This is a genomic window from Pseudaestuariivita atlantica, from assembly GCF_001205715.1.
Taxonomy (GTDB): Bacteria; Pseudomonadota; Alphaproteobacteria; order Rhodobacterales; family Rhodobacteraceae; genus Pseudaestuariivita; species Pseudaestuariivita atlantica.
The window spans coordinates 566135-622023 of record NZ_AQQZ01000002.1 but is presented as its reverse complement, the minus strand read 5'-3'; the positions used below and the strand labels follow the sequence as shown (position 1 = coordinate 622023).

Below are 55889 nucleotides of genomic sequence, written 5' to 3'. Positions count from 1 at the left end.
GCATGGTCCACCATCGCGCCGGAACCACCCAGTTCTTTCACGAACACCTGATAGCGCAGGCGCTGTGCCGCCAGTATGTCGTTCTGGTCCCGCGCCACGCGCGCAACCAGAGGGGACACGTTGATCGACGTCTCCTCACGCACGCGTATTGTGGCCTTGATGATACATTACAACCTTAAGTTGTGTAAATCCGGAGATACTGCAAAGACGGTCTTGCACATTTTCCAGTTGAGTTCACAGATTCGGACCTAGTTATTTACCTCGTAAACCAGTTCCAAGTCAGCGCGTGTTCCGTCCATGACCACTTTGCCCATCTCCCGGAAGTTCACCGTAACCTTGTTGGCCACGTTCGACTGGACCTGCCCGACACCCCACTCCGGAGCCGCGACGTTGCGTACGAGCATTCCCGGTTCAAGAACTGCGACAAGGTCTGACATCCGGCCTCCACACCACTCAGCTAGGACGCGCCATGCTTGATGCCGACGCCAACCTTTCCGCGCTACTCGGCTCGCGGATTTGCCATGACCTGATAAGCCCGATCGGCGCGATAAACAATGGGCTGGAGCTTTTGGCCATGACCTCGCAAGGGGCTGGCAGCCCCGAAATGGTGCTGATCCAGGACAGCTGCCGCAGCGCCAGCGCGCGCATCCGGTTCTTCCGTGTGGCGTTCGGCGTGGCAAGCCCGGCGCAGCGCATGGGACCGGGCGAGTTGCGCGGGATCATCGCAGATTTCACCGAGGGCAGCCGCCTGCGCGTGGACTGGAGCCCGGAGATCGACGCCTCCCGCGCCGAGGCGCAACTGGCCTTCCTGGGAATCCTGTGCGCGGAGACGGCGATGCCGTTCGGCGGCACGCTCAAGATCGACGAATCCGGGGGACGCTGGAAGCTGACCGCGAAGGCCGACACGTTCAAGATCGATCCGGAAATCTGGGATAACCTGCCCGCCGGTGACCTTGTTGCCGCCAAGGAACCGGGGCTGGTCCAGTTCTGCCTGCTGCGCCTTCTCGCCGCCGAACATGATCGCGAGATCACGGTAAAGCAGCCAGCGGGCGGGCTTCAACTTCTGGTCTGACCAAAGCCGCCCCGGCGCGGATCACATGCCCAGCGCTTCCTTGTAAAGCTCCAGCACCGCCTCTTCCTCGGCGATGTCGTCCTTGTCGCGTTTGCGCAGCGCGACGACCTTGCGCATGACCTTGGTGTCGTAACCGCGCGCTTTCGCTTCGGCCATCACCTCTTTCTGCTGGTCGGCAAGGTCCTTCTTCTCCGCTTCCAGCCTTTCGAACCGTTCGATGAACTGGCGCAATTCGCCCGCCGTGACGCGATAGCTCGCCTCTGCCTGTCCGCCTTCGATCACGTCCTCGTCGTTCATGCCATGGGCCCTCATCCGGTTGCAGACCTGCGTCCTAGCCTTGCGGCGGGTCGGCTTCAAGCCTTGCCGCGCGGTTCGGGATCGGTTAGGCGCGCAGCGGTCATCGACGCGGGGAACATCGGATGCAAAACCTTGTCTGGATCGGAGCGGTCGTGTCACTCGCGGGTCTTGCGGGGCTTGTCTGGTGCATTTTTCAGGTGACAAAGGCCAAGCGCCGGACGAGCGACGACGCCGAACTGAAGGCCGTGGTGCAGCGGGTCATGCCGTTGAACCTTGGTGCGCTGTTTCTGTCCGTGCTGGGCCTGATGATGGTGGTCGTGGGCATTTTCCTCGGCTGAGCTCACCCGGCTTCGACAAGGGCACGCCCGTTCTTAATCCGCTCGCCCCATTCGGGATGCGGCGACCAGAGCGGACCAAGCCGGTCCGCCATATCGCGCAGGCGGCGCTCCATGCGCGGCAGACCTTGCAGATCGGCCCACAGCAGCAGCCCACCGGAATCGCGCGGCAGCCCCATCCCGTGCACCGCGATAAGGTCAACATCCGACGCCGCGTCCACCATGCCCTCGGCCACGAGCCGCACCCCTTCGTTGGCAATCGCGGCGGTCATCATCCAGACGATGTCGTCCGCGTCCCAGCCCGGATCGACGGGATTGGCCAGTTCCGACAGGATCGCGGTGACCGAAGGATCGGGCATCGGGCGGCCAGAGGCGTAATCGTAATACCCCGCGCCCGCGATGCGGCCCGTGCGGCCGACCTCGGCCAGCAGGGCGTCCAACGCGCCGAACTCCGCGTCCGGAAAACACTCCTGCAACGCCACGCCCGGCCCGGTTCCGGGCAGGCCCGCAAGGTCCCGCGACAGGAACGGCACGCTGGCCCAGCCCGCCGCACGCAAAGCCGCGTCAAGCCGTTCGGGCGGCAGGCCGGTCTTGACCAACGCATCCGCCGCAAGCGCAGAAGCCGCCGACAGCCGGTCGAATGCGCGCGCGCCTGCGCCGCGTGTCACCACGGGAAGGCGCGCGAAGGCGGCGCAGGCCGCGGCGACGCGCGCCACGTCATCCGCCTGCGCCTCGGTCCAGCCGATTTCGACCAGCCGACGCACGTGGCACAAGGGCGGAACGGCCAGCGCGATTTCGTCCTCCGCCTCCGGTTCCGGAACAGCGGTGGCCTGTACCGTGCCGCGCCCACCGTCTTCGAACGCGGCAGAGCCGTCGGTCACGAACACCACGTCGCCGGGCCCGAGGTCATGCCAGCCGGTATCGAGCGACACGCGCCGCATCCGGTCGTCACGTTTCCGCGTCGACAGGCGGGAGCGCGACACCGCGTGATCGTAGGTGGCGGCGACCTGCGCGCGCACGCGCGACGCCCCGGCCCCGACAAGGCGCAGGTCGCAGCCCGCGTCGAGCACGGCGATGGCAAGGCCCGCCGCGATCCGACCGCTGCCCGCGATGGTCAAAGGCCCCCGCGCGGGCGCGCCCGCCGCGCGTGTCACCCGCGCCTCGGCCTTGGCCAGCCCGGTGCGCGCACGGGCCAGCGGGGAGGCTGCGCAATCCGCCGCGACGGAGGTTTCGAGGTTCAGCCCGGCCGGGATCGGCAGCAGGGCGGCGGCCTCGACGGCGGCCACGGTCTGGGCGGCGGCGTCGTCCAATGCCTCGCCCGTCTTCTCCCGCCGTTCGGCGATTTCGGCGCTGTAAGCCGCGCCATCCGCCAGACCTTCGCGCCGCGTGTCGGTGGGCCGCACGACGCAGTCCGGACCCGACGCGAAGGCGACCGCCGCCGCGACGATATCCTCGCCACCCTCGACCGGCAGGTCGACAAGACCGGCCAGCATGGGCTTGTTCAGCGGAAAGCCACGGCCCGACAGCAAAAGATCGAGCGCCGCGCGGGCACCGACAAGGCGCGGCAGGCGCTGGGTCGCGCCGCCGCCGGGCACCCGTCCCAGCGCCACATCGCCCCAACCGATGCGCGCGCCGTCGGCCACCACGCGCCAATGCGCGGCAAGCGCAAGCGCGGCACCGGCCCCGCGCACGGTCCCGGCAAGGCAGGCCACGACGGGCTTGGGATACCCCGCGACTGTCGCGGTCAGATCGGCGAGTGCGGCGGCGTCTTCAGGCGCGGGGGCATCGAGCGCATCCGCATCGCCCGCAAACGCGGTGCCTCCAGCCGCTGCAAGCACAACGGCGGAGATCGCATCATCCGCCGCAGCCGCCTCCAGCGCCGCGATCAGGGCCCCGCAGGTCTGGGCGTCGAGGGCATGTGACGGCGGATCGGACAGGTCCAGAACCGCGACCGATCCACGCCGGGTTTCCGTGAGGATCGCGGGATCGGGAACGGTCATGATACGGGCCTGTTCATTACTGCTTGGGCGGCATTAGACGCGCGGGCGATGGGGGAGGCAACCCCCGGCTTTACGCCCCGCTGGCGCAGGGGTATGCCGTGACCATGGATATCCGTCAGATCACCCCCGCCTATTCCGTGTCCGAGCAGATCCTGCCCGAAGATGTGCCCGCGATCGCCGAAGCGGGCTTTACCACCATCATCTGCAACCGCCCGGATGCCGAGAACCCGCCGCACTTGCAGGCGGACGCGGTCCGCGCCGCGGCCGAAGCGGCAGGCCTCAGGTTTCACGCGCTCCCGCTGACCCACCAGACCATGACGCCGGACAACATCGCGGCGCAGGCCGCCCATATCGCGGCCTCCGACGGCCCCACACTGGCCTATTGCGCATCCGGCACCCGGTCGACCGTCGCCTGGGCCCTTGGGCAGGCAGGGGAGCGTTCGGCGGATGACATCCTCGCCACCACGGCCAAGGCGGGATACGCGCTGGACGGGTTGCGCCCCACGCTCGACGCCATCGCGAAACGCGGCTGAGGATCAGGCGGCCTGCGCCTCGGCCTGCTGCGGCAGGATCACCCGGAACACGGCCCCGTCGCGGCCCGGCACGTATTCGATCGAGCCGCCGAGGCGCGTCATGATCTGGCGGCAGATGGCAAGGCCCAGACCCGCACCGCCCGCGTTCTGATCGCCCACGCGGCTGAATTTCTCGAACATCACGTCCTGCATCTCGGGCGCGATCCCCTGCCCGTTATCGGTGAAATCCACGATCACCCGCCCGCCGATCAGGCGCGCGTTGATGACAAGGCGGGGCTCGGCCGCGTCGCAATACTTGCGCGCATTGGCGATCAGGTTGATGAACACCTGCCCCAGCCGGTCCAGATCCGTCGTCAGCGCGATCTCTCCGACATCGGTGACAATCGCCAGCCGGGCCCCGTCTTCGGACGTGGCGGCGGTCGCGACGGCCTGGTCCAGCAGGGTGGCCAACTGCCCCTCGCGCAGATTGAGCGTGACTTGCCCGTTTTCCAGAACGCTGAGATCAAGCAGGTCATCCAACAGGCGTGACAGCCGTTCTGCCTCGTCATGGATGATGCCCGCGAACCGCACCCGGTCCGCCTCTGGCATGTCGCCGCCGGCGCGGATGATGTCCGAAAAGGCCCGGATCGAGGTCATGGGCGTCCGCAATTCGTGGCTGATCTGGCTGAGAAACGCGTCCTTCTGCACCGACAGGCGCGTCAGCTTGCGGTTGGCGCGGCGCAACTGGCGGGCGGTGCGGGTCAGTTCCTCGGACTGCGCTTCGAGGCGGCTGGAATATTCCATGATCTGCGCGGTCTCGTCCGCCACCGCCATCAGGTCCGCGACCGAAACCGAGGCGCCGCCGGTGATCTGGGTGACCATGGCATGCGCCGTGGCGCCGCCCACGGACCCGGCCAGCGCGCGTTCCAGCCGTTCGAGGAATTCGGCATCGGGTTCCGGCAGGTACCCGCCCAATCCCTGGTCCTCGGCCGCCTGCCGGAACAGCGTCAGCGCCTCGTCCGGGCCAAGGATACGCTGCGCCATGATCATCAGGTCCTCGCTTTGCGCCGCACCCGTTGAACGCTCCACCCGGCCCCCGCCCTGCTGGAAGACGTTGACGAAATGCGCACCCTGAAGGCGCTCCAGCGGGCGCGGGAAGGTGACGAGGGAGACTGCGACCAGCGCGCCGACATTCAGCACGAGGCTCCAGAACAGGCCGTGCAAAAGCGGGTCGAGCCCGTCGATCCCGAACAGCGCCTGCGGCCGCAGCCAGCCCTGGCCGAAAAGCCCATTGGCAAGCGTTTCCGCGCTGTAGACGACGCCGGGGCCAAAACTCGGCAGGAACAGAGTGACCGTCCAGACGATGAACCCGGCAGCCAGCCCCGCCACGGCGCCGCGCCCGTTTGCGCCGCGCCAGAACAGCCCGCCCAGCATGGCGGGCAGGACCTGCACGACGCCGGTGAAACTGATCAGGCCGATCTTGGCGAGCGCCTCGCCACCTCCCGACAGGGCATAATAGATGTAGCCAAGCGCGACGACACCGGCGATCGCCGCGCGGCGGGACAACAGCACGACCGCCCGCACGTCCCCCGACACTTGCGCGCCTGTTCCGGTTGCCCGCAGGAAGATCGGCATGACGACGTGGTTCGACACCATGATCGACAGCGCGATGGTCGCCACGATCACCATCGACGTGGCTGACGAAAACCCCCCGATGAAGGCGAGGATCGCCAGCCCCTCGCGTCCCTGCGTCAGGGGCAGCGTCAGAACGAACAGGTCGGGGTTGCTGCCCGCAGGCAAGAGGTCGAGTCCGACCACGGCGATGGGCACGACAAACAGGCTCATCAACATCAGGTATAACGGGAAGGCCCAGCTGGCCGCGCGCAGGAAGCGCGAATCGTCGTTTTCCACGACCAGCACGTGAAACATCCGCGGCAGGCAAAGGAACGCCGCGGCGGACAGGAAGGTCAGGCCCACCCAGCGGGACCCCTGCATCTCCCACCGTCCAATGGCCGAGGCGTCGATCCGCGCCATCGTCTCGGCCACGCCGCCGGACAGGCCCCAGACGACGAAGACGCCCACGGCGAGCAATGCAAACAGCTTGACCACGGCCTCCACCGCGATGGCGAGGACGACGCCGTGGTGGCGTTCGTGCACGTTCAGCCGGCGCGTGCCGAAGACGATGGTGAAGATGGCAAGGCCCAGTGCCGACCAGAAGGCGACGCGCGTGGCGTCCACCGGTTCCGATGCCGGCCCGCTGCCATGCGCGATGAAGGCGCCAAAGGACAGGGCGATGGATTGAAGCTGCAGCGCGATATAGGGCGTCGTGGCGATCACGGCGAGAAGCGTCACCCCCACAGCCAGCGTGTTCGACTTGCCGAACCGGGACGAGATCAGGTCGGCGATCGAGGTGATGTTCTGCCGCCTCCCGATGGTCACCAGCTTGCGCAGGACCAGCCACCAGCCAAGCATCACAAGGGTCGGCCCGAGGTAGATCGTCAGGAATTCGAGTCCCGACCGCGCCGCGTAACCCACGGCACCGTAAAACGTCCACGCGGTGCAATAGACCGACAGCGACAGGGTATAGACGACGGGTGCGCGCACCCATGCGCCCCGGCCCCGCGCCGCCGACCGTTCCGCCGCCCATGCGACGAGGAACAGCACCATGACATAGGCGAGGCTGACAAGGACGAGGAGGTTGACGGCGGTCATGCCGCGTCCTCCGCCGCGTCGTCGGGATCAAGGTCGGGCGGCGCAACCGGGGCCGCCGGGTCGGTGACGTCGGCGATCTCGTCCGGCGCGCGCCAAGCCAGAAGCGCGCCGATGCCGATCAGGCCCAGCCAGACCGCGAACATGTAGGTGATGGCGCGCGAGGTTCCGGGCGCCGCCGCCTCGCCCTGCGGCCAGAGCAGCGGGATCAGCCACAGGATCGCGCCGAGAAACGGCAGCACCCGGCAGGCATCGACGATCCGGCGCAGGCGATAGGTGCGGCGTTGCAGGTAGATGGGTTCGCGGTTGGCGCTCACGATCCTGCCTCAGACGCCGCCGAGGACCCGCACCGCATCCACGACATCGCCGTTCGCGAAGGGTTTGGTCATGAACTGCGTCGCGCCCGCTTCGAGCGCGCGGGCGCGGTCCTTGGCCTGCCCCCGCGCCGTCAGCATCAGCACGGGCAGGTCGGCCATGCCCGGATCGGCGCGCAGGTCGCGCAGGATGTCGTATCCCGAACGCCCCGGCAGCATCGCGTCGAGGATCAGCACGTCGGGCGCGCGGGTGCGCACCGTGTCCACGGCATCGACGCCATTGGCATGGGTGCTGACGTCCCACCCGTCCCGCGACAGGATGAACGAGATCGCGGCGGTGATGTTCTGCTCGTCCTCGATGACCAGCACGTGGCGGCTCATGACATCCTCCCCTCCCAAAGACGACGTCGCCCACTAGGCTTGCAGTAATAGAACGTCAAACTCCGGCACTGTCAAAGCTCAGGCGGACGCGGCTTCGCCGACAAGGGTCGGAACGCGGCGCGCGGGACACGCATGTTCGACGCAGATCCGGCAGGTCGGCCCGACCCTTCTGACCGGGCGAGCGGGACCATCGACCGCCCCGTGCGGGGTGAAGAGCATCACCGCCTCGATCCGCGCCGGCGCATCGAACCCCACGGGCCCGGCGGGTTCCGCCACCGCGTAGCTGTCGAACTGCACGCCCTCCCGGCCCGACAGGTGCAGCCGGTGCACCAGCGGCACGCCGGGCCGGCTCAACGCGTCGAACAGGGGCCAGAGCGCGCAGGCCGCGTCATAGCGCGGCAGCGGGAAATCGGGGAGTTCCCGGCGGTGCAGCAAGGCCCCGGCCCCGTCGCAGATCACCAGTCCCACGGGTTGCGGCAGCATGTCGGGCGGCAGATGCGCAAGCCGCCGCAGCAGACGGGCGACGCCGGTGTCAAGCGCCTCGGCCAGGCGCACCGGGTCGAACCCCAGCCGGTCGAGCGCGGCCTGCACCAGCGGCAGCGGCAAGGCCCGCGCATCCGCTCTTATTTCTTCGAGCCGCCCGCGCGCGATGGAGGCCGCACCGGGACCCAGCGGCGGGTCCATGCCGTCCAGCACGTCATCCACCGTTCCGCCCGACTCGAAGACCGGGACGTGATGGCGCAACCGGTCGAACATCCGCGCCACCTCGTCGAGCGGCGACAGGGCGGGGTCGGCCGTGCCGTCGCCCGCTGTATCGAGGTAGGCGACAAGCGATTGGCTGCCCTCGGACAACCGCCGGCTGTCTTCGTGGATGTTGCGGTCGAAACGCGCGCGCCATTCGGGCGTGATGTCCTGCGTGTCGGCGAGGATCGCTGCGGTCGAGCGGATCGAGGTGATCGTCGACAGCATGTCGTGCAGGGCGGTGGCGAGGTGCGGGTCGTGTGTCATCCGGTCGCTCAGGCGCGCCAGCGCATGTTCCAGCCCGGCGATCCGCCCCGATTGTTCCGCCACAAGCGCCGCCCAGCCGGGAAACCGGCCGGTGAAATCGTCTACCCGGTCGCGTTCGGGCCGCGCGTCCTGCGCGGCGGCCGCGGCTTCCTGAAGGCGTTCGACCAGCGCGGCCTCGGCCCCCTGCAACAGAAGTTCCGGCGCCACCTGCAAGGCATCCGCCAGCCGGTTCAGTAGGGCACCCCCGATTCTGCGGCGATTGTGTTCGATCAGGTTGAGGTAGGAGGCGGAGATGCCGACTGTTTGCGCTAGCGCCGCCTGACGCATTCCGAGGGACAGCCGGCGCTCCCTGATGCGGCTTCCCGTCCGGCTGCTTTCCGCCACGTCCATCTCCCTTGAATCTAGGACATTTCTGCGTCGCCGAAAAATTTCTTTACAAAATGCGGCGTCGCCGCATACGAGAATTTACAAAAAAAGCCAGTGACGCAAGTCGTTTGTTGCCGGAACCCGTGTGAATTGACGAAAATGTCTTTGCACAGCTGTGCGCGGTCGGCCGCCTTGGCGGCGGGCTGCAAAAACCAACTGGGAGGAACTCCATGACGAAATTGAACCTGACGCGTCGTGGCCTGATCAAGACCGGCGCAGTCGCCGGTGCAGGTCTCGCGGCGCCGCAGCTTCTGCTCGCCGACGGCCATGCCGGCTTTACCAACGCGCCCACGGGCTCGACGGTGACGCTTGGCTTCAACGTGCCGCAAACCGGCCCCTACGCCGACGAGGGTGCAGACGAACTGCGCGCCTACGAACTCGCGGTCGAGCACCTGAACGGTGGCGGCGACGGCGGGATGATGAACACCTTCTCGTCCAAGGCCCTGCAAGGCAACGGTATCCTCGGCAAGAAAGTCGAGTACGTCACCGGCGACACGCAGACCAAGTCGGACGCAGCCCGCGCATCGGCACGTTCGATGATCGAAAAAGACGGCGCCGTGATGATCACGGGCGGTTCGTCCTCGGGTGTGGCCGTGGCCGTGCAGGCGCTCTGCCAGGAAGCAGGCGTCATCTTCATGGCGGGCCTGACGCACTCGAACGACACCACCGGCAAGGACAAGAAGGCGAACGGCTTCCGTCACTTCTTCAACTCCTACATGTCGGGTGCGGCGCTCGCGCCGATCCTCGCGGCCAACTACGGCACCGACCGTAAGGCCTATCACCTGACCGCCGACTACAACTGGGGCTACACGACCGAAGAAGCGGTCCGTACCTCGACCGAAGCGATGGGCTGGGAAACGGTTGCCGCGGTGAAGACGCCGCTGACGCAGACCGACTTCTCGTCCTACATCGCACCGGTCCTGCAGTCGGGCGCCGATACGCTGGTCCTGAACCACTACGGCGGCAACATGGTCAACTCGCTGACCTCGGCCGTCCAGTTCGGCCTGCGCGACAAGCAGGTGAACGGCAAGGACTTCCAGATCATCGTTCCGCTCTACTCGCGCCTGATGGCGAAGGGTGCCGGTGCGAACGTGAAGGGCATCTTCGGCTCCACGAACTGGCACTGGTCGCTGCAGGACGAAGGCTCGAAGGCGTTCGTCAAGTCGTTCGGCACCAAGTACGGCTTCCCGCCGTCGCAGGCCGCACACACCTGCTATGTCCAGGCGCTGCTGTACGCGGATGCCGTGGAACGTGCCGGTTCGTTCAACCCCTGCGCAGTCGGCGCGGCGCTGGAAGGCTTCGAGTTCGACGGCATGGGCAACGGCCCGACGCTGTACCGTGCCGAAGACCACCAGTGCTTCAAGGACGTGCTGGTCGTGAAGGGCAAGGAAAACCCGGAAAGCGAATTCGACCTTCTCGAGATCGTCGAAGTCACCCCGGCGGCACAGGTCACCTACGATCCCGCGATCTTCGGCGGCGATCTGGGCACCTGCAACCCGGGCGCGTAAACCACGCTGCAGGGTGGGGCTCCCCCCACCCTGCAACCTTTCGCTAACTATCGATTTTTCATCCGAAAAATCTGGCAGCCATCCGTCAATCCGGAAAGCTGCATCTTCTGCCACAGGTGGGGACCATGGAAGCCATCATTCTTCAATTTCTCAACGGGCTCGACAAAGGCTCGGCCTATGCGCTGATCGCGCTGGGGCTGACGCTGATCTTCGGCACGCTGGGCGTCGTGAACTTCGCGCACGGCGCGCTGTTCATGATCGGTGCCTTCTGCGCCGTGACTCTGCAGAAGATCCTGTCGCTGTCGAAAGTGACGATCGACCCGACCAAGACCGACTTCCTCGGCAACCCCGCCAAGGTAAAGACCCCGTATGTGCAGGAATGGTTCGGCCCTGATGTCGGGGCCTTCATCATCGACTGGTCCGTGCCTCTGGCGCTGATCCTCGCCGTGCCGGTGATGATCGCCGTCGGCGTCGCGATGGAGCGCGGGCTGATCAAGCACTTCTACAAGCGTCCCCACGCCGACCAGATCCTCGTGACCTTCGGCCTCGCCATCGTGTTGCAGGAGTTGATCAAGTATTTCTTCGGTGCGAACCCGATCCAGACGCCCATGCCCGAGGCCTTCAAGGGCTCGTTCGACTTCGGCGCGGCTGTCGGGATCGATCCGAACGTCATCATCTATCCCTACTGGCGCCTGATCTACTTCGCCTTCGCGATGGTCGTGATCGGTGCAGTGTTCGCCTTCCTTCAGTTCACCACCTTCGGGATGGTCGTGCGGGCCGGCATGGCCGACCGTGAAACCGTGGGCATCCTCGGCATCGACATCGACAAGCGTTTCACCATGATGTTCGGCCTTGCCGCCGCCGTGGCGGGACTTGCGGGCGTCATGTACGGGCCGATCAACGCGCCGAACTATCACATGGGGATGGATTTCCTTGTCCTCAGCTTCGTCGTCGTCGTGGTCGGAGGCATGGGATCGCTGCCCGGCGCCGTCCTGGCGGGCTTCCTGCTGGGCGTGCTGGAAAGTTTCGCCTCGATGGAGGCGGTCCTGAACACGCTGCCCGGCCTCAACCAGATCATCATCTACCTCGTAGCCATCATCGTGCTGCTGACGCGCCCCCGCGGGCTGCTTGGCCGCAAGGGCGTGATGGAGGACTAAGCCATGCTCGGATTGAACAAGAAAGACACCAACCTGCTCATCATCGTCGCCATCATGACGATGCTGGCCCCCTTCCTCCTGAACCCCTTCCCCGAGGGATCGGCACTGGCGCAATTCAACGCGGGCTACCCCGACCTGATGCAGCGCTTCGTGATCTTCGGGATCTTCGCCATGGGCTTCAACCTGCTGTTCGGCCTGACGGGGTACCTGTCCTTCGGCCACGCGGCCTTCCTGGGCGTGGGCTCCTACGCCGCGATCTGGATGATGAAGCTGCTGACGATGAACGTCATCCCGGCCATCATCATGTCGATCGTGATCGCGGGCCTGTTCGCGGTGGTCGTGGGCTTCATCTCGCTGCGGCGGTCGGGCATCTACTTCTCGATCCTGACGCTGGCCTTCGCGCAGATGTCCTACGCGCTGGCATACTCGGTGCTGACGCCGATCACCGGCGGTGAAACCGGCCTGCAGCCCAAACCCAACGATCCGCGCCTGCTGGATCCCGCGCTTGCGGACGGCGTGACGCCGCGAGCGGGGCTGTTCGGGCTGGAGATGTCGTCGTCCACGGAACTGTCCATCGGAGGCTGGGTCTTCACCTTCAATGCCGGCTACTACGTCGCTGCGGTCGTGATGCTGATCGCGTTCTACCTGTCGATCCGCATCTTCCGCTCGCCCTTCGGCATGATGCTGCGCGCGATCAAGTCGAACCAGCAACGGGTCAACTATACCGGCCTGAACTCCAAACCCTACACGCTGGCCGTCTTCGTGATCTCGGGCATGTATGCCGGGCTCGCCGGTGGCCTGCTCGTCGCGATGGACACTCAGGTGGGCCCGGAACGGATGTTCTGGACCGCATCGGGCGAGGTCGTCATCATGACCATCCTCGGCGGCGCCGGCACCCTGATCGGCCCGGTCCTAGGCGCCGGCCTGCTGAAATACATGGAAAACATCCTGTCCAAGATCAACAAGGGCGTGATCGAGGGTTGGTTCGCCTGGGCGCCGGACGGGCTCGACAGCGTGCTGATCTACACGGTCAACATGTTCGTGGGCAAGCAGTGGCACATCACCACGGGCGTCATCTTCATGCTGGTCATCATCTTCCTGCCCGGCGGGCTGGTCGAACTGGGCAAGCGGGGCGCACGCGTGTTCCGCCGCCGTGACCGCAAGGGGCTGGGTCTGGAACCCGACGCCGCCAAGCAACGCAACGCCGCAGAATAAGGAGCCGGGACAATGGGTATTCTCGAAGTCAAGGATGTCGGCAAACGCTTCGGCGGGCTGCAGGCGCTCTCGAACGTGAACCTCTCGGTCAAGGAAAACTCGGTTCACGCCATCATCGGCCCCAACGGTGCCGGCAAGTCCACGCTGCTCAACTGCTTCGTCGGCAAGCTGATCCCCGATACCGGTTCGGTGCTGTTCGAGGGCCAGTCGCTTCTGGGTCGCAAGCCGCACGAGATCAACCAGATGGGCGTCAGCCGCGTGTTCCAGACGCCCGAGATCTTCGGCGATCTGAGCGTGATGGAAAACATGCTGATCCCCTGCTTCGCCAAGCGTGACGGGTCCTTCGAACTGAACGCGTACGGGTCCGTCGCGTCGCAACGCGACGTGCAGGACCGGGCCGAGCAGATGCTGATCGACATGAACATGATCGACAAGCGCGAGGAGCACGCCGCGGCGCTCAGCCGGGGTGACAAGCGCCGGTTGGAAATCGGCATGTGTCTCGCACAGGAACCGCGCCTGCTGCTGCTGGACGAACCGACGGCGGGCATGGCGCGGGCCGACACCAACAACACGATCGACCTGCTGAAAGAGATCAGCGACACGCGCGACATCACCATCGCGATCATCGAACACGACATGCACGTCGTCTTCTCGCTCGCGCAGCGCATCACGGTGCTGGCGCAAGGCACTCCGCTGGTCGAAGACACGCCGGACAACATCAAGGGCCACCCCAAGGTGCGCGAAGCGTATCTGGGCGAAACCCAGGTCGCGGCATAAGGAGAGACGGGACAATGAACGCACAAGCTGCCCGCGTACCCCACAACGAACCGGCCTATCTTTCGGTCTGGGGGCTCGAAGCCTACTACGGCGAAAGCTACATCGTGCAGAACATCTCGTTCAACGTGCACGAGGGCGAAATCCTTGCCCTGCTGGGCCGCAACGGCGCGGGCAAGACATCGACCCTGCGCGCCATCGCGCGGCTCGACAATCCCGAACTGAAGCATGGCGAGGTCTGGCTGGATCACCAGCCGCTGCACAAGATGCGCAGCCACGAAGCCGCGGCGGCGGGCATCGGGTTCGTCCCCGAAGACCGCCGCATCATCCCCGGCCTCACCGTGGAGGAGAACCTGCAGCTGGCGCAGATCGCCCCGCCCATCGGCTGGTCGATCGAACGGGTCTATGACCTGTTCCCGCGCCTCGGCGAACGCCGCCGGCAGGAAGGCGTGACGCTGTCGGGCGGCGAACAGCAGATGCTGTCCATCGCGCGCGCCCTGTGCCGCGACATCAAGGTGCTGCTGCTCGACGAGCCCTATGAAGGGCTGGCCCCGGTGATCGTGGACGAGATCGAGAAGACGCTGGCGGTCATCAAGGACCAGGGGATCACGACGATCCTCGTGGAGCAGAACGCCGTGCGCGCGCTGAACCTTGCCGACCGCTCGGTGATCCTCGACACTGGCGGGATCGTGTTCGATGGCTCGGCACAGGAAGTGCTCGACAACGCCGAACTGCGCGCCGAGTACCTCGCCATCTGACCGTCCCCGCGGCCTTCTTGGCCGCTTCGGACACCCATTCAAATCTTTCGCGTCGCCCCGGACCTGTCCGGGGCCGCGCCTCACCCTTTGACTGAAAACGACCCAAGGGACCGTCATGTCGAACGCCTACGCCCCACCCGCCGAACTTGCCGCCAACGCCCATGCCGACGAGGCCAAGTATAACGAGATGTACGCGGCCTCGGTCGCGGACCCCGATGCCTTCTGGGCCGAACACGGCAAGCGCATCGACTGGATCAAGCCCTTCACCAAGGTCAAGAACACGCGCTTCGATTTCGGCGACGTGTCGATCAAGTGGTTCGAGGACGGCACCCTGAACATCGCCGCCAACTGCATCGACCGGCACCTCGCCACGCGCGGCACGCAGACGGCGATCATCTGGGAACCCGACGATCCGACGGCCGAGGCGCAGCACATCACCTACCAGCAACTGCACGCGCATGTCTGCAAGATGGCCAACGTCCTCAAGGACATGGGCGTCACCAAGGGTGACCGGGTTGTCCTTTACATGCCGATGATCCCGCAGGCGGCCTATGCCATGCTCGCCTGCGCCCGCATCGGCGCGATCCACTCGGTCGTCTTCGGCGGCTTCTCCCCCGACGCGCTGGCCGCGCGGGTGAACGGCTGTGACGCCAAGGTCGTGGTAACCGCCGACGAGGCGCCGCGCGGCGGGCGCAACACGCCGCTGAAAACCAATGCCGACAAGGCGTTCGAATCCGTGACCGGCGACACCAAGATGCTGGTCGTCAAGCGCACCGGCGGCGACATCCCGATGGTCGAGGGGCGCGACGTCTGGTTGCACGAGGCGGAGGCGCAAGTGTCCGACGAGTGCCCGCCCGAAGAGATGAACGCCGAAGACCCGCTCTTCATCCTCTACACCTCGGGCTCCACCGGCGCGCCCAAGGGCGTGGTGCACACGACAGGCGGTTACATCGTCTATGCCTCGATGACCCACCAGTACGTGTTCGATTACAAGGACGGCGACGTCTTCTGGTGCACCGCCGACGTGGGCTGGGTCACCGGCCACAGCTATATCGTCTACGGCCCGCTCGCCAACGGCGCGACCACGCTGATGTTCGAAGGCGTGCCGACCTACCCCGACGCCTCGCGCTTCTGGCAGGTCTGTGAAGAGCACAAGGTCAACCAGTTCTACACCGCCCCCACCGCGCTCCGTGCGCTGATGGGGCAAGGTGACAACTATGTCACCAAGTGCGACCTGTCCTCGCTCCGCATCCTCGGCACGGTGGGGGAGCCCATCAACCCCGAGGCGTGGGAATGGTACTACAAGGTCGTCGGCGGATCGCGCTGCCCGATCGTGGACACGTGGTGGCAGACGGAAACGGGTGGCCACATGATGACCCCCCTGCCCGGCGCCCACGCGGCCAAGCCCGGATCGGCGATGAAGCCGTTCTTCGGGGTGCAACCCGTCGTGCTGGAGCCGCAATCGGGAGAGGAGATCACCACCTACCCGTGCGAGGGCGTCCTTTGCATCAAGGACAGCTGGCCCAGCCAGATGCGCACCGTCTGGGGCGATCACGAGCGGTTCATGAAAACCTATTTCTCGGACTACAAGGGCTATTACTTCGCCGGTGACGGCTGCAAACGCGACGAGGATGGCGACTGGTGGATCACCGGCCGCGTTGATGACGTGATCAACGTCTCGGGCCACCGGATGGGCACGGCGGAGGTCGAATCCGCCCTCGTCGCCCACCCCGCCGTCGCCGAAAGCGCCGTGGTCGGCTACCCGCACGAGATCAAGGGACAAGGCATCTATGCCTATGTCACGCTGATGGCCGGGCAGGAATACACCGACGAATTGCGCACTGAGCTTTCGAACTGGGTCCGCAAGGAGATCGGCCCCATCGCCAAACCCGACCTGATCCAGTGGGCGCCTGGCCTGCCCAAGACGCGGTCGGGCAAGATCATGCGCCGCATCCTGCGCAAGATCGCCGAGAACGATTACGGCGCGCTTGGCGACACCTCGACCCTTGCCGATCCGTCGGTGGTGGACGAGCTGATCGAGAACCGGATGAACCGCTAGGGCGTCAGCGGGCTCGGATGTCAAGCATCCGACCTACACGGGACGACACGATTGTAGGTCGGCTGCTTGTCAGCCGACCCGCCGCCGAATGAAAATCATTCGGCCTACCTCTCTCTTTTCCTCGGATGCGCCTTCCCCTATAAGGCCCGTCAGCGCCCGCAACGTACGGGCGGGACAGGCACGAGGAACGGAATGGCCCAGAAACGGCAAGATGCGGACGTCGCCTTCATCGAAGCGCTCGCGCGGGTTCTGCGCGATAACGATCTGACAGAGATCGAGGTGGATCGCGAATTCGGCGACAATGACAGCCTTTCGGTGCGCGTCGCGCGCGGTGGCGCGGTCGTGCAAACGGTCACCTCGGCCCCTGTCGCGGCGGCGGCCCCGGCGGCGCCCGCCGCACCTGCGGCTGCCTCTGCCCCGGCGCCTGCGGCCTCGTCGGACGACCCGGCGGACCTGCCCGGCGCGGTGACCTCGCCGATGGTAGGCACGGTCTACCTGCAGGCGGAACCGGGCAACCCGCCCTTCGTCAAGGTCGGTGACAAGGTGTCCGAAGGCGACACGATCCTCATCGTCGAGGCGATGAAAACCATGAACCAGATCCCGGCGCCCCATTCCGGCACCGTGCAGCGCATCCTCGTCGAAGACGGGGCACCCGTGGAATTCGGCGCGCCGCTGATGGTGATCGCTTAAGATGTTCGACAAGATCCTGATCGCCAACCGAGGCGAGATCGCGCTGCGCGTCATCCGCGCCTGCCGCGAGATGGGCATCGCCAGTGTCGCCGTCCACTCCACCGCTGACGCCGACGCGATGCACGTGCGCATGGCGGACGAGGCGATCTGCATCGGCCCCGCCCCCGGCACGCAATCCTACCTGCACATGCCAGCCATCATCTCGGCCTGCGAGATCACCGGAGCACAGGCGATCCATCCCGGATACGGTTTCCTGTCGGAAAACGCGCGTTTCGTGCAGATCGTGCAGGATCACGGGCTGACCTTCATCGGCCCGACCGCCGACCACATCAACATCATGGGCGACAAGATCACCGCCAAGGACACGATGAAGGCGCTTGGCGTGCCCTGCGTGCCCGGATCAGACGGTGGCGTGCCCGATCTTGCCGCGGCTCGTGCCATCGGCGAGGAATTCGGCTACCCGGTCATCGTCAAGGCCACCGCCGGCGGCGGCGGGCGCGGCATGAAGGTCGCGCAGAACGCCGCCGACATGGAGATCGCCTTTTCCTCGGCCCGGTCCGAGGCCAAGGCCGCCTTCGGCAACGACGAATGTTATATCGAGAAATACCTCACCACGCCCCGCCACATCGAGATCCAGGTCTTCGGTGACGGCAAGGGCAACGCCGTGCACCTGGGCGAGCGCGACTGTTCGCTCCAGCGCCGCCACCAGAAGGTGTTCGAAGAAGCCCCCGGCCCCGCCATCAGCCCCGAAGAACGGGCCGAGATCGGCGCCGTCTGCGCCAAGGCCGTGGCCGACATCAACTATGCCGGCGCCGGCACGATCGAATTCCTGTACGAAAAGGGCGAGTTCTATTTCATCGAGATGAACACCCGCCTGCAGGTCGAACACCCGGTGACCGAGGCTATTTTCGGCGTGGACCTCGTGCGCGAACAGATCCGCGTCGCGGCAGGCCTGCCCCTGTCGTTCAGCAAGGACGATTTGCAGATCAACGGCCACGCCATCGAAGTGCGCCTGAACGCGGAAAAATTGCCCTCCTTCACGCCGTCGCCCGGCCGCATCTCGCAATACCACGCGCCCGGCGGGCTGGGCGTGCGGATGGATTCGGCGATCTATGACGGGTACTCGATCCCGCCCTACTACGATTCACTGATCGGCAAGCTGATCGTGCATGGCCGCGACCGGCCCGAGGCGCTGGCACGGCTCAACCGTGCGCTGGGTGAGCTGATCATCGACGGGATCGACACCACCGTGCCGCTGTTCCACGCGCTGCTGGAAGAGGCCGACATCCATTCCGGCGACTACAACATTCACTGGCTCGAACACTGGCTCGATTCCTGGGCAGACAGGTGACCGCGTCGGGCGCGTTTCTTCGTGCCCGAACGTCACCCGGTGTCGTTTTTTGACATTGCGTCGCTATTGGGCTTGCTCTCCCCCGCCGGCTTTTTGAAGGTCATCCGAACGGACCTGCAACAAAGCGCGTGACATGACCAAGATCAAAGCAGCCCTCTGCCGGGAGTTCGGCGCCCCCCTCACCGTCGAGACCGTGGACCTGCGCGCACCCGAGGGGCGCGAGATCGAGGTGACGCTGGACGCCTGCGCCATCTGCCATTCCGACATCTCCTATGCCGACGGCGGATGGGGCGGTGACCTGCCGGCGGTCTATGGTCACGAGGCCGCCGGGCGTGTCACGGCCCTCGGCCCCGACGTGAAGGGCCTGTCCAAGGGTGATCCGGTGGTCGTGACCCTGATCCGCGCCTGCGGCAGTTGTGCGCCCTGTGCCAGCGGCCGGCCCGTGGGCTGCGAGAGCCCGGCCGGGGCCTCGCCACTCACCACGACGGATGGCACGGCGCTGGTCCAGGCGATGAATTGCGGCGCTTTCGCCGAGAAGGTCGTGGTGGACCAGTCGCAGGTCGTTCGTTTGCCCGAAGGCGTCGACATGGCGGCGGCAAGCCTTCTGGCCTGCGGCGTCATCACCGGCGTCGGCTCGGTCGTGAACGCGGCCAAGCTGCGCGCGGGCGAAGACGTGGTGGTGATCGGCGCGGGCGGGGTCGGGCTGAACGCGATCCAGGGCGCGCGCATCGCCGGCGCCCGCCGCATCGTGGCCGTCGACATGACAGAGGAGAAACTGGCCATCGCCCGCGACTTCGGTGCGACCGACGGCGTGCTGGCGACCGAGGACAAGCCGTGGCGCGCGGCGATGAAGGCGCTGGGGCGCGGCGCGGACGTGGTGATCGTGACGGTGGGCGCCATCCCCGCCTATGACCAGGCCCCGCGCTACCTTGGCAATGGCGGTCGCGTCATCATGGTCGGGATGCCCCATTCCGGCGCGATGTCGACCTATGAACCGGTCGTGCTCGCCGCGCTTGGACAGGGCATGACCGGGTCCAAGATGGGCGACGTGGTGATCCAGCGTGACATCCCGTGGATGGTGGACTTGTATGAACAGGGGCGGCTGAAGCTGGACGAGCTGGTGTCGAACCGCTGGCGGCTGGACCAGATCAACGAGGCGATTGCCGACACCAAGTCCGGCGGCGCCAAGCGCAACGTGATCGTGTTCGACACCTCCGCCTGACGGTGCCGCGCCATTGAGACCGGGGGACGACCCATGAAACTTGCCGACCTCGACGTGATCGTGACGGCCCCACCCGCGCCGGGCTGGGGCGGGCGGTACTGGATCCTCGTGAAGGTCACCACCGCCTGCGGGATCACGGGATGGGGCGAATGTTACGCCTCGACCGTCGGTCCGGTCGCGATGGAGGCCGTCATCCGGGACGTGTTCGACCGCTATTTCGAAGGCGAAAACCCGGAAAATGTCGAACGCCTGTTCCGGCGGGTCTATTCGTCGGGTTTCACCCAGCGGCCCGACCTGACGGTGATGGGGGCCTTTTCGGGGCTTGAAATCGCGTGCTGGGACATCCTCGGCAAGGCGCGGGACCGGCCCGTCTGGGCGCTGATCGGGGGCCGGATGTGGGACCGCGTGCGGCTTTACACCTACCTCTATCCCCTGCCGTCCCACGAGGTCTCCGACTTCTGGACCTCGCCCGAGATGGCCGCGGAATGCGCCGTCGCGATGGTCGAGGCGGGCTATACCGCGGTCAAGTTCGATCCCGCGGGTCCCTACACGATGCGCGGCGGGCACCAGCCGGCGATGTCTGATATCTCGATGTCGGTGGCCTTCTGCCGTGCCATCCGCGAGGCGGTGGGCGACCGGGCGGACCTGCTGTTCGGCACCCATGGCCAGTTCAACACCTCGGGCGCGATCCGGCTGGGGCAGGCTCTCGAACCCTACCTGCCGCTCTGGTACGAGGAACCGATCCCGCCCGACAACATCGCCGAGTTCCGCAAGGTGGCCGAGGCGGTGCGGATCCCCGTGGCGACCGGCGAGCGGATGACCACCAAGGCCGAGTTCGCTGCGGCCCTGAACGCGGGCGTCGCCATCCTGCAGCCGGCGCTTGGCCGATCGGGAGGCATCTGGGAAGGCAAGAAGATCGCGGCGCTCGCCGAAGTCCACAACGCGCAGATGGCCCCGCATCTTTATGCCGGGCCGGTGGAATGGGCGGCGAACCTGCACCTCGCGACGGCGACGCCCAACCTTTTGATCGCGGAGACGATCGAAACGCCGTTCCATGACGCGCTGATCAAGGGAACGATCAAGGTCGAGAACGGGCACGTCTCACTGTCGGACGCGCCGGGCCTTGGCATAGAGGTGGACGAGGCACTTGCCCGCGCCCATCCGTTCGACGGCAACGGACTGCACCTGCAAATGCAGGACGATCCGTGCGACTACGTGAACGGCAATTCCTTCGAAGGCGGCGCACCCCCCAAGAAATGAGGTCGGCTGACGAGCAGCCGACCTACAGTGGGTCTGTCTGATGTAGGTCGGCTGCTTGCCAGCCGACCACGCCCTGACCTCAGGCCGCGCGCTCCCACGGCCGGGTGAAGCTGCCCAGCACGTCAGTGACCGCGTCGTCATCGGCGCTGCCTTCGACCTGTGCCACGAGGCCGCGTTTCTTGTCGTCGATGACCGAGACGACCTTGGCGTCCACCCCGGCAGAGGACAGCGCCTCGTTATAGACGCGGGTGATCGCGGATTTGCGCAGGTCCGGCTTGAACACCTTGCCAACCGCCGTCTTGGGCAATTCATCAAGGATTTCCAGATGCTTGGGCTGGGCCGCGCGCTCGTGCACCTTCGACTTGCAGTACGAAAGCAGCTCGTCCGGCGTCACATCGGCACCCCCCACGAGCTCGACGAAGGCGCAGGGGATTTCGCCCGAATGCGCGTCGGGTTGACCGATCGCCCCGGCAAAGGCCACCGCCTCGTGCCCCAACAGCGCCTCTTCGATCTCGGCCGGGTCGATGTTGTGACCGCCGCGAATGATCAGGTCCTTGGCACGGCCGGTGATCCACAGGTAGCGGTCCGCGTCCATGCGGCCGAGGTCACCGGTGCGCAGGTACTTGTCCCAGTAGTAGAGGTCCTTGTTCTTGTCGGCCTCGGTATAGGTGTTGCCCGCGAAAACGCCGGGGTTTGAAACGCAGATCTCGCCGATTTCATCGACCGCGCATTCGACCGGTCCTTCGGGTGATCCCTTCACGATCTTGACGTCGCAATACGGGAAGGGAATGCCGATCGAGCCGACCTTCTTCTCGCCATCGACCGGGTTGCAGGACACCAGGCAGGTCGACTCGGTCAGGCCATAGCCTTCGACGATGGTCACGCCGGTCGCCTTCTCGAACCGCTTGAAAAGTTCGAGCGGCAGCGGGGCCGAGCCCGAGAAGGCCGTCTTGACCGACGAGACATCGGCATCGACCGGGCGCTGCATCAGGGCCGAGATCGCGGTGGGCACCGTGATGATGAAGGTGATCTGCCAGCGCTCGATCAGCTTCCAGAAATTGTCGAACACGCCATCGCCGCGATAGCCCTGCGGCGTGGGGAAGACCACGTGGGCACCCGACGCGATACAGGCCATCAGGATCACGTGGCAGGCAAAGACGTGGAACAGCGGAAGCGGGCAGATGACGTTGTCCTCTTCCGAGAACAGCAGCACATCGCCCAGCCATCCGTTGTAGATGATGCCGGAATACTTGTGCTGCGCGACCTTGGGCATGCCCGTGGTTCCACCCGTGTGGAAATAGGCGGCGACCCGGTCTTCCTGCACGTCCTCGAAGGCAAGCTCCTTGGGCTGCTTGTTCACCTCGGTCGTGAAATCCAGAACCTTGGCGTTGTGCGTGACGGCGACCTTGGGCCGGATCAGCGGCACGATCCAGGATTTCGGCGGGGTCAGGTAGCGGTTGAGGTCAACTTCGAGAACCGTCTTCACGTTGGGCGCCAGCGCGACCGCTTCGGCAGCCTTCTGCGGCACGTCGGTTTTCGGGAAGCCCTTGAGCGTGACCAGCACCTTGGCGTTCGTCTCGCGCAGGATCGCACCGATCTGTTCGGCGTCGAGCAGCGGGTTGATCGGGTTGGCGATCCCGGCCACGCAGCCGCCCAGAAGGGTCAGGACGGTCTCGTTCGCGTTGGGCAGCAGGTAGGCCACCACGTCGTTCGGGCCGATGCCGAGGCTGCGGAACAGGTTCGCTGTCTGCGCGGTCTTTTCGCGCAGTTGCGTCCACGACAGAGTCTCCGCCTTGTCCTTGGGACCGGAAAAGATCTGGTACGACACGGCGGGTCGCGAGCCGTGCTTGGCGGCCGTGCGCGACAGCAGGCCCCACAATGTCACCGGCAGGTCGCGGTCCGCCCACGGCATTTCATTCTCGATCGCGTCGCGATCCGCGTAAGACGCAAAGGTCATGGTGTCCTCCCCGGGGGTCGCCCATTCGGGCTGTTCTTTGAGTGGTGGGCGGAGGATGGGGCCGAATTGTCGCAGACGCAAGCGTGACGGGACGTTCGAACCGGTGCGTTACGGGGCGTCACACCGGGTTTTCAAAGTTGCCTTGCCGATGATCCGGCGCAGGGGCGGCGCGGGATCAGTAGATATAGCGAATCTGGTCAGTCCAGTACCGCTCCATCCGCCGCAGCGCGCCGGTGATATCGTCCATCGACTGCTCGCCGAGGATGTTGCGCGTTTCCAGCCCGTCTGCATGGCGTTCGAACAGGTGGGCCACGGTGTTGCGGATGCCGCGCCCCTTTTCGGTCAGGCGCACGCGGACCGACCGGCGGTCGATCTCGCACCGCTGGTGGTGCATGTAGCCCATCTCCACGAGTTTCTTGAGATTGTAGCTGACGTTCGAGCCCTGGTAATAGCCGCGCGTCTTCAACTCGCCTGCCGTGACCTCGTTATCGCCGATGTTGAACAGCAAAAGCGCCTGGACCGCGTTGATTTCAAGCACCCCCACCCTCTCGAACTCGTCCTTGATGACGTCGAGAAGGAGGCGGTGCAGCCGCTCGACCAGCGCCAATGCCTCAAGATAACCTGCCATGAACCCCTGCTGGCTCCCGATCATTATCGGATTGTTCATGCTCATCTAATGTGTCTCCGCCCAAAGCTGCCGTTGACAGGCACCTAACAAGGCAAACGCCAATAATCGGTTAAAACGCGCGGAGTTCGGATAAAAAGCGAACTAAGTCCGTTGGTTAACGGAAATCCAGTCGCGGATGTCCGCGATCAGGTCGGCCAGCGGCGCCGGCGGCGTCGCCGTGCCGCAGACCCAGGCATAAAGATCGTGGTCATTCTCGCTCAACAGGCCGTCATAGGTGTCCAGCGCGGGATCGGACATGCCGGGCAGGCGCGCGGCGGCGTAACCCGACAGGATCACGTCCATTTCCTTGATCCCCCGGCGCATCGACCGCATGGCGAGCCGCTTGAGGCGGATGTCCCGAGGTTCCGTCATACAGGCTGGCCGGGCGCGGCGGATCGCAGGCGTTTTTCCAGCCGGCCGATACGCTCTGCCGTGCGCAGCATCTGCGCCTTCATCTCCCGCATTTCCGCAAGGATATCGGTCATTTCGGGATCCGGGGAGACCGCGACGTCGGGCGCGTCCAGCCCCTCGCCCTCCCCGGTCAGCAGCCACGAGATCGACACGTTCAGCACGCCCGACAGCATCGACAGCCGGTTGGCGCGGGGTTCGGACAGGTCGTTTTCCCAGCCCTGCAGCGTCTTGAGCTTGATGCCCAGTCGCGCGGCGAGGTCTTCCTGCGTCATGCCCACGGCCTGGCGCGCGCCGGACACGCGATCGCCGAAGGTGGCGGCATCCGGTCCGTACCAGTCGAAATCCTGTTCGGTCATGGAGGGCATTCCTTCGATCTATTGATTGCGGGCTTATGCGCGCAACTTTATGCAGGCCTCTAGCAGCCATCAACGCAAGGCACGACCATGTCCTTCCTGTCCGCGACATTGCGCCGCGTAAAGCCCTCGCCCACCATCGCGGTGACAACGCGCGCCGCCGAATTGAAGGCCGAAGGGCGTGACATCATCTCGCTCGGCGCGGGCGAGCCCGATTTCGACACGCCCGCACATATCCGGGAGGCCGGGATCGCGGCGATCGAGACGGGCCGCACGCGGTACACGCCGCCCGACGGCATCCCCGAGTTGAAGGACGCGATCGCGGCCAAGTTCAAACGCGACAACGGGCTCGATTACGACCGCTCGCAGATCAGCGTCGGGTCGGGCGGCAAGCAGATCCTGTTCAACGCGCTGAAAGCCACGCTGAACGCGGGCGACGAGGTGGTGATCCCGGCACCCTTCTGGACGAGCTATCCCGACATGGTGTTGCTGGCGGGTGGCGAGCCGGTCATCGCCGAGACATCGGTACAAACCGCCTACAAGCTGACCGCCGACCAGCTTGAAGCCGCGATCACGCCGCGCACCAATTGGTTCATCTTCAACTCCCCGTCGAACCCGACGGGCGCGGGCTATTCCCGCGCCGAGTTGAAGGAGTTGACCGACGTGCTGATGCGGCATCCGCAGGTCTGGATCCTGTCGGACGACATGTACGAACACCTTGCCTTCGGGGATTTCAAGTTCTGCACGCCGGCAGAGGTGGAACCCGGCCTGTACGACCGGACGCTCACCACCAACGGGGTCAGCAAGGCCTATGCCATGACCGGCTGGCGGATCGGTTATGCGGGCGGGCCCGCAGAGCTGATCAAGGCGATGCGCGCCGTGCAGTCGCAGACCACGTCGAACCCCTGCTCGATCAGCCAGTGGGCGGCGGTGGAGGCCCTGACCGGGCCGCAGGATTTCCTTGCCCCCAATGCCCGGATGTTCGAGGCGCGGCGCGACATGGTCGTCGAGGCGCTGAATGCCTGCCCCGGCATCGCCTGCCCGGTGCCGGAAGGCGCGTTCTATGTCTATCCCTCGATCGCCGACTGCATCGGCAAGACTTCGGCCGGCGGCACGCGCATCGACACGGACGAGGATTTCGCCACCGCCCTGCTAAACGAGACCGGCGTCGCCGTCGTGCACGGCGCGGCCTTCGGCACGTCGCCCGCCTTCCGCGTGAGCTATGCCGCGTCCGAGGCCGATCTGCGCGAGGCCTGCACACGCATCCACACCTTCTGCGACGGGCTGGGCTGAACCGCGTCACCGCGGCCCGCGACCAACATTTTTCCTTGGCAGCAAGCGGCTTGCCGTGCCAGCGTCCGTTTTCGTAACCGGGCGGGAGCGCGTCATGTGGGACTGGATCGTCGAAACCGAATTGCTCGTCTACCTTGCGGGGCTCAGTTTCGTGCTGGGATACGTGATCATCAACCAGGTCGTGCTGCGGCTCTGGGTGACGGTCGGCACCGTGCTTTACATCCTCTACTACGCCACCGCCGCCGACCAGCCGTTATGGGGCGCGATCTACATGTCGCTGGCGATGGGGGCGGCGAACCTGTTCGGCCTGTTCAGCCTGCTGTGGCAGCGTTCGAAATACGCGGTACCGCGGGCGCACCAGGACCTGTACCGCACCCATTTCTCGCACGTGCCGCCCGGCGATTTCCGCGCGATCATGGCGCGCGGCAAACGCTACGTGACCGACACGCAAGAGGCCATCGCGACCCTTGGCGTGCCCGCGCCGCGCGTTGTGTTCCTGGTGTCCGGCCATGCCGTCGTCGACAAGGAGGGCGAGCGGTTCAACATGCCCGAAGGCTGGTTCTTCGGCGAGGTGAGCTATGTCCTCGACCAGCCGGCGGCGGCGTCGGCCACCGTGCCGGAAGGCACCGAGCTCGTCAGCTGGGACCGCGCCGACCTTGACGCGCTGCGCCAGAAGCCGCGCCTGCGCCTCGCATTCGAGGCCGCGGTATCACGGGACGTGGCACGCAAGGTCAGCGTCGCCGTCGCGCCGCGCCGCCTGCGGGTCGCGCCCGGCCCCGCGCCGGAACCCGCCGCCTGACGCCGCGCGGCAAATCGGCAATTCCTCCCGGACGCAGAAGACACTAGGGTCGGCGCAAGGATCAGGTTGAGGAACCGGCATGGCAGAACTGCCCGAATACTATTTCCGCATCCGCGAAAACGGCGCCTTCGTGTTCCGCGTCGATACCGAGAACCGGCAGCGCCGGATCGAGCTTGACCAGATCGCGGTCGTCAACCTCAACAAGTCCGAGATCAAGCCGCACGGCCAGACCCGGCTGTCGCAGCGCGACATGGACGAGATCACCGCCTGGATGCACAAGCGGCAGGCCTTGCTGGCCCTGCGCGACATCGACGACATCCACCGCGCGATCGACTACCTCAACACCACGGCGCACTGGGCGCAGTCCCGCGCCACGCCCGACCAGCTGGACGAGGTCACCGATGCCCTTCTGCTGGCGATGCATGACCTGCGCACGGTGCTGGTCCGCAAGAAGGCCGACCGGCTGAAATGACAGCGCCTAAAGCCGCGCCAGCATCCAGCGGAACCGCATCAGCAGCAGGATGGCCGCCGCCATCAGCCCCACGACCAGCCCCGCCCAGACGCCCATGGCCCCGAAGCCGAACGTGAAGCCGAGCAGGTAAGAGGCGGGCATACCGATCCCCCAGTAGCTGATCGCGGCAATGACCATCGGCATCCGCGTGTCCTGCACCCCGCGCAACAGGCCCAGCGCCACCACCTGCCCGCCATCGGCAAGCTGGAACAGCCCCGCCATCGCCATCAGCCCCACGCCCAGCGCGAGGATGGCCAGCCGGTCGGGCTCTGCCGGGTCGAGGAACAGCGACAGGATCGGGCGTGGCACCAGTACGAACAGCGCGATGGTGAGCGTGGCGACAATGCCCGAGATCACCAGCACCGTCACCGCGCCGCGCGCCAGGTGCGGCGTGTCGTTGCGCCCATGCGCATTGCCCACCCGGATCGTCGCGGCGTTGGCCAGCCCGAGATGGATCATGAAGGTGGCACTGGCGACCTGCAGCGCGATGCCATGCGCGGCCAGCGGCACCGTGCCCAGCCAGCCGACCATCAGGGCCGAGGCCGCGAACAGCCCGGTTTCGGCAAGGCTCGTGCCGCCGATGGGCAGGCCCAGTCGGACGACACGCCAGAACGCCTCCGGATCCGGGCGCCAGATGCGCTGGAAAAGCGCATGTTCGGGCAGGATGCGCGCGGCATAGACGGTGACGGCGGCGACGGTTGCAATCGCCGTGATCAGCGATGCCCACCCCGCCCCGGCGATTCCCAGCTCCGGCGCGCCCCAGCGGCCGAAGATCAGGATCCAGTTCAACACCCCGTTCAGCAGCGCACCGCCCACCGACAGCCACAGAACGATCTGTGTGCGCTCCAGCGCCGACAGGTAGCTTTTCATGACCATGATCACGAGATGCGGCAGGATCGCGAACCCCATCACGCGCAGGTAGTCCTGGCCAAGCCGGGCCAGCGCCTCTTCCTGCCCCAGCGCCCGCAGGACAGGGGCCGAGAACCAGAAGACCGGCAGGCACGCCACCCCGAACAGGACCGAGATCCAGAGCCCCATGCGCGTCACCCGCCGGACCTGCACCTCGTCCTCCTGCGCATGGGCCGAGGCGACCATCGGCACCACCGCCCAGGCAAAGCCCGAGCCCACGATGAAGAGCACGAAGTAGAGCGATCCGGCGAGGACCTGCGCCGCCAGCGCCTCGACGGCGTACCAGCCCAGCATGATCGTATCGACCAACTGGACCGCGAATTGCGCAAGGTGCCCGCCGACCAGCGGCAGGCCAAGCACAAGCACCGCGCGCGCGTGCTGGGGGTAGCTCATCCTGTGTTGCATGCCGCCGCATTAGGGGTGGCGCGACCGTTTGGCAATCCCGCCCGCTTGCGATAGGCCGCGCGGCCTGCGATCACGGGCGGCATGACCAACCCGCGCTTTTTCGGCTTCGGAAGCCTCGTCAACACCCGCACCCACGACTACCCCGTCACCGGCGATGCCGAGGCGGCGGGGTGGGAGCGCGTCTGGGTGCAGACGCCGGACCGGAGCGTGACGTTCCTGAGCGCACGGCCCGCGCCCGGCGTCGCCATCGGCGGCCTTGTCTGCGCCGTGCCCGGCGGCGACTGGCGGGCACTGGACGAACGGGAAAGCGGGTATGTCCGGGCCGAGGTCGCGGGTGATCTTGGCCTCATCGGCCCGGTAGCGATCTATACCACGCCCGGCCTCGCCCCCGCGCAGGACGCGACCCGGCCGATCCTTCTCAGCTATCTCGACGTGGTCATCCAGGGCTTTGCCGACCGGGGCGGCGTGGACAGCGCGCTGCGCTTCTTCGACACGACGACGGGCTGGGACGTGCCGGTTCTCGACGACCGCGCGGCACCGCGCTACCCGCGCCACCAAGCCCACACGCCGGACACGCAGGCCCTTGTGGATGCTCAGCTTGACCGGCTGGGGGTCGCCCGCATCCGCGTCTGACCGCGCAGGGACGGCTTGTGATAGGTGAGCGCCGCGCGGATCAGCGGGCGCAGATCGTCCGGAATGTGCGCTCCCTGCCCCGCAAGGACCGCGCGTGACCCGTCATAGGCAAACCGCGCACCCATGAGGTGCCGGAAATCCGCGATCAGCGATGTCTGGCAGTGGGCGAAAACCGCGACGCCGCCCGCCTTCGCCAGGCCCAGCCGGATCGGCGACCCGGTGCGCGGCACAACCGGCGCGTAGGACGGCTCTCCCCATTTGAGCGTTTCCGTCACTCCGCCCAGTTCGGGGATCAGTGACGCCTCTTCGAAGATCACCCGGCGGATCGCCAAAAGCGCGCTGCGGTCAGCCGGTTCGAACCGGGCAAAGGCTCGTGCGACGGCGTCGGGCATATCGGCGGGCAGGCCGGTCAATGCGGTCTGGAGTGAAACAGCGACAGGTGCCGAGCCATACGCTGGAACGGCGACGGGCCGGGGCTGCCCGGTTCGCTGGCGATCACGCGCAGCGCCAGCAGCAAGGCGACCGTGCCGAAGATCACGCCCCCAGCCGCCTGCCCGATCAGCACGCCCGGCGCACCCAGTGCCCATGCGCCCAGCATCACGAAGGGTATCGTGCCCAGCGTGTGCCGCCCCCAGTTCAGCCATGTCGAGTAATAGGGATGCTGGAGGTTGTTGAACGCGGCATTGGCGACGAACAGGCCGCCATTAAAGAAGAACACCAGCGCCAGCGGGCCGCAGAACAGGTAGACCAGCGCCAGCGCCTCTCCCTCCAGCGCGAACAGCGCCGCGATCGGCGCGCGCAGCAGGAACAGAAGGCTTGAGACGATCACCACGACGATCGCGGTGAAGATAAGCGCGTCCCGGAACGCGGTGCGCACCCGGCCCGTCAGCCCCGCGCCCGCGTTCTGCCCGATGATGGGGCCGACCGCGCCGGACAGGGCGAATATCACCCCGAAGGCCACCGGCGTCAGGCGCCCGACCACGGCCATGCCCGCAACCGCCTGTTCGCCGAATTCCGCCATCGCCCGCGTCACGTATGCCTGCCCCACCGGCGTTGCGAGCTGTGTCAGGATCGCGGGCAGCGCGATGGCGAAGACCGGGCTTGCATCGCGGATCAGCGGCCCCGTCCGGACCGGGGCGATCCCGTCATAGACCTGCACGACCGGACGCAGCGACATCACCGCGATCGTGATCCGCGCCGCGACCGAGGCCAGCGCCGCCCCGTTCAGTCCCAGCCCGAGAGCGAAGATGAAGATCGGGTCGAGCGCGGCATTGACCACCCCGCCCCAGATCGTCGCCATCATGGCGCGACGTGCGTCGCCATGCGCCCGCAGGATCGCACCGCCCACCATGGCCGCCATCAGGATCGGCAGCGTCGGCACGATGATCGCAAGGTAGGACACCGCCAGCGTTTCGGTCTCTCCCGACGCTCCGAGCAGCCGCACGAGGGGCGCAAGGTTCAGCCAGACCGCGACGGCAAAGACCACGCCGACCAGCGCGCCGTAGACGAGCGCGTTCGTCGCCACCGTCCGCGCGCGTTCCGCGTCCCCCGCGCCCAGCGCACGCGCCACCAGCGCCCCGGCGGCAATCGCCATGCCGATCGCGAAAGACGTGGTGAAGAACAGGATCGCGCCGGCATACCCGACCGCGGCGGCGAGCGCCGGCTGACCCAGCATCCCGATGAAGATCATGTCGACGAAATCGACCACGAAGATCGCCATCAACCCGACCGAGGCCGTCAGCGACATCACCGTCACGTGCCGCAACAGCGATCCTTCGAGAAACTTGGCCTGTTCCGCCATGGCGCGCCCCTTTCGCTGGCGAAAGGCTACGCACAGATCGCGCCACATGACCAGCACGGTGGTCAGGCAGGTCGGATGATATCATCCGACCTGCGCCGGACGCGCATGCAAGGTCAGGCTTTTGCGCGAACCTTGGACAGAAGCGGCATCAGCGCACCCATGTCGGGCCCATGCGCCTGACCGGTCAGGGCCTTGCGCAGCGGCATGAACAATCCGCGCCCCTTGCGGCCCGTCTGCGCCTTGACCGCGCCGGTCCATTCCGACCACGTCGCGTCGGTGAACGGCGGTTCGGGCAGCAGGGCCATCGCCTCGGCCACGAAATCGGCATCCTCGGCGTCGATCACCGGGTCCGCGCCCTCCTGCATGATCCGCCACCACCGCGCGATGTCGGCCCGCGTGTGCAGGTTCTCGCGGATCACGTCCCAGACCTGCGCCTGCCTGTCCGCCGGCACGCCCGCCGCGTCGAGGTCACCCGCCACGTCCGCCAGTGCCAGACCGCCAAGATGCCGCGCACTCAGCGGGTCGAGGTCGGCCTCGTCGAACTTGGTGGGTGCGGTGCCGAAATGCCCGATCTCGAACCCCTCGATCAGCTCGTCGTGGCTGGCGCGCAGCTCGATCGGGTCGCTCGACCCCAGCCGCGCCATGTGGCTCAGGATCGCCATCGGCTCGACCCCGCGGGCGCGCAGGTCGCGCAGACTGAGCGTGCCCAGCCGCTTCGACAGCGCCTCGCCCTGCGGGCCGGTCAGCAGCGAGTGGTGCGCGAATTGCGGTACCTGCCCGCCCAGCGCCTCGATCATCTGGATCTGGGTCGCGGTGTTGGTCACGTGGTCCGATCCGCGCACGACATGGGTCACGCCCATCTCGATATCGTCGACGACCGAGGCCAGCGTGTAAAGGAACTGCCCGTCCTGCCGGATCAGCACCGGGTCCGACACCGACGCCGCGTCGATGGAGATCGGCCCCATGATGCCGTCCACCCACTCGATCCGCTCCCGGTCGAGCTTGAAGCGCCAGACGCCCTGTCCGCGTTCGCCCCGCAGCGCGTCACGCTCGGCATCGCTCAGCGCCAGCGCGGCGCGGTCATAGACCGGCGGCTTGCCCATGTTGAGCTGCTTCTTGCGCTTGAGGTCCAGTTCGGTCGGCGTTTCGAACGCCTCGTAGAAGCGGCCCATCTCGCGCAGGCGATCGGCGGCGGCCTCGTAGCGGTCGAGCCGCTGAGACTGCCGCTCCATCCGGTCCCAGGTCAGGCCCAGCCATTCGAGGTCTTCGCGGATCGCGTCGACATAGCTTTCCTTCGACCGCTCGGGATCGGTGTCGTCGATGCGCAGGACGAAGGTGCCGCCCGCCTTGCGCGCGATCAGCCAGTTGAACAGCGCGGCGCGCAGGTTGCCGATATGCAGGTAGCCCGTGGGCGACGGGGCGAAACGGGTGGTGGTCATCGCGGATGTCCTCATGCTCGCGCGCCGGTTCACACGATTGACGCGCGGATGTCCAGACCGCGACGGGGTTTAGTTGCTTTGTCCATAAACGCGATGGCCCGTTTAGGCGGGCGTTAACACTTGCCCGCGATGGTCCGCGCCGTGGGTTGGGGCAGTCCGATCAGGGGCAGCAGATGACGAAACAGGCAAGCGCGGTCGAGGAACTGGTGATTCCCGACACGCCCGGCACATCCGCCAGGGCGGCGCGCGGTACGGACACGACGGACTGGAACAAGGAAGTCGTCTATTCGATGGAGCAGGGCATCATCGTGTGGTCGCGCAGCGGCGAATGCGTGATGCACAACACGCGCATCTTCGAGGTGCTGGAACTGTCGAAAGCCGACCTGAAGGTTGGCACGCGGCGTTCCGATTTCCTCGCCGCCGCCGTGGAACGGAACGAAATGACGGCGGAACGCGCAAACGAGGCGGAAGCGCGGTTTGCCGACGGCAAGCCCTTTGCCGCCGAACGCAAGCTGCCATCGGGCCGCACGGTCGCGACCAACGTGCGCCCCGTGCGCGGCGGCGGCTCCGTTGTGACCTTCACCGACATCACCAAGGCCAAGCGCGCCGAGGCGGAACTGGCCCTTGCCAAGCGGCAGGCGGATCGCGCCCACGAACAGGCCCGCACGGCATTGACCGAGCAGCAGGCCCGCCAGAAAGAGGCGAAGATCATCGCCGAACTGGATGAATGGCTTCAGACCTGCAAATCGCTGGACGAACTGTTCCTGATCGTGCGCACCTTCATGGACCGGACGCTGAAAGGATCGGTGGGCGAGTTGTATGTCTATTCCAACAGTCGCGACGTGCTGGATGGCGCCTGCGGGTGGGGTGAGGCGCCCCTGCACGACCACATCGCGCCCGACAGTTGCTGGGCGCTGCGCCGTGGCCGGGCCTATGCCTATGCGCAGGACGCGATCAGCTTCACCTGCGATCACGTGAGCGACCAGCACCTCGAACCGCCCTCGGACACCTATCTGTGCCTGCCGATCATCGCGCATGGCGACACGGTGGGCCTGATGCATATCCGGTTCGACACGATGGATGACGATTGCGGCGTGGTCGATGAACACGCCTTCGCGATGCAGGTGAGCGAGCATGTCAGCCTCGCCATCGCCAACGTGAAACTGCGCGACGAGTTGCGCGACCAGTCGACCCGCGATCCGCTGACGGGGCTTTACAACCGGCGCTATTTCCTCGACGCGATGCGCAACGCGATCGCGCATGCCGACCGCAAGGGTCACGAATGCGCGCTGATCGCGTTCGACGCGGACAAGTTCAAGTCGTTCAACGACAACCACGGCCACGACGCCGGCGACATGGTGCTGCGCGCCATCGGCCAGCAATTGTCCGAACTGTTTCCCGGTGAAGAGGTGCCCTGCCGGTTCGGCGGGGAAGAATTCGCGCTGCTGCTCCCCCATGGCGGGTTGGAGGCCGCGCAGGACGCCGCAGAGCGGCTGCGCGCGGGGATCGAGGCGGTCGAACTGCGCTATGGCGGCGGCACGCTGCCAACGGTCACGGTATCGTCCGGCATCGCCGTCTTCCCGACATGCGGACCCTTGCCGCAGGACCTGATCAGCGCTGCCGACGAAGCCCTGTACGAGGCGAAGGCGGATGGACGAAACTGCGTGCGGCTGGCCAAGGAGTTGCAGCGCTAGCTAGGCCGCGATCAGCGCCTCGGCCACCGGCCCCGCCATGTAGGTCACCCTGCCCGCACAGAGGGTCGCCCCGACCGACCCGTCGGCGGGGTCGAGGATCACGACATCCGCCCGGCACCCCGGCGCAAGCCTGCCGCGATCCGGCAGACCAAGAAGCCGCGCCGGTCCCTCCGACACGAGCCGCCACGCCTCGTCCAGCACCATGCCCTGCCCCGCCAGCCGCAACGCCGCGTGACGCGGAGCGGGGTAGTAGTAATCCGATGCCAGCGCATCGCAAAACCCCGCTGCGATGACCTCTTCGGCGGCCACCTTGCCCGCGTGACTGCCCCCGCGCATCACGTTGGGCGCGCCGAGGATCGTGCCTTCCCCGGCGCCCCGCGCTTCCTGCGCCGCATCCATTGTTTCGGGAAACTCCGACACCCGCAGGCCAAGCGCACGCGCGGCCCGGCGGGCCGCCGCGTCGGCATCGTCATGCGACCCGGTCCGCACCTGTCGCGCGTGCAGCTGTTCCACAAGGCAGGAGACCGCGTCCGGCACCTCGTCGCGCCGCGCATGCAGGTCCTTCATCCGCTGCAGGTACCGTTCGGGATCGGTGCCCGCGCGCAGCGCCTGCCCGTTGATCCGTGGCGGGCGCTTGCCCGCCTCCAGCGCGTCATGCGGCAGGTGGTCGTTGATCACGACGTAAGGCACCCCGAACCGCTCCACCAGCGCGAGGATATCCGGAAACGCGTCGATCATGTGGGATTCCACACGCAGTTGAACGCGCATGTCGGTGCCCTGCGTCCGGTATTCCCTTAACCCGGCGCACAGCCGCTCCGCCGCCTCCGGCCCGCGCAGGCCACCTTCCCACGAATAGAACTGCGCCAGGTAGGCGGTGGTGATGCCGTTCGCGGCAAGCTCCGCCTCGATCGACTGCAATCCGCTGGTGTAATCCTTCAGGGCGCCGCGCCGCTTGGCGACGTGGCGTTCGAACCCGTCGCCATGAAGATCGACGATGCCCGGCAGGACCAGCCAGCCATCCAGCCGCACCCGCCGCGGCTGCGCGGCATCGACCACGGCTCCGTCGGCCAGATGGAGCGCGTCGGTCCACCCGTCCGGGGCCAGAACGCGCGCGCCTTCAATCGTCAGTCTTATCGCCACTGATCACGTCCTCGGCCCAGTCCACGGCAAGGTCCGCCAGTTCGGCCACCGCGTCCGAGCTGTCAAGGTCGCGGTCGAACGCGCCCGTTTCCAGGAACCGCAGCGTCTGCACGATCACAACCGGGCTGACCATGATGAACGTGTGGGTCACCGGCAGGACGAGGTGATCGCGCATCCCCTCCAGCCGGGTCGACGCGACAGAGACCTTGCCGTCATCCTCCCCCGGAATGAGCGAGGAGAAATAGGGGTTGAGCGAGCGGTTGCCCGCGATCACGCCAAGGTCGAAATCGGCGGGCGGCAGCGCCTCGGTCACGCCGTCGGTCGCCATGTCCTGCCCGGCGGGCCCGTTCAGGAAGCGGAACAGCGCGAGATCCCCCAGCGCATCCACAAGTTCGGACCCGTTATTCGGCGGGGCGAGCATGACGACGCGGCCAAGGTCCTCGATCGGGGTCTTGGCGAGGTAGAGCCGCAGCAGGATACCCCCCATCGAATGGGTCACGAAGTGGATCGGCGTCGCCTCGCACGCGTTCAGAGCCTCGGGCAGGGTATCGGTTGCAAGCCGCGCCGCGCCCGCCTCGGTCGAGGGATAGCCGTGCCGCACAACCTGGTACCCGCGGGCCAGAAGCGCCTTTTCCATGATCGCGAACGAGGCCTCGGTCCGGGCGAGCCCGTGCAGAAGGACGACGCAGCCTTTCATGGGCTGGGCCATGGACGGGGTCGCCAGAAACAGGGCGAGGATAATGGCAAGACAGATGCGCATGGCCGTGACATAGGCACATGGTGGCGCTTGTGGAAGGGCCTGTCAGCGCCGTGCATCGCGGATTCCCATGGCAACGCCCGCCAGAACAAGCGCGGCAGCGGCAAGGAGCGGCAACGTCACGCTTTCCCCCAGAAACACGACACCCGCGACAAGCGCGATGACGGGCACCGTCAATTGTGCCAGCGCCGCGCGGGCCGCCCCGAGCCTTGGCAGGACATGGTACCACAGCGCGTAACCCAGCCCCGATGTCAGCGCACCGGACACGACGGCAAGCCAGATACCGTTTGGGGAGGCGATGATCGCGTCGGGCGCAACCGGCAGGAACGGGACAAGCGCCAGCGCCAGAAGCGCGGCCCCGAGGAAATTCGCACCGGTATCACCCAGCGGGTCGCGTACCATACGCCCGACCAGCGAATAGATGCCCCACCCGATCCCGGCGGCGACCATCATCCCGGCGTGCAACAGGCTTGTACCCCCGATACCGCTGCCCCCCGGCCACATCAGCCAGACAAGCCCCAGCATCGCAAGACCCGCACCCAGTATCCGCCGCGGCGGCAGAGGCTCGCGACCCGCCAGCGCCGCTCCGAACATCGTGATCTGCACGGTGCCGAACAGGATCAGCGCCCCAAACCCGGCATCGAGGCTGACATAGGCAACCGAAAAGCCGAAGATATAGGTGAACAGCGACAGCACTCCGACGATCCGCGCCCCGGTGAACAGGGCCCAACCCTTGCGGCGGAGCAGGATCAACACCGCCAGCATCAGCGTCCCCGCGATCAGGCGCATCACGCCGAACCCGATGGGATCGATCAGGTCATCCGCCAGCGCCGCCCTGTTCAGCAGCGAGTTCGCCGCGAAGGCGATCATGGTCAGGCCGGTCAGAAGGACGGTGCGCATGCGCCACGTCATGGCCCGCCCATGCCGGGCTGTCCAGCCGGACGCGCTTTTGACGGCGCAAAAGAAAAGGGCCGCCCGAAGGCGGCCCGTTCCGAATTTCGCAAGCGGGGCAGCTTACATCATGCCGCCCATGCCGCCCATGTCGGGCATGCCGCCACCGGCACCGCCGGCGCCCGGCTTCTCGGGCTTGTCGGCGACCATTGCTTCGGTGGTGATCAGCAGGCCTGCAACCGAGGCCGCGTCTTCCAGCGCGGTGCGGACGACCTTGGCCGGGTCGATGACGCCGAACTTGAACAGGTCACCGTACTCCTCGGTCTGCGCGTTGAAGCCGAACGAGGTGTCGTTCGATTCGCGGATCTTGCCCGCGACGACCGCACCGTCGACGCCCGCGTTCTCGGCGATCTGGCGCAGGGGCGCTTCGATGGCCTTGCGGACGATCGCGATACCGGCGTTCTGGTCGGCGTTGTCGCCTTCCATGCCTTCCAGCGCCTTGCCACCCTGGACGAGGGCAACACCGCCGCCCACGACCACGCCTTCCTGCACCGCTGCGCGGGTTGCGTTCAGCGCATCATCGACGCGGTCCTTGCGCTCTTTCACTTCGACTTCGGTCATGCCGCCCACGCGGATGACGGCAACGCCGCCCGCCAGCTTGGCAACACGTTCCTGCAGCTTCTCGCGGTCGTAGTCCGAGGTGGTTTCCTCGATCTGCTGGCGGATCTGGCTGACACGTGCCTCGATCTCGGCCTTTTCGCCCGCACCGTCGACGATGGTGGTCTCGTCCTTGGTGATCGACACGCGCTTGGCGGTGCCCAGCATGTCCATCGTGACGTTTTCGAGCTTCATGCCGAGGTCTTCCGAGATCACCTGGCCGCCGGTCAGGATCGCGATGTCCTGCAGCATGGCCTTGCGGCGATCACCGAAGCCCGGTGCCTTGACCGCCGCGATCTTCAGACCGCCGCGCAGCTTGTTGACGACGAGGGTCGCCAGAGCTTCGCCTTCGACGTCCTCGGCGATGATCAGCAGGGGTTTCTGCGACTGGATCACCGACTCGAGCAGCGGGACCATCGGCTGCAGCGACGAGAGTTTCTTCTCGTGCAGCAGGATCATCACGTCTTCAAGCTCGGTGGTCATCTTGTCGGCGTTCGTCACGAAGTACGGCGACAGGTAGCCGCGGTCGAACTGCATGCCTTCGACAACGTCGGTTTCGGTCTCGAGACCCTTGTTCTCTTCCACCGTGATGACGCCGTCATTGCCGACTTTCTGCATCGCGTCCGCGATCTGGCGGCCGATTTCGGTTTCACCGTTGGCCGAGATGGTGCCGACTTGCGCGACTTCGTCGCTGTCCTTGACTTCGCGCGCCGCGTCCTTGATCGCCTGCACGACCTTCGAGGTCGCCATGTCGATGCCGCGTTTCAGGTCCATCGGGTTCATGCCAGCGGCAACCGCTTTCATGCCTTCCTTGACGATGGCTTGCGCCAGCACGGTTGCGGTCGTGGTGCCGTCACCTGCTTCGTCGTTGGTGCGCTGGGCCACTTCCTTGACCATTTGCGCGCCCATGTTCTCGAACTTGTCCTCAAGCTCGATTTCCTTGGCGACCGACACACCGTCCTTGGTGATGCGCGGTGCGCCGAAGGATTTGTCCAGAACCACGTTGCGGCCCTTGGGGCCCAGCGTGACCTTGACGGCATCGGCGAGGATGTTGACGCCGGCCAGCATGCGATTGCGGGCATCGGTGTCGAATTTGACGTCCTTGGCAGCCATTCGAATAGCTCCTTGAATTTGTGGGGCGGGTGTTCAGCACCCACCGGACTTGCGGATGATCAGGCGATGATGCCCATGATGTCGGACTCTTTCATGATGAGGAGGTCCTCACCGTCGAGTTGCACCTCGGTGCCCGACCATTTGCCGAAGAGGATTTTGTCGCCCTCCTTGACGTCCATCGCGATGCGATCGCCATCGTCGTCCTTGGCGCCTGCGCCAACTGCGACAACAACACCCTCTGCGGGCTTTTCCTTGGCGCTGTCGGGGATGATCAGCCCGCCAGCGGTTTTCTCGTCACTTTCCACGCGACGAACAAGCACCCGGTCGTGAAGCGGTGTGAATGCCATTGCTCTGAAGCTCCTTGGCTCAAAGTGTCTCCCTTGTCCCCGGCCCGCGCTTCGGCACCGGGGCTGTTGGCACTCACTCGGGGCGAGTGCTAACGAGCCGCATTTAGGGGTCACGCAATCGTGTGTCAACGCCCCCATGGTCAAAATTGACGCAGGCGGGGGCCGGGATCGGGCTTTGCGGCGGGCAGAGGATCAGGTACCGGTTGGCCATGCGCCTGATCAGCCTTTTCTCCGCTTTCACCCTTCTTGTCACCCAGGCTGCCGCGCAATGCGCGGGCACCGATTTGCGCCCCTCGCTGGCGCCGGACGTCCGGGCAGACATCGAGGCGGCGGTCGCCGCAACGCCCTTTCCGCGCGGCAATCACTGGCAGGCGACACGGGGCGACCGGCAGATCCACCTGATCGGCACCTATCATTTCGACCACCCCAACTTTGCGGCGATCAGCGCGCGCCTTGCGCCGGTTGTCACCTCCGCCGACCGGCTGTTCGTCGAGGTGACGGACGAGGCATCGGACGCGTTCGAACAGCAGATCGCGACCGACCCGTCCTTGTTCATCAATCAGACCGGCCCGACCCTTGCCGACACGCTGAGCGAGGACCTGTGGCTTGCCCTGCGCGCCGCGTTGGCCGAACGCGGAATGCCGGCGCCGATCGCCGCCAAGATGCAACCGTGGTTCCTTTCTGCACTCCTGTCCCTGCCACCCTGCGCCATGGCAGCGATGGAGGCGAACGAGGGAGGGCTTGACGCCATCCTCGAGCAGACGGCGCGGGATGCAGGCGTGCCCGTCTCGGGGCTCGAATCTCCGCGCGTCGTGATGGAGATGATCTCGGGCATGGAAATGGACGCGCAACTCGCGCTTCTGGCATGGAGCCTCGCGGCACAGGACCAGGTCGAAGACGTGCATGCCTCGCTTCAGGCGATGTATTTCGACGAGGAGCACGCCTTCCTGTGGGAATTCACCAAGACGCTCGCGAAAAACGACGCGCTGGTGGGCGATACCCAGCTTCTTCTCGCGTCCGAGGCGGCGTCGCGCATGTTGCTCGACACTCGCAACCTCGCGTGGATCGACGTGATCGAGGCGGCACCCGAAGACCGGCTGGTCGTGGCCTCGGGCGCGGCGCACCTGTTCGGCGAGACAGGGTTGCTGAACCAGCTGTCACAACGTGGCTACGTGCTGGAACGCCAGCCATTCTGACGATACCGCACTTTCCACGGTGAGAAAGCCTTGATCGGAATCGCCACAAGATTTACGCATGAAGGCGAGCAGAACATCATCACCTAGAGGTGAGCCCATGAAGCCGCTGGTCCCCGTATTCGCCTGTCTTGCCCTTGCAGGATGCCTTGGAAATGGCACCGTGACGCGAGATGTCGAATTGTCCAAGGGGGCGTACGAGATGCTTTACGGCGAGGGCACCTTCGCCGCGGCACAGGCGGCGGGGAAACCTGCGCCCGCACCCGCAAAGAAGCAGACGGGAGGCTTCAAGGGCAATGACGCGGTCGAACTGATCGTTCCGGCGTCGGCCCCTGCCGCTGCCCCCGCGCCACGGGTTGCCGCGGCACCCAAAACCGCCACGGTTCGCGCGCCCGCGCCCCGTCCGGCCCCTGCACCGCGCAGGGCACCCGCCCCGGCGGCCGCGCCCGCCCCGGTCGATACCTGCGGTGCCGGGCAATTCGCCGGCCTCGTCGGAGGCCCGGCAAGCGCGGTGACGGCGGCGGCCCTGCCCTCGCTGTCACGGATCTACGGCGCCAACGAGACCATCGACCCGCGCCGCACCCCCGCCCGCGTGAACGTGGTGGTGTCGACGGACAACCCGGCGGAGGCGATTGCCGGCAACGGCACCGTCACCCGCATCTTCTGCGGCTAGGTCGTCAGGCCCCGGCCTTCCAGCAACGCCTCGACGCCGGGCATCCGGCCCCGAAACGCGGTATAAAGCTCGACCGGGTCGCGCGACCCGCCTGCCGACAGGACATGCGTTTCCAGTTTTTCCGCCAGCGCCGAATCGAACACGTCACCCGCCTCTTCGAAGGCGGCGAAGGCATCGGCATCCATCACCTCGGACCACATGTAGCTGTAATAGCCGCTTGAATACCCGTCGCCCGCGAAGACATGCGCGAAATGCGGCGTCGCGTGGCGCATCGTGATCGCCTTCGGCATCCCGATCTCTGCCAGCACCTCGGCCTGCCGCGCCATGGTATCCTTCGGCGCCGGGCCATCGTGGAATGCAAGGTCAACAAGGGCCGAGGCCACGTATTCGACCGTCTGGAACCCCATGTCGAAGGTCGCCGCCGCGCGCACCTTTTCGACAAGGTCCCGCGGCATCGCCTCGCCCGTGCGGGCATGGGTGGCGAATTCGCGCAGCACCTCGGGCACTTCCAGCCAGTGTTCGTAAAGCTGCGAGGGCAATTCCACGAAATCGCGCGCCACCGAGGTGCCGCTGATCGACGGGTAGGTCACGTCCGACAGCATCTGGTGCAGCGCGTGCCCGAATTCGTGGAACAGCGTCCGCGCGTCGTCGTAACTCAGCAGCGCGGGCTGGCCCTCGGGCGGTTTGGCGAAGTTGCAGACATTCACGACGATGGGCGATTGCGGTTCGGGGTGCTTCGCCTGCGACCGGAAAGCCGAGCACCACGCGCCCGACCGTTTCGACCCGCGCGCGAAGTAATCGCCGATGAACACCGCCTTGTGTTCGCCGTCCTTCAACACCTCCCACGCCCGCGCGTCCGGGTGATAAAGCGGGATATCGAGCGGACGCGCGGTGATGCCGAAAAGCCGCCGCGCGCATGCGAACATCGCGTCGATCATCCGGTCGAGCTGGAAATACGGTTTCAGCTCCGCCTCATCGAGGTCGTGATCGGCCTTGCGCCGCTTTTCCTGGTAATACCGCCAGTCCCACGGTTCGGGTTCGCCGTTCAGACCGTCGGCCTGCATCATCTGCTGGATGACCCATGCGTCGGCCTCTGCCTGCCGCCGTGCGGGCGTCCAGACCTGCATCAGCAGGTCGCGCACCGCCTGCGGCGTGCCCGCCATCTCGGTTTCCAGCTTGAACGCCGCGAACGTGTCGTATCCCAGAAGCCGCGCGCGTTCCTCGCGCAATTGCAGGGTTTCCGTTGCGATGGCACGGTTGTCGGTCTCTCCGCCATTGGCGCCCCGCGCGGTCCAGGCCCGCCACGCCTTCTCGCGCAGGTCGCGGCGCGGGGAAAACTGCAGGAACGGCACGATCAGCGACCGCGAGAGCGTCACCACCGGGCCCTCCGCGCCGCGTTCGGCCCCGGCGGCGCGCGCGGCATCGACGACGAAATCTGGCAGGCCCGCAAGGTCGGCTTCGGACAGGTCCATCGCCCAGTCGGCTTCGTCCTTCAGAAGGTTCTGCGTGAACTCGGTCCCCAGCGTGGCAAGCCGCGCGGTGATCTCCTTCATCCGGTCGGCATCGGCCCCTTCCAGCGCCGCGCCCGCGCGCACGAAGCGGCGATGCGTCAGCATCAGGACCCGCGCCTGTTCGTCGGTCAGGTCGGCCTCGTCCCGCCCCTCCCACACCGCGCGAATACGGTCGAACAGCGCGCGGTTGGCGGTGATGTCCGCGGAATGACGCGCAAGCATGGGCGAGAAACGGCGCTGCAGGTCCTGCCTTGTGTCGTTGCTGTCCGACCCGGCGAGGTTGAAAAACACGCCCAGCACGCGGTCGAGCGTACGCCCTGAGGCTTCGAGCGCGCCGATCGTGTTGCCGAAATCGGGCGCGTCGGGGTTTTGCGCGATGGCATCGATTTCCGCCCGGTGTTCGGCCAGCCCGGTCTCCACCGCCTCGGCAAACTCGCTGTCGTCGATCCGGTCGAAGGGCGGCACGTTGAAAGGCGTGTCCCACGGGGCAAGCAGCGAGTTGGTCATGTCCGGGCGCTCCATTTCTGTGTTGTGCATGACGTGGTATCGTCACGGGCGGCGTCAACCGCAAACCCGCCAGCGGTCAATCGGTTGCGCCGCAAACCGCGCAATCGGCGCGACGAGGCACCGACACGATGCGCGTCTCGCCATGCAGCGCGTCATAGATCATCAGCCGTCCGCGCAGCGGCGTGCCCGCGCCGGTCAGGACCTTCAGCGCCTCGATCGCCATCATCGATCCCACGACGCCGGGCAGCGGGCCGGCCACGCCCGCCTCGGCGCAGGTCGGCGACAGGCCCGGCGGCGGCGGATCGGGAAAGAGGCAGGCATAACACGGTGCATCGCGGGCCGGGTCGAACACGCTGACCTGCCCTTCCCAAGGCGACAGCGCGCCGGAGACAAGCGGCACGCCCGCCGCCACGCAGGCACGGTTCACCGTGTACCGGGTGTCAGTCCGGTCCGTCCCGTCGAGCACCAGGTCGTACTCGGCGATCAGCTCTGCCGCGATGTCGTCGGTCAGGTCGCGGTGATAGGGCCGGACGGTCACGTGCGGGTTCTGGGCGGCGATGGTTTCGGCGGCGGAGAAGACCTTGGGCGTGCCGATCGCGCTGTCCATGTGGATCACCTGCCGTTGCAGGTTGGCGTTTTCCACGCTGTCCCCGTCGATCACGCCCAGCGTCCCGACCCCGGCCGCCGCAAGGTATTGCAGGGCCGGGGAGCCAAGCCCGCCCGCGCCGACCACCAGCACCCGCGCCTCTTTCAGCTTGCGCTGGCCCGGCCCGCCGATATCGCGCAGAACGATGTGCCGGGCATAGCGGTCAAGTTCGGTGCCGGAAAACGTGCCCGGCGTCTCGGGTTCGGTCTGCGCCTCGGCCGCGGATACCCGCGCCCGCAGCCCGCCCAGAAGCCGGCGATATCCGAAAACCAGCACGCCCGCCCCGGCCAGCAGCAGCCACGGCGCGGCCGATCCTCCGGTCGCGGCGCGGATCGGGTGCCCATCGGGCAGGACAAGCTGCGCCAGGACCACGCCGGCCAGCAGGACACCGATCATGGCAAGGCGCGCGCCGCGCGACGCCTGCGTCGCTGCGCCAAGGCCCCAAAGCGCCGCCGCGATGGCCAGAACCAGCAGCATCAGCGCGTCCCGGTCGAGCCGAACCCGCCCGCCCCGCGCGCGGTTTCGTCCAAGGCCGCGACCTCGGCAAAGCCCGCCTGCACGACCGGCGCGACAACCAGTTGCGCGATGCGGTCACCGTGAGAGACCCGGACAGCCGCGTCCCCGAGGTTCACGAGGATCACGCCCACCGGGCCGCGATAATCGCTGTCGATGGTGCCGGGCGTGTTCAGAACGGTCAGCCCCTGTTTCAGCGCAAGGCCCGAGCGCGGCCTCACCTGGACCTCGAACCCTTCGGGGATCGCGATGCGCAGCCCCGTGGGCACCAGCGCGCGCGCCAGCGGTTCAAGCGTGATCGCGTCCCGATCCGGCAGGTTGGCCCGGATATCGGCCCCCGCCGACCCGATGGTTTCGTAAGCCGGCAGGGCAACCGCGCGGTCCGCACCCTCTTCCCAGACAAATTCGATCCGCGGCGTCGTCATGCCAGCGCCTCGGCCATGCGGGCGGCGAGCTTGCGGGCGACCTCGGCCTTGGCCATGCGCGGCCAGTCCTCGACCCCGTCGCCGGTGACAAGGTGGACGGCGTTTTCGCCGCCGCCCATGATCCCCGTCTCGGGCCGGACATCGTTGGCCAACAACCAGTCGCACCCCTTGCGCGCGTGCTTGGCCGTGGCGTTCGCGAGCACGTCGTCGGTCTCTGCCGCGAATCCCACGACAAGGCGCGGGCGGCCCGTGTCCATCTGCGCGACCGAGGCGAGGATGTCGGGGTTCTCGGTGAACGACAGCGTCGGCAACTGGCCCGCGACCTTCTTGATCTTGCTGTCCCCCGCGCCGTCGACCTTCCAGTCCGCCACCGCAGCCGCGAACACGGCGGCATCGCAAGGCAGGGCCTCGTGCACGGCATCGTGCATCTGCTGCGCGGTCTCGACCCTCACAACCGAGACACCCGTGGGCGGCGGCACGTCCGCGGGGCCGGTCACGAAGACGACGTCCGCGCCCAGCGCCGCAAGCGCCGAAGCGATGGCCGTTCCCTGCGCGCCGGACGACCGGTTGGCGATATAGCGCACCGGGTCGATCGGTTCATGCGTGGGTCCCGAGGTGACGAGCACCCGCTTTCCCTTCAGAGGCCCGTCCGCAAGGCGCGCCGTGATCGCGTCGACGATTTCGAGCGGCTCTGCCATGCGGCCCGGCCCGTATTCGCCACACGCCATGTCGCCGTCATTCGGCCCGACAAAGCTGACGCCGTCCTGAACGAGCGCGGCAAGGTTGCGCTGCGTCGCCGGATGCTCCCACATCCGCACATTCATCGCGGGCGCGGCGAGGACGGGCGTGTCGGTTGCCAGAAGTAGCGTGGTGGCCAGATCGTCGGCCAATCCTTGCGCCATTCGCGCCATCAGGTGCGCAGTGGCCGGGGCCACGACCAGCAGGTCGGCCGAGCGTGACAGCTGGATATGCCCCATCTCTGCCTCGGTCCCGAGGTCGAACAGATCGCGGTGCACCGGTTCACCGGCCAGCGCCGTCACGGCCATGGGTGTGACGAATTGGGTCGCCGCCTCGGTCATGACGGGCACGACGGTGGCGCCACGCTCCCGCAGCCGCCGGATCAGGTCCAGCGACTTGTAGGCGGCGATGCCTCCACCGATGATCAGAAGTATGCGTTTGCCTGCCAGCATGGGCGGCCTCGTCCGGTTGCGTTTGTCGATGTGTAGGAACCGCGCGGGCAAGGTGCAAGGTCGCGCCTCACTCGGTCCGGGCCGCGAACGCGGCGCAGGGATCGTCCCGACCGGGTTCGGGCGCGGTCACCACGACATGGTCGAAAAGCCCGTCCTCGGGCTCGCGCTCCTGCAAGCCCACGACGTAAACGCCGATGTCGGGGCGCGCGGCGGACAGGTAGACAGGCACGCCGTAATCGCGCCGCGCATGGCCCCACCCGGTGACCAGAACGACCGGGGTGCCATGGGTTTCGACCGCCTCGGCCACGGTGCGGGCAAAAACGGCATCGCGCAGCCGTTGCGCCGACACCATGCCCGCCATCATGTCGCGCGGCATTGCCTCGCAATGGTTCACGAATTGCGCCTCTTCCCGCGCCTCTTGCTCGTCGTCCGGTAGGGGTCGCGTCAGGCCGTAGGCGTCGGCATCGGCTCCGAACTCCGCCGCCGCCCCCTCGCCGAACGCCCGGCGCATGTCCTCGCGCGGGATCGCGGTCCCGATGATGCGCGCCGCCTCCGCCGCTTCGATCAGGGGCAGGTAGTCGATGAAATCGGTCCAGTGAAACTCCCCATCCGCGATGGCCTTCCGCAACTCGCCCGCGGCCCGCAGGGCACTGATCCGACGCGCCTCGAACGGGGTCAGCATCTCGAAGACCACCGCCTTCGGAGCCAGCTGCGCAATCGCGCGGGCCTGGTAGGACTGGTGCGCTTGCGTGTTGTGCCGCTCTCCGAGGATCACGACATCGGCCGACATCGCGGCCTCGGGCAAATCCGCCAGCGCGGGCCCGGACAGCAAAAGGGCCGCAACCAAGGTTGCGACCCCTGCACGAGGAAAAAGGTGCCTCACTGGAGGAACTGGAGGACTTCCGGCGTCTGCGCCTCCAGGCTCTTGCGCATCTTGCCGAAGGCGGCGGCCTCAAGCTGGCGCACGCGTTCCTTTGACAGGCCCAACTCCTGACCAAGGTCTTCGAGCGTCCGGGGCACGTCCCGCAGCTTGCGTTCCCGCACGATAAACCGTTCACGCTCGTTGAGGTCCTGAAGCGCGCTCAGCAGCCAGCCGCGCAGCTGCTCGGTATCGTGCTGATCCTCGACGAGGTCGCTCGCCTGCGCTCTGTCGTCTTCCAGCGCCTCGATCCACTCGCGGCCTTCCTCGTCCGAGGACTGGGTCGCGTTCAGCGAGAAGTCGGACCCGGAAAGACGGCCTTCCATCATCTCCACGTCATGCAGCGGCACGCCGATCTCGGTCGAGACCATCTGGCGCATCTGGTGCTGGTCGAGGCTGATGCCTTCCTTGGCGGCTTCGCGCTCGATCTGCGCCTGCACGCGGCGCAGGTTGAAGAACAGCGCCTTTTGAGACGATGTCGACCCGGTCCGCACCATCGACCAGTTGCGCATCACGTAATCCTGGATCGACGCCTTGATCCACCACACGGCATAGGTCGAGAACCGCACGCCACGGTCGGGATCGAACTTGTCGGCGGCCTTCATCAGGCCCAGTCCGGCTTCCTGGATCAGGTCGTTCATCGGCGCGCCATAGCGCCGGAATTTCGAGGCCATGGAAATCGCCAGACGCATATAGGCCGTGATTAGGCGGTGCAGCGCAGCCTCGTCCCGTTCGTCCCGCCATGCATAGGCAAGGCGCAATTCGGTTTCGGCATCCAGCAACTCGGCCTTCATGGCGCGGCGCGAGAAATTGGCGTCCAGTGGTGCATCCAACGGCATTTCACGTCTCCCCGACAGGTTCCGGCGACATGGCAACGCGCCGGTTTCGATGTGGCGTCGATGCTTTATCTACGCCTTCGAGACACGGGCGGATCACAATCTGCGCAAGATTTTTTCGCGCATTGCCCTATTGGATCACGATCCGTGCGCAAGATCACCATCCGTGAGCGGCCAGGTAACAACCTTTTGTTTGAAACGGAGCGTGATGCCCGCGACACTTGCCGAATGACCTACATATTGCATATCGGCGACTACGCCTATTCCAGCTGGTCGTTGCGGGGGTGGCTGATGCTGCACCGCTTCGGCCTCGATTTCGAAACGCGGCTGGTGGATTTCAACGCCGAAACCGTTGCCGCGCAGATGGCCCGGCTCGCCCCCGCGCGCACGGTGCCCTGCCTCGAAGCATCAGACGGATCGGTGATGAGCGACACGCTCGCCATGGCTGAGGAACTGGCAACCCGTCACCCGGACATCGCGTTCTGGCCGTCCGCGCCGCGCGCGCGCGCAGCCGCCCGGTCGCTCGTGGCCGAGATGCATTCGAGCTTTTCCGACCTGCGTTCGGACTGCCCGATGAACCTGCGCGCGTCCTATTCCGGCTTTTCCCCGTCCGACGGCGTACTCTCTGATCTTGAGCGCATCTGCACGCTCTGGTCCCACGCGCATGGAATGGCGGAAGGCGACGGGCCATGGCTTTTCGGTGCCTACACGCTGACGGATGCGTTCTATGCCCCTGTCGCCGCACGCATCGCCACCTATGACCTGCCCGTGGACGACGCGGCCGCTCGGTATGTCGCCGCGCATCTTGCCGACCCGGCCTTTCGCCGCTGGCGCGCGCTGGGGCTGGTCGTGGGGGACACCCTGCCGTGGTACGCGATGGATCATGCACCGCGCCCATGGCCCGGCCCCTCCGCTCGCGCCGCCCACGCGGTTGAGCACGGTCCGGCTGTGAACGAGACCTGCCCCTACTCCGGCAAACCGGTCACGCACTTCTTGGAAATGGAGGGCAAGACCTACGGATTCTGCAATGCCACCTGCCGGGACAAGACGGTCGCCGATCCCGATGCCTGGCCCGCCTTTACCGCGCTAGCGAGCGGCTAGGCGTTCACTCGGGCAGATCGAGCGTCACGACCAGGACGACATCGCCAAGCCGGCCCAGACGCTCGGCAATGTCGGCCTGCGCCTCGGCGGTTGCCACCCCGTTCAACCGCAATCGCCCGCCGGCCACGGACACCGCGCCGCTTTCCGTCAGCACAAGCGCGTCCAGCGCGGCAAAGGCGACCTCCGGCCATACCCGCCGCCCCTGCTCCGATGTCGACGTGTTCAAGGTACCCGACACCTCAGCCCGGTCGCGCGCATGGGCAAGGATCGCGGGCACCATGACCTGCGGGACGTTCCCGGCAAGGATCAGACGCCCCGCCTCGTACCGCGCGCTGAAGGACAGCGGTCGGGCGATCTCTCCCAACGACACGGCAAGGTCCACGGTGAACCCGTCCGGCGGATCGAACGTCAAAGCGCGGATGCGGTCGCGATCGTCACGCGTCGCAACAAGGCCAGAGACGCTCAACACATTGTCCTCCAGGCGCACCACCCCGGTCTGAACCGATGGCAACAGGTCAAGCGCCAGCGTGACTGCTTCGTCCCACCGCTCCGGCGCACCGCCCCTGCGCTCGACCGTTGCGGTCAGGTCCTCGCCCAACCTGTCCGCGATCAAGGCCCGGACGGCTGCGTCCGGCACCATCCCCGAAACCTGCAACCCGGCATTGCCCTGCCTCAATGTCAGCGTGTAGGGCGCACCCAGCGGCAGCGTCGTGGTCGCATCCTCCACGCGGACCACGCCATCCAGCCCGGCAAGCCGCGGCAGCACGTCGGCGGCCTCGCGCTCGGTGTCGAAGGTGCCCGACAGCGCCACCACGCCTTGCGTCACCTCCCCGGTCACCCCGTGGCGGGTCCCGGACAGGATCAGCGCAACCGCGTCTTCCGTCGCCGCCCGTCGTTCGGCCACCGCATCCAAGTGCCGCGTGACGATCCAGGCGCCGGCAACAAGAACGACGACGGCAAGAAGACCGATCAGGCGGCGCAGCGCCACAGCCTCAGATCGCCGCCTTCATGCTTTCCTCGAGGTAGATTTCACGCAGCCGCTTCGCCACCGGGCCCGGCTCCCCGGTGCCGATGGCGGCCCCGTCGATGGACACGACCGGCATCACGAAGGTCGATGCCGAAGTCACGAACGCCTCATCGGCCTCCTTCGCCTCGTCGATGGTGAACAGCCGCTCGACCACCTGCATCTGGGCCTCCGCCGCAAAGCGCAGCACGGCCGCCCGCGTGATCCCGTGCAGGATGTCGTTCGACAGGCCGCGCGTGATGATCGCGCCATCCTTGACGATATAGGCGTTGTTCGACGTGCCCTCGGTCACGTGGCCGTCCTCGACCATCCACGCATCATCCGCGCCTGCGCGCTTCGCCGCCATCTTGCCAAGGCTCGGCGCCAGCAATTGCACGGTCTTGATGTCCCTCCGCGCCCAGCGCTGATCCTCGATCGAGATCACCTTGATCCCGGTCTTTGCCGCGGGGGAGTTCGCCAGTCCCGGTTTCGACTGCGTGAACAGTACCAAAGTCTGTGCAGTGTCTTCCGGCGGAAAGGCAAAGTCGCGGTCACCGGGATTGCCGCGCGTGACCTGCAGGTACACCATGCCTTCCTCTATGCCGTTCGCGCGCACCAGTTCGCGGTGCACCTCCAGAAGGTCTTCATGAGTGGTCGGGTTCGCCATGTCCAGCTCCCCCAGCGACCGTTCAAGCCGCGCGTAATGCCCGTCGAAATCGATCAGCTTGCCGTCCAGAACGCTCGTCACTTCGTACACGCCGTCCGCCATCAGGAACCCGCGATCAAAGATCGAAACGGTGGCCTCGTGCTCGGGCAGATATTCTCCGTTCACGTAAACGGTGCGGGTCATGGGTGCGCTCTCCTCGGCGTCAGATGGGCAGGTGGCGGTCAACAGCGTCCTACGCGCTTCCAATCGCCGGTTCAAATGCGTTGTCGTCGCGGGGTCAGCCCCACAATTCCTTCCGTGGAGGATGCACGCCCTCCGCATCGAACAAGAGCGGCACCTCGCGATCCTCTGCCAGCAGCAGCGGCCCGTCGAGGTCGGTCACCATGGCGCCCTGCGCCAGAAGCGTGGCCGGCGCCATCGCCAGCGACGACCCCACCATGCACCCCACCATGACCTTGTATCCCGCCGCCAGCGCCGCCTCTCTCAGGGCCAGCGCCTCGGTCAACCCGCCGGTCTTGTCGAGCTTGATGTTGACCACGTCATACTTGCCTTCGAGCCCCGGCAAGGACGCACGGTCATGGCAGCTTTCATCGGCACAGACCGGCACCGGCCGGTCCATCCCGATCAGCGCGTCGTCCTCACCCGCCGGCAAAGGCTGCTCGACGAGCGCCACCCCCAGTCGCACGAGATGCGGCGCCAGATCGGCATAGACCTCGGCACTCCAGCCCTCGTTCGCGTCCACGATGATCTTCGCATCCGGCGCACCCGCCCGCACCGCCTCCAGCCGCGGCATGTCGTCGGGGGTTCCCAGCTTGATCTTCAGCAACGGCCGAAAGGCATGCTCCGCCGCCTGCGCCCGCATGGCCTCGGGCGTGTCGAGCGACAGGGTATAGGCGGTGATCTCGGGTCCGGGCTCCGGCAAACCCGCAAGCTCCCACACCCGGCAACCGCCGCGCTTCGCTTCAAGATCCCACAACGCGCAATCGACCGCGTTCCTCGCCGCACCGGCGGGCAGGGCTTCCTGCAAGGCCACCCGGTCGACCCCCTCCGGCAAAGACCGGATCTCGGCCTCGACACTGTCCAGCGTCTCGCCATACCGCGCATAAGGCACGCACTCGCCCCACCCCCGGTCCGCACCGGTCCGCACCCGGACCGTCAGCACCTCCGCCTGCATGCGCGACCCCCGGCTGATGGTAAAGACCTGCGCCAGCCGAAACACGTCCCGCGTCACCTCGATCTGCATGGCGCTGCCTTTCCTTCTTCTCTTTCCAAATATGTCCGCCGGAGGCATCCGACGACCGCCACGATCACGACCGCCGATCACCCATTGGCCGAACGCCCGCCACGCGCGCCAGGATCAAGCGCGGCGCAGCCGCACCGCATGGTCACGCTAGCAGGGCATCCACTAGCCGCCCGGCGCCATGCCGGAACGGATCGACCGTGGGCAGGCCCATGCGCGCCTCGACCTCGGCGCAATAGGCCAGCGCCTCGTCCTCGCCCATATGCTGGGTGTTGATCGAGATGCCGACAACCTTGCAATCGGGGTTCGCCACCTGCGCCAGCCGCAGCGCCACATCGCGCAGGTCTTCCAGCGACGGTTGCTGGTAATCCGGCAGGCCGCGCATGTGCTTGCGCGTCGGTTCGTGGCTGAGGATCAGCGCGTCGGGCTGTCCGCCATGCACCAGCGCCATCGTGACCCCGGAATAGGACACGTGGAACAGGCTCCCCTGCCCCTCGATCATGTCCCAGTGATCATCGTCATTGTCGGGTGTCAGCCACTCGACCGACCCGGCCATGAAATCGGCGATCACCGCGTCCAGCGGCACGCCCGACCCGGTGATCAGGATGCCCGTCTGCCCGGTGGCGCGGAACGTCGACTTCAGACCCCGCGCACGCATTTCGGCATCCATGCACATCGCCGTGTACATCTTGCCGACCGAACAATCGGTCCCCACCGCGAGGCACCGCTTGCCGCTGCGTTTCTTGCCGTTCGCGATCGGATACTTGACGGAGGGCACCCGCACGTCATGCAGCGTACGGCCATGCTTCTTCGCCGCCGCGACAAGATCGGCCTCGTCGCGCAACAGGTTATGCAGGCCCGATGCCAGATCGTACCCCATCTCCAGCGCGTCCAGCAGCACGGATTTCCACGCCGCCGAGATCACGCCCCCCCGGTTGGCAACACCGATCACCAGCGTTTTCGCGCCTTCGTCCCAGGCTTCCTGCAACGTCTTGTCGGCCACCTTCACGTCCGCTCCACACCCCGGCAGGCGGAACTGGCCGACCACGTTCTCGGGCCGCCAATCCTTGATCCCCTGCGCCACCTTTGCGGCAAGCTGGTCGGGCGCATCCCCGAGGAAAAGAAGATAGGGCGTGGTGATCATGGTCTGTCTCCCGGAACGAGTCGGCCAAAGCTAGCGAAATCCCGAAACAAGAACCGTGCAGAATCCTTGTCATGCGCAGATTTTTCAGGATGATCTTTCACAATATTACCAAATCTTGCACAAAACGTGCGCATCATCTGAGCAATACGCTTGATCGTCCCGATATGACGACGGAAAATGCTGCAACTGCAAAATCGCCTTGCGCTACCCCGCGCAGTTTTCTATCGCAAGGCCCAAGCCAAACGTAACGATATTACCAAGGGATCGCCGATGTCCTTCCGCCTGCAACCCCCCGCCCCCGCCCGCCTGAACCGTTGCCAGCTTTTCGGTCCGGGATCGCGCCCCGCGATCTTTAAAAAGATGGCTGCGAGCGCCGCAGACGTGATCAACCTCGACCTCGAAGACAGCGTCGCACCCGACGACAAGCCCGAGGCGCGCAAGAACATCATCGCGGCGACCCATGACATCGACTGGGGCGACAAGACGCTGAGCGTGCGGATCAACGGGCTCGACACGCCCTTTTGGTACCGCGACGTGGTCGACCTGATCGAACAGGGCGGTGACCGGCTCGACCAGATCATGATCCCCAAGGTGGGCCGCGCCGCGGATGTCTATGCCGTCGATGCGCTGGTCACCGCCGCCGAGGCCGCAACCGGCCGCACCAAGCCTGTCACGCTGGAAGTCATCATCGAAAGCGCCGCCGGCATCGCCCATGTGGAAGAGATCGCGGCCAGCTCCCCCCGCCTGAAGGCGATGAGCCTCGGCGCCGCCGATTTCGCGGCCTCGATGGGCATGGCCACGACCGGCATCGGTGGAACGCAGGAAAACTACTACATGCTGCGCGAAGGCGAAAAGCACTGGTCCGACCCGTGGCACTGGGCGCAGGCCGCCATCGTCGCCGCCTGCCGCACGCACGGCGTCCTGCCCGTGGACGGCCCGTTCGGCGATTTCTCGGACGACGACGGCTTCCGCGCGCAGGCCCTGCGCTCGGCCACCCTCGGCATGGTCGGCAAATGGGCCATCCACCCCAAGCAGGTGGCGCTGGCGAACGAGGTCTTCACCCCGTCCGAAGACGCGGTGCGCGAAGCGCGCGAGATCCTCGCCGCGATGGAAGAGGCCAAGGCCTCGGGCGCGGGGGCCACGGTTTACAAGGGTCGGCTGGTCGACATCGCCTCGATCCGGCAGGCGGAGGTGATCGTGCGCCAGTCAGAGATGATCGGCGGCGCCTGACCCAAGTGGATCGCGCCCGCGTTTCACGCTAGACCGTGACCAAGGGATGGCTTGAAGGGGCGCGACACATGAAGATCCTCATCACCGGTGGCGGCGGGCTGGTCGGACAGAAACTGGCCCGGCGGCTCGCCGAACGCGGCACGCTGCGCGGCGCGGCCATCGACGAAATCGTGCTGGCCGACATCGTCGAACCCGCGCCGGTCGATGCCCCCTTTCCCGTCTCGACGCGCGTCGGCAACATCGCCGAACCCGCCGAGGTGGCGGGCATGATCGACGACGACACCACCGTCATCTACCACCTTGCCGCGATCCTGTCGGGCCATGCCGAGGTCGAGTTCGACCACGGCATCGCCGTCAACCTGATGGGGACGCTGCACCTGCTGCAACGCGCGCGGGAAATCGGCACGGCGCCGGTCTTCGTCTATGCGTCTTCCATCGCGACGCTGGGTGGCGAGGTCCCCGACCCGATCGAGGACTGGACGGCCACCAACCCGCAGACGTCCTATGGCACGCAGAAGGCGGCGGGCGAGCTGCTGCTGAACGATTTCTCCCGCAAGGGATTCGTGCAGGGCCGCGGCGTGCGCCTGCCGACGATCAGCGTCCGGCCCGGCAAACCGAACCGCGCGGCGTCATCCTTCATGTCCTCGATCATCCGCGAGCCGCTGAACGGCCAAGAGGCGATCTGCCCCGTGGGCCTCGATTTCCAGCACTATTACCTCAGCCCGCGCATGTGCGTCGAAAACCTCGTCCGCGTGGCGGAGGTGGAGCAGGAGGCGCTTGGCATGAACGTCAACATGACGATGCCCGGCCTGACCCACACGATTGGCGATCTGATCGACGCCCTTCGCGATGTGGCGGGCCCGGAACCCGCACAGCGCATCCGGTTCGAAAGCCAGCCCGAGATCGAGAAGATCGTGATGGGCTGGCGCTATGCGTTCAACCCGGCCAAGGCACTTGCCCTCGGCCTGGCCGCCGACAACAGCTTCCGCGACAACGTCCGCTACTATCTCGAAGACGACAAACCCTCGCCGTAGGTCGGCTGCTCGCCAGCCGACGCCCCCCTAAAGCTTCGACACCCGCTCCCGCGCCTTCTCGGCACTTTCAACCCGTTCGGAGTAGCGATCGACCAGATACTCCGACCGGCCCCGCACCATCCACGTGAACTTCACCAGTTCTTCCATGACATCGACGATGCGGCGGTAAAGCGGCCCGTCCGGCAGGCGGTCGCCCTTGAATTCCAGCCAAGCCTTCGGCACCGAGGACTGGTTCGGGATCGTGACCATCCGCATCCAGCGTCCGAGGATGCGCATCTGGTTGACCGCGTTGAACGACTGCGACCCGCCTGACACCTGCATCAGCGCCAGCGTCTTGCCCTGCGTCGGGCGCACCCTGCCCATGTTGAGCGGCAGCCAGTCGATCTGGGCCTTCATGATGCCCGTCATCGCGCCATGGCGTTCGGGGCTCGACCAGACCATGCCTTCGGACCATGTCGCCAGCTCGCGCAGTTCGGCCACCTTGGGATGATCGGCGGCCGCGCCATCGGGCAGGGGCAGGCCCGCCGGGTCGAACATCTTCGTCTCGCAGCCCAGCGCGCGCAGGATGCGCGCGGCCTCCTCGGCGGCGCGACGGGAATAGGACGTGTCCCGCAGGGAGCCGTAGAGCAGCAGGATGCGCGGCGGATGACCGGGATCGCCGGGAGCCCTGAGCGCCTCGACATCGATCTCGTTCAACCCCTCCGGCGTCACCGCCGGCAGATCGGTCAGGTCCATGCGCAACTTTCCCGTGATACGTGCGTGCCGAATGACGTGACGTCACGGCGCGGGCGGATGTTTCAGGGCGCTTCTTCTTCGAGGTGCAGCTTCATGTCGATCAGAACCTGCTGCAACGCGACGGTTTCCTTGAGCAGCCGCTTGGCCTCGTTCACCGAAATGACGCCATCCTCGATCGACTGGTTGTATTCCGCCATCAGCATCGCAAACCGCTGGCTGAGCGCGATCACGTCCGAGTTGACGCCACCCGACCCCTTGGAGTTCGGGCGCCGGTCGTCGTAAGACATTGTGATCCCGCGCAATTCTGCCAGTGCGGCGGTCACGTGCGGATAAGACGCCGCCTCTTCCAGCTGCGCGACGGCATCGACCGGCATGAACCGGTCAGCGTGTTCGGGATTGTCGGAATAATACCGCCCCAGCGTCGCCTTTGACTTTCCCGTCAACTCGCATGCCGGTTCGATCCCCACATCCTTCACCAAAGACTCGGTGTGCTTTTT

General features: G+C 66.4%; 56 protein-coding genes (2 of these 56 running past the window's edge). 23 read left to right on the top strand and 33 right to left on the bottom strand.

Annotation, left to right across the window (positions count from 1 at the left end):
- Together olsB and ATO11_RS06535 are read right to left on the bottom strand one after the other, a co-directional pair.
- On the bottom strand, positions 1-119 hold the 5' portion of the coding sequence (gene olsB / locus ATO11_RS06540) for an L-ornithine N(alpha)-acyltransferase (protein ID WP_242601367.1). It extends 646 nt beyond the left edge of the window; only the first 119 of its 765 coding nucleotides appear in the window; the start codon lies at positions 117-119; its stop codon lies off the left edge, out of view.
- 129 nt (positions 120-248) lie between these two features.
- Positions 249-437 carry a DUF3553 domain-containing protein gene (locus ATO11_RS06535; RefSeq protein WP_050530007.1) on the bottom strand — a complete coding sequence of 63 codons (189 nt, stop codon included), beginning with the start codon at positions 435-437 and terminating at the stop codon, positions 249-251.
- Between the two features lie 32 nt (positions 438-469).
- Between ATO11_RS06535 and ATO11_RS06530 the strand changes: the two genes are divergently transcribed.
- Positions 470-1072, top strand: coding sequence for a histidine phosphotransferase family protein (locus ATO11_RS06530; protein ID WP_050530006.1), 603 nt, complete (start codon positions 470-472; stop codon positions 1070-1072).
- Positions 1073-1093: 21 nt separating this feature from the next.
- Here the strand turns inward: ATO11_RS06530 and ATO11_RS06525 are convergent, their stop codons facing one another.
- On the bottom strand, positions 1094-1369 hold the full coding sequence (locus tag ATO11_RS06525) for a DUF2312 domain-containing protein (protein ID WP_050530005.1): 276 nt from the start codon (positions 1367-1369) through the stop codon (positions 1094-1096).
- A 122-nt stretch (positions 1370-1491) separates the two neighbouring features.
- On the opposite strand from ATO11_RS06525, the gene ATO11_RS06520 reads away from it, so the two are divergent.
- Entirely contained in the window at positions 1492-1707 is a 216-nt protein-coding gene (locus ATO11_RS06520) for a hypothetical protein (protein ID WP_050530004.1), read from the top strand.
- A 2-nt stretch (positions 1708-1709) separates the two neighbouring features.
- Here ATO11_RS06520 and ATO11_RS06515 read toward each other — a convergent pair whose 3' ends face one another.
- Positions 1710-3704: an enoyl-CoA hydratase-related protein gene (locus ATO11_RS06515; protein WP_050530003.1), complete on the bottom strand. Its 1995-nt coding sequence runs from the start codon at positions 3702-3704 to the stop codon at positions 1710-1712.
- A 104-nt stretch (positions 3705-3808) separates the two neighbouring features.
- Here ATO11_RS06515 and ATO11_RS06510 point away from each other — a divergent pair, with 104 nt between their 5' ends.
- On the top strand, positions 3809-4237 hold the full coding sequence (locus ATO11_RS06510) for a protein tyrosine phosphatase family protein (RefSeq protein ID WP_050530002.1): 429 nt from the start codon (positions 3809-3811) through the stop codon (positions 4235-4237).
- Between the two features lie 3 nt (positions 4238-4240).
- Here ATO11_RS06510 and ATO11_RS06505 read toward each other — a convergent pair whose 3' ends face one another.
- The 4 genes from ATO11_RS06505 to ATO11_RS06490 form a co-directional block, all read right to left on the bottom strand.
- Positions 4241-6928: a sensor histidine kinase gene (locus tag ATO11_RS06505; RefSeq protein WP_050530001.1), complete on the bottom strand. Its 2688-nt coding sequence runs from the start codon at positions 6926-6928 to the stop codon at positions 4241-4243.
- Positions 6925-7242 (bottom strand): hypothetical protein, encoded by a 318-nt coding sequence (locus tag ATO11_RS06500; RefSeq protein WP_082176181.1) that lies wholly within the window; start codon positions 7240-7242, stop codon positions 6925-6927. Before ATO11_RS06500 ends, ATO11_RS06505 begins: the two co-directional genes overlap by 4 nt.
- Before the next feature lie 9 nt (positions 7243-7251).
- On the bottom strand, positions 7252-7620 hold the full coding sequence (locus ATO11_RS06495; protein ID WP_050530000.1) for a response regulator transcription factor: 369 nt from the start codon (positions 7618-7620) through the stop codon (positions 7252-7254).
- 78 nt (positions 7621-7698) lie between these two features.
- The gene (locus ATO11_RS06490) at positions 7699-9012 is read right to left on the bottom strand and encodes a helix-turn-helix transcriptional regulator (protein WP_110553595.1); all 1314 of its coding nucleotides are present in this window, start codon (positions 9010-9012) and stop codon (positions 7699-7701) included.
- A 212-nt stretch (positions 9013-9224) separates the two neighbouring features.
- Here ATO11_RS06490 and ATO11_RS06485 point away from each other — a divergent pair, with 212 nt between their 5' ends.
- The 10 genes from ATO11_RS06485 to ATO11_RS06440 all read left to right on the top strand — a co-directional run bounded on the left by ATO11_RS06485 (position 9225) and on the right by ATO11_RS06440 (position 21048).
- A complete protein-coding gene (locus ATO11_RS06485; RefSeq protein ID WP_050529998.1) occupies positions 9225-10562 on the top strand; it encodes a substrate-binding protein in 1338 nt (445 codons plus the stop codon).
- A gap of 125 nt (positions 10563-10687) precedes the next feature.
- Positions 10688-11719, top strand: a complete 1032-nt coding sequence (locus ATO11_RS06480) for a branched-chain amino acid ABC transporter permease (protein ID WP_050529997.1) — start codon at positions 10688-10690, stop codon at positions 11717-11719.
- Between the two features lie 3 nt (positions 11720-11722).
- Entirely contained in the window at positions 11723-12934 is a 1212-nt protein-coding gene (locus ATO11_RS06475; RefSeq protein ID WP_050529996.1) for a branched-chain amino acid ABC transporter permease, read from the top strand.
- A 12-nt stretch (positions 12935-12946) separates the two neighbouring features.
- Positions 12947-13711, top strand: a complete 765-nt coding sequence (locus ATO11_RS06470) for an ABC transporter ATP-binding protein (protein WP_050529995.1) — start codon at positions 12947-12949, stop codon at positions 13709-13711.
- Positions 13712-13725: 14 nt separating this feature from the next.
- Complete coding sequence (locus ATO11_RS06465; RefSeq protein WP_050529994.1) at positions 13726-14466, top strand: ABC transporter ATP-binding protein; 741 nt, start codon at positions 13726-13728, stop codon at positions 14464-14466.
- 115 nt (positions 14467-14581) lie between these two features.
- Positions 14582-16525, top strand: coding sequence for an acetate--CoA ligase (gene acs / locus ATO11_RS06460; protein WP_050529993.1), 1944 nt, complete (start codon positions 14582-14584; stop codon positions 16523-16525).
- Between the two features lie 192 nt (positions 16526-16717).
- Entirely contained in the window at positions 16718-17215 is a 498-nt protein-coding gene (gene accB, locus ATO11_RS06455) for an acetyl-CoA carboxylase biotin carboxyl carrier protein (RefSeq protein ID WP_050529992.1), read from the top strand.
- Position 17216: 1 nt separating this feature from the next.
- Positions 17217-18566: an acetyl-CoA carboxylase biotin carboxylase subunit gene (gene accC / locus ATO11_RS06450; protein ID WP_050529991.1), complete on the top strand. Its 1350-nt coding sequence runs from the start codon at positions 17217-17219 to the stop codon at positions 18564-18566.
- A 133-nt stretch (positions 18567-18699) separates the two neighbouring features.
- A complete protein-coding gene (locus ATO11_RS06445) occupies positions 18700-19788 on the top strand; it encodes a Zn-dependent alcohol dehydrogenase (protein ID WP_050529990.1) in 1089 nt (362 codons plus the stop codon).
- A gap of 33 nt (positions 19789-19821) precedes the next feature.
- Positions 19822-21048 (top strand): mandelate racemase/muconate lactonizing enzyme family protein, encoded by a 1227-nt coding sequence (locus ATO11_RS06440; RefSeq protein WP_050529989.1) that lies wholly within the window; start codon positions 19822-19824, stop codon positions 21046-21048.
- A gap of 79 nt (positions 21049-21127) precedes the next feature.
- On the opposite strand, the gene ATO11_RS06435 is transcribed toward ATO11_RS06440, so the two are convergent.
- From ATO11_RS06435 to ATO11_RS06420, 4 genes are all read right to left on the bottom strand, one after another.
- Entirely contained in the window at positions 21128-23005 is a 1878-nt protein-coding gene (locus ATO11_RS06435; protein WP_050529988.1) for an acyl-CoA synthetase, read from the bottom strand.
- A 175-nt stretch (positions 23006-23180) separates the two neighbouring features.
- Positions 23181-23678 (bottom strand): MarR family winged helix-turn-helix transcriptional regulator, encoded by a 498-nt coding sequence (locus tag ATO11_RS06430; protein ID WP_050529987.1) that lies wholly within the window; start codon positions 23676-23678, stop codon positions 23181-23183.
- A gap of 96 nt (positions 23679-23774) precedes the next feature.
- Positions 23775-24044 carry an FAD assembly factor SdhE gene (locus ATO11_RS06425; RefSeq protein WP_050529986.1) on the bottom strand — a complete coding sequence of 90 codons (270 nt, stop codon included), beginning with the start codon at positions 24042-24044 and terminating at the stop codon, positions 23775-23777.
- On the bottom strand, positions 24041-24439 hold the full coding sequence (locus ATO11_RS06420) for a helix-turn-helix domain-containing protein (protein ID WP_050530069.1): 399 nt from the start codon (positions 24437-24439) through the stop codon (positions 24041-24043). Before ATO11_RS06420 ends, ATO11_RS06425 begins: the two co-directional genes overlap by 4 nt.
- A gap of 87 nt (positions 24440-24526) precedes the next feature.
- Here ATO11_RS06420 and ATO11_RS06415 point away from each other — a divergent pair, with 87 nt between their 5' ends.
- The 3 genes from ATO11_RS06415 (at position 24527) to ATO11_RS06405 (ending at position 27000) form a co-directional block, all read left to right on the top strand.
- A complete protein-coding gene (locus tag ATO11_RS06415; RefSeq protein ID WP_050529985.1) occupies positions 24527-25729 on the top strand; it encodes a pyridoxal phosphate-dependent aminotransferase in 1203 nt (400 codons plus the stop codon).
- 94 nt (positions 25730-25823) lie between these two features.
- Positions 25824-26528 (top strand): cyclic nucleotide-binding domain-containing protein, encoded by a 705-nt coding sequence (locus ATO11_RS06410; protein ID WP_050529984.1) that lies wholly within the window; start codon positions 25824-25826, stop codon positions 26526-26528.
- A 79-nt stretch (positions 26529-26607) separates the two neighbouring features.
- A complete protein-coding gene (locus ATO11_RS06405; RefSeq protein WP_050529983.1) occupies positions 26608-27000 on the top strand; it encodes a hypothetical protein in 393 nt (130 codons plus the stop codon).
- 6 nt (positions 27001-27006) lie between these two features.
- On the opposite strand, the gene ATO11_RS06400 is transcribed toward ATO11_RS06405, so the two are convergent.
- The gene (locus ATO11_RS06400; RefSeq protein ID WP_050529982.1) at positions 27007-28353 is read right to left on the bottom strand and encodes an MATE family efflux transporter; all 1347 of its coding nucleotides are present in this window, start codon (positions 28351-28353) and stop codon (positions 27007-27009) included.
- A gap of 81 nt (positions 28354-28434) precedes the next feature.
- Between ATO11_RS06400 and ATO11_RS06395 the strand changes: the two genes are divergently transcribed.
- The gene (locus ATO11_RS06395; protein ID WP_050529981.1) at positions 28435-28986 is read left to right on the top strand and encodes a gamma-glutamylcyclotransferase family protein; all 552 of its coding nucleotides are present in this window, start codon (positions 28435-28437) and stop codon (positions 28984-28986) included.
- On the opposite strand, the gene ATO11_RS06390 is transcribed toward ATO11_RS06395, so the two are convergent.
- The 3 genes from ATO11_RS06390 to gltX form a co-directional block, all read right to left on the bottom strand.
- On the bottom strand, positions 28947-29378 hold the full coding sequence (locus ATO11_RS06390) for a DUF1801 domain-containing protein (protein ID WP_134643073.1): 432 nt from the start codon (positions 29376-29378) through the stop codon (positions 28947-28949). The genes ATO11_RS06395 and ATO11_RS06390 overlap by 40 nt on opposite strands.
- A gap of 17 nt (positions 29379-29395) precedes the next feature.
- Positions 29396-30787: an MATE family efflux transporter gene (locus ATO11_RS06385; RefSeq protein WP_050529979.1), complete on the bottom strand. Its 1392-nt coding sequence runs from the start codon at positions 30785-30787 to the stop codon at positions 29396-29398.
- A 113-nt stretch (positions 30788-30900) separates the two neighbouring features.
- Positions 30901-32226 carry a glutamate--tRNA ligase gene (gene gltX, locus ATO11_RS06380; RefSeq protein ID WP_050529978.1) on the bottom strand — a complete coding sequence of 442 codons (1326 nt, stop codon included), beginning with the start codon at positions 32224-32226 and terminating at the stop codon, positions 30901-30903.
- Positions 32227-32399: 173 nt separating this feature from the next.
- Here gltX and ATO11_RS06375 point away from each other — a divergent pair, with 173 nt between their 5' ends.
- Positions 32400-33920, top strand: a complete 1521-nt coding sequence (locus ATO11_RS06375; protein ID WP_134643072.1) for a sensor domain-containing diguanylate cyclase — start codon at positions 32400-32402, stop codon at positions 33918-33920.
- Here the strand turns inward: ATO11_RS06375 and ATO11_RS06370 are convergent, their stop codons facing one another.
- From ATO11_RS06370 to groES, 5 genes are all read right to left on the bottom strand, one after another.
- On the bottom strand, positions 33921-35060 hold the full coding sequence (locus ATO11_RS06370; protein ID WP_050529976.1) for an alpha-D-ribose 1-methylphosphonate 5-triphosphate diphosphatase: 1140 nt from the start codon (positions 35058-35060) through the stop codon (positions 33921-33923).
- Positions 35038-35820, bottom strand: a complete 783-nt coding sequence (locus tag ATO11_RS06365) for an esterase/lipase family protein (protein WP_110553584.1) — start codon at positions 35818-35820, stop codon at positions 35038-35040. The genes ATO11_RS06370 and ATO11_RS06365 overlap by 23 nt, the downstream gene beginning before the upstream one ends.
- Before the next feature lie 42 nt (positions 35821-35862).
- Positions 35863-36717 carry a DMT family transporter gene (locus ATO11_RS06360; RefSeq protein WP_050530068.1) on the bottom strand — a complete coding sequence of 285 codons (855 nt, stop codon included), beginning with the start codon at positions 36715-36717 and terminating at the stop codon, positions 35863-35865.
- A 114-nt stretch (positions 36718-36831) separates the two neighbouring features.
- The gene (gene groL / locus ATO11_RS06355; RefSeq protein ID WP_050529975.1) at positions 36832-38478 is read right to left on the bottom strand and encodes a chaperonin GroEL; all 1647 of its coding nucleotides are present in this window, start codon (positions 38476-38478) and stop codon (positions 36832-36834) included.
- A 59-nt stretch (positions 38479-38537) separates the two neighbouring features.
- Entirely contained in the window at positions 38538-38825 is a 288-nt protein-coding gene (gene groES / locus ATO11_RS06350; protein ID WP_050529974.1) for a co-chaperone GroES, read from the bottom strand.
- Between the two features lie 209 nt (positions 38826-39034).
- Between groES and ATO11_RS06345 the strand changes: the two genes are divergently transcribed.
- Together ATO11_RS06345 and ATO11_RS22100 are read left to right on the top strand one after the other, a co-directional pair.
- Positions 39035-40021: a TraB/GumN family protein gene (locus tag ATO11_RS06345; protein WP_050529973.1), complete on the top strand. Its 987-nt coding sequence runs from the start codon at positions 39035-39037 to the stop codon at positions 40019-40021.
- A gap of 97 nt (positions 40022-40118) precedes the next feature.
- On the top strand, positions 40119-40691 hold the full coding sequence (locus ATO11_RS22100) for a hypothetical protein (protein ID WP_050529972.1): 573 nt from the start codon (positions 40119-40121) through the stop codon (positions 40689-40691).
- Here the strand turns inward: ATO11_RS22100 and ATO11_RS06335 are convergent.
- From ATO11_RS06335 to ATO11_RS06310, 6 genes are all read right to left on the bottom strand, one after another.
- On the bottom strand, positions 40688-42709 hold the full coding sequence (locus tag ATO11_RS06335; protein WP_050530067.1) for a M3 family metallopeptidase: 2022 nt from the start codon (positions 42707-42709) through the stop codon (positions 40688-40690). The two genes, ATO11_RS22100 and ATO11_RS06335, sit on opposite strands and share 4 nt — an antisense overlap.
- 76 nt (positions 42710-42785) lie before the next feature.
- Positions 42786-43832: a HesA/MoeB/ThiF family protein gene (locus ATO11_RS06330; RefSeq protein WP_050529971.1), complete on the bottom strand. Its 1047-nt coding sequence runs from the start codon at positions 43830-43832 to the stop codon at positions 42786-42788.
- Positions 43832-44293, bottom strand: a complete 462-nt coding sequence (dut, locus tag ATO11_RS06325) for a dUTP diphosphatase (RefSeq protein ID WP_050529970.1) — start codon at positions 44291-44293, stop codon at positions 43832-43834. The genes ATO11_RS06330 and dut overlap by 1 nt, the downstream gene beginning before the upstream one ends.
- Positions 44290-45483 (bottom strand): bifunctional phosphopantothenoylcysteine decarboxylase/phosphopantothenate--cysteine ligase CoaBC, encoded by a 1194-nt coding sequence (gene coaBC / locus ATO11_RS06320; RefSeq protein ID WP_050529969.1) that lies wholly within the window; start codon positions 45481-45483, stop codon positions 44290-44292. Before coaBC ends, dut begins: the two co-directional genes overlap by 4 nt.
- Before the next feature lie 67 nt (positions 45484-45550).
- Positions 45551-46330 (bottom strand): ChaN family lipoprotein, encoded by a 780-nt coding sequence (locus ATO11_RS06315; RefSeq protein WP_050529968.1) that lies wholly within the window; start codon positions 46328-46330, stop codon positions 45551-45553.
- Positions 46331-46362: 32 nt separating this feature from the next.
- Positions 46363-47241: an RNA polymerase factor sigma-32 gene (locus tag ATO11_RS06310; protein WP_050529967.1), complete on the bottom strand. Its 879-nt coding sequence runs from the start codon at positions 47239-47241 to the stop codon at positions 46363-46365.
- 225 nt (positions 47242-47466) lie between these two features.
- On the opposite strand from ATO11_RS06310, the gene ATO11_RS06305 reads away from it, so the two are divergent.
- Complete coding sequence (locus ATO11_RS06305; RefSeq protein WP_050529966.1) at positions 47467-48339, top strand: glutathione S-transferase; 873 nt, start codon at positions 47467-47469, stop codon at positions 48337-48339.
- A 4-nt stretch (positions 48340-48343) separates the two neighbouring features.
- On the opposite strand, the gene ATO11_RS06300 is transcribed toward ATO11_RS06305, so the two are convergent.
- From ATO11_RS06300 to dgcN, 4 genes are all read right to left on the bottom strand, one after another.
- A complete protein-coding gene (locus tag ATO11_RS06300; protein WP_050529965.1) occupies positions 48344-49327 on the bottom strand; it encodes a hypothetical protein in 984 nt (327 codons plus the stop codon).
- A 4-nt stretch (positions 49328-49331) separates the two neighbouring features.
- Entirely contained in the window at positions 49332-50192 is an 861-nt protein-coding gene (locus ATO11_RS06295; RefSeq protein WP_050529964.1) for a D-amino-acid transaminase, read from the bottom strand.
- Positions 50193-50286: 94 nt separating this feature from the next.
- Positions 50287-51252 carry an N-acetyl-D-Glu racemase DgcA gene (gene dgcA / locus ATO11_RS06290; protein WP_050529963.1) on the bottom strand — a complete coding sequence of 322 codons (966 nt, stop codon included), beginning with the start codon at positions 51250-51252 and terminating at the stop codon, positions 50287-50289.
- Between the two features lie 142 nt (positions 51253-51394).
- Positions 51395-52393: an N-acetyltransferase DgcN gene (dgcN, locus tag ATO11_RS06285; protein WP_050529962.1), complete on the bottom strand. Its 999-nt coding sequence runs from the start codon at positions 52391-52393 to the stop codon at positions 51395-51397.
- A 270-nt stretch (positions 52394-52663) separates the two neighbouring features.
- Here dgcN and ATO11_RS06280 point away from each other — a divergent pair, with 270 nt between their 5' ends.
- Positions 52664-53623: an L-malyl-CoA/beta-methylmalyl-CoA lyase gene (locus ATO11_RS06280; RefSeq protein WP_050529961.1), complete on the top strand. Its 960-nt coding sequence runs from the start codon at positions 52664-52666 to the stop codon at positions 53621-53623.
- Positions 53624-53691: 68 nt separating this feature from the next.
- A complete protein-coding gene (gene denD / locus ATO11_RS06275; RefSeq protein WP_050529960.1) occupies positions 53692-54657 on the top strand; it encodes a D-erythronate dehydrogenase in 966 nt (321 codons plus the stop codon).
- A 27-nt stretch (positions 54658-54684) separates the two neighbouring features.
- On the opposite strand, the gene arsH is transcribed toward denD, so the two are convergent.
- Complete coding sequence (gene arsH / locus ATO11_RS06270) at positions 54685-55392, bottom strand: arsenical resistance protein ArsH (RefSeq protein WP_050529959.1); 708 nt, start codon at positions 55390-55392, stop codon at positions 54685-54687.
- A 62-nt stretch (positions 55393-55454) separates the two neighbouring features.
- Positions 55455-55889, bottom strand: partial view of a hypothetical protein gene (locus ATO11_RS06265; RefSeq protein WP_050529958.1) — the 3' portion only. The gene runs 24 nt beyond the window's last position; the window shows 435 of its 459 coding nt (coding positions 25-459); its start codon lies off the right edge, out of view — the gene reads right to left on this strand; it ends in the stop codon at positions 55455-55457.

What these genes read in the sequence shown, in the direction of transcription:
- ATO11_RS06535 (WP_050530007.1), bottom strand. Translation starts at nt 437, where the DNA reads ATGTCAGACCTTGTCGCAGTTCTTGAACCGGGAATGCTCGTACGCAAC.
- ATO11_RS06530 (WP_050530006.1), top strand. Translation starts at nt 470, where the DNA reads ATGCTTGATGCCGACGCCAACCTTTCCGCGCTACTCGGCTCGCGGATT.
- ATO11_RS06525 (WP_050530005.1), bottom strand. Translation starts at nt 1,369, where the DNA reads ATGAACGACGAGGACGTGATCGAAGGCGGACAGGCAGAGGCGAGCTAT.
- ATO11_RS06520 (WP_050530004.1), top strand. Translation starts at nt 1,492, where the DNA reads ATGCAAAACCTTGTCTGGATCGGAGCGGTCGTGTCACTCGCGGGTCTT.
- ATO11_RS06515 (WP_050530003.1), bottom strand. Translation starts at nt 3,704, where the DNA reads ATGACCGTTCCCGATCCCGCGATCCTCACGGAAACCCGGCGTGGATCG.
- ATO11_RS06510 (WP_050530002.1), top strand. Translation starts at nt 3,809, where the DNA reads ATGGATATCCGTCAGATCACCCCCGCCTATTCCGTGTCCGAGCAGATC.
- ATO11_RS06505 (WP_050530001.1), bottom strand. Translation starts at nt 6,928, where the DNA reads ATGACCGCCGTCAACCTCCTCGTCCTTGTCAGCCTCGCCTATGTCATG.
- ATO11_RS06495 (WP_050530000.1), bottom strand. Translation starts at nt 7,620, where the DNA reads ATGAGCCGCCACGTGCTGGTCATCGAGGACGAGCAGAACATCACCGCC.
- ATO11_RS06485 (WP_050529998.1), top strand. Translation starts at nt 9,225, where the DNA reads ATGACGAAATTGAACCTGACGCGTCGTGGCCTGATCAAGACCGGCGCA.
- ATO11_RS06480 (WP_050529997.1), top strand. Translation starts at nt 10,688, where the DNA reads ATGGAAGCCATCATTCTTCAATTTCTCAACGGGCTCGACAAAGGCTCG.
- ATO11_RS06475 (WP_050529996.1), top strand. Translation starts at nt 11,723, where the DNA reads ATGCTCGGATTGAACAAGAAAGACACCAACCTGCTCATCATCGTCGCC.
- ATO11_RS06470 (WP_050529995.1), top strand. Translation starts at nt 12,947, where the DNA reads ATGGGTATTCTCGAAGTCAAGGATGTCGGCAAACGCTTCGGCGGGCTG.
- ATO11_RS06465 (WP_050529994.1), top strand. Translation starts at nt 13,726, where the DNA reads ATGAACGCACAAGCTGCCCGCGTACCCCACAACGAACCGGCCTATCTT.
- acs (WP_050529993.1), top strand. Translation starts at nt 14,582, where the DNA reads ATGTCGAACGCCTACGCCCCACCCGCCGAACTTGCCGCCAACGCCCAT.
- accB (WP_050529992.1), top strand. Translation starts at nt 16,718, where the DNA reads ATGGCCCAGAAACGGCAAGATGCGGACGTCGCCTTCATCGAAGCGCTC.
- accC (WP_050529991.1), top strand. Translation starts at nt 17,217, where the DNA reads ATGTTCGACAAGATCCTGATCGCCAACCGAGGCGAGATCGCGCTGCGC.
- ATO11_RS06445 (WP_050529990.1), top strand. Translation starts at nt 18,700, where the DNA reads ATGACCAAGATCAAAGCAGCCCTCTGCCGGGAGTTCGGCGCCCCCCTC.
- ATO11_RS06440 (WP_050529989.1), top strand. Translation starts at nt 19,822, where the DNA reads ATGAAACTTGCCGACCTCGACGTGATCGTGACGGCCCCACCCGCGCCG.
- ATO11_RS06435 (WP_050529988.1), bottom strand. Translation starts at nt 23,005, where the DNA reads ATGACCTTTGCGTCTTACGCGGATCGCGACGCGATCGAGAATGAAATG.
- ATO11_RS06430 (WP_050529987.1), bottom strand. Translation starts at nt 23,678, where the DNA reads ATGAGCATGAACAATCCGATAATGATCGGGAGCCAGCAGGGGTTCATG.
- ATO11_RS06425 (WP_050529986.1), bottom strand. Translation starts at nt 24,044, where the DNA reads ATGACGGAACCTCGGGACATCCGCCTCAAGCGGCTCGCCATGCGGTCG.
- ATO11_RS06420 (WP_050530069.1), bottom strand. Translation starts at nt 24,439, where the DNA reads ATGACCGAACAGGATTTCGACTGGTACGGACCGGATGCCGCCACCTTC.
- ATO11_RS06415 (WP_050529985.1), top strand. Translation starts at nt 24,527, where the DNA reads ATGTCCTTCCTGTCCGCGACATTGCGCCGCGTAAAGCCCTCGCCCACC.
- ATO11_RS06410 (WP_050529984.1), top strand. Translation starts at nt 25,824, where the DNA reads ATGTGGGACTGGATCGTCGAAACCGAATTGCTCGTCTACCTTGCGGGG.
- ATO11_RS06405 (WP_050529983.1), top strand. Translation starts at nt 26,608, where the DNA reads ATGGCAGAACTGCCCGAATACTATTTCCGCATCCGCGAAAACGGCGCC.
- ATO11_RS06400 (WP_050529982.1), bottom strand. Translation starts at nt 28,353, where the DNA reads ATGCAACACAGGATGAGCTACCCCCAGCACGCGCGCGCGGTGCTTGTG.
- ATO11_RS06395 (WP_050529981.1), top strand. Translation starts at nt 28,435, where the DNA reads ATGACCAACCCGCGCTTTTTCGGCTTCGGAAGCCTCGTCAACACCCGC.
- ATO11_RS06390 (WP_134643073.1), bottom strand. Translation starts at nt 29,378, where the DNA reads ATGCCCGACGCCGTCGCACGAGCCTTTGCCCGGTTCGAACCGGCTGAC.
- ATO11_RS06385 (WP_050529979.1), bottom strand. Translation starts at nt 30,787, where the DNA reads ATGGCGGAACAGGCCAAGTTTCTCGAAGGATCGCTGTTGCGGCACGTG.
- gltX (WP_050529978.1), bottom strand. Translation starts at nt 32,226, where the DNA reads ATGACCACCACCCGTTTCGCCCCGTCGCCCACGGGCTACCTGCATATC.
- ATO11_RS06375 (WP_134643072.1), top strand. Translation starts at nt 32,400, where the DNA reads ATGACGAAACAGGCAAGCGCGGTCGAGGAACTGGTGATTCCCGACACG.
- ATO11_RS06365 (WP_110553584.1), bottom strand. Translation starts at nt 35,820, where the DNA reads ATGCGCATCTGTCTTGCCATTATCCTCGCCCTGTTTCTGGCGACCCCG.
- ATO11_RS06360 (WP_050530068.1), bottom strand. Translation starts at nt 36,717, where the DNA reads ATGCGCACCGTCCTTCTGACCGGCCTGACCATGATCGCCTTCGCGGCG.
- groL (WP_050529975.1), bottom strand. Translation starts at nt 38,478, where the DNA reads ATGGCTGCCAAGGACGTCAAATTCGACACCGATGCCCGCAATCGCATG.
- groES (WP_050529974.1), bottom strand. Translation starts at nt 38,825, where the DNA reads ATGGCATTCACACCGCTTCACGACCGGGTGCTTGTTCGTCGCGTGGAA.
- ATO11_RS06345 (WP_050529973.1), top strand. Translation starts at nt 39,035, where the DNA reads ATGCGCCTGATCAGCCTTTTCTCCGCTTTCACCCTTCTTGTCACCCAG.
- ATO11_RS22100 (WP_050529972.1), top strand. Translation starts at nt 40,119, where the DNA reads ATGAAGCCGCTGGTCCCCGTATTCGCCTGTCTTGCCCTTGCAGGATGC.
- ATO11_RS06335 (WP_050530067.1), bottom strand. Translation starts at nt 42,709, where the DNA reads ATGACCAACTCGCTGCTTGCCCCGTGGGACACGCCTTTCAACGTGCCG.
- ATO11_RS06330 (WP_050529971.1), bottom strand. Translation starts at nt 43,832, where the DNA reads ATGCTGCTGGTTCTGGCCATCGCGGCGGCGCTTTGGGGCCTTGGCGCA.
- dut (WP_050529970.1), bottom strand. Translation starts at nt 44,293, where the DNA reads ATGACGACGCCGCGGATCGAATTTGTCTGGGAAGAGGGTGCGGACCGC.
- coaBC (WP_050529969.1), bottom strand. Translation starts at nt 45,483, where the DNA reads ATGCTGGCAGGCAAACGCATACTTCTGATCATCGGTGGAGGCATCGCC.
- ATO11_RS06310 (WP_050529967.1), bottom strand. Translation starts at nt 47,241, where the DNA reads ATGCCGTTGGATGCACCACTGGACGCCAATTTCTCGCGCCGCGCCATG.
- ATO11_RS06305 (WP_050529966.1), top strand. Translation starts at nt 47,467, where the DNA reads ATGACCTACATATTGCATATCGGCGACTACGCCTATTCCAGCTGGTCG.
- ATO11_RS06295 (WP_050529964.1), bottom strand. Translation starts at nt 50,192, where the DNA reads ATGACCCGCACCGTTTACGTGAACGGAGAATATCTGCCCGAGCACGAG.
- dgcA (WP_050529963.1), bottom strand. Translation starts at nt 51,252, where the DNA reads ATGCAGATCGAGGTGACGCGGGACGTGTTTCGGCTGGCGCAGGTCTTT.
- dgcN (WP_050529962.1), bottom strand. Translation starts at nt 52,393, where the DNA reads ATGATCACCACGCCCTATCTTCTTTTCCTCGGGGATGCGCCCGACCAG.
- ATO11_RS06280 (WP_050529961.1), top strand. Translation starts at nt 52,664, where the DNA reads ATGTCCTTCCGCCTGCAACCCCCCGCCCCCGCCCGCCTGAACCGTTGC.
- denD (WP_050529960.1), top strand. Translation starts at nt 53,692, where the DNA reads ATGAAGATCCTCATCACCGGTGGCGGCGGGCTGGTCGGACAGAAACTG.
- arsH (WP_050529959.1), bottom strand. Translation starts at nt 55,392, where the DNA reads ATGGACCTGACCGATCTGCCGGCGGTGACGCCGGAGGGGTTGAACGAG.